This window comes from Neobacillus niacini (assembly GCF_031457145.1).
GTDB classification, from domain to species: domain Bacteria; phylum Bacillota; class Bacilli; order Bacillales; family Cytobacillaceae; genus Neobacillus; species Neobacillus niacini_J.
In genome coordinates this window covers 57,282-114,952 of the sequence record NZ_JAVDVZ010000016.1, presented here as the reverse complement: position 1 = coordinate 114,952, position 57,671 = coordinate 57,282, and the positions used below count along the sequence as shown (strand labels likewise).

Genomic DNA, 57,671 nt, shown 5'->3' with positions numbered 1-57,671 from the left:
TCCTTTATTTCTAATTTATCCTTCAAAAAATATTCCATTTTTTAATCCAAAATTTTCGATAATTACCCTTTTTATCTTACCACTTCCGATTTAGAGTGACAACATTGTTACCGGTTTAGCCACATTTACGGAAAAACTTGATAGTTTAAGGAAAATGCCTATTGTGTCAAATTGTCAAACTTTTGTATGCAATCAGATTGACTACAATACTAATCAGTGTTCATTGAAAATGAATAAATAACCTTATAGGTGAATAAAAATAAATTACTATACACATTTACAACTTGTGTATATTGTTAACTTAACCTTTATTTATCAATGTTCTCATGTTGTTTTTAGGAAAAAGGTCACACATCCTATCTATGAAAAATTATTCACAAATTGTACATTGGAAAATACTTTTACAATGTTAGATACTACCATTAGAGAGGTTAACTTAGATAAATATAGAGAGAGAAAAATAAAAAATGGGAAGGGTGAGTCAAGTGGCCTTATGGGGGAAGAAAAAAAATAGAGATACAGACCCTGAAACTAGAGAGAATAAAAAAAAGACTGGGCTATTAAAAAGACTCTGGCATAAAGTCAGGAACATAGACTGGAAGGATCCAGTTACAAGATGGAAAGCATTATTTGTCGCCCTAATCGGGTCTGTTGTCATTTTTGGCGGAGGATACGGAGTTATCTCCTTTACCAACTCGCCAAGCTTCTGTGCCAACTGTCACGAAATGGCACCTGAAGTATCAACATTTACCGCCAGTGCTCACAGTGAAATCACCTGTGTTCAGTGTCATATCAAGCCTGGCTTTGTAAACATGATGACCCATAAAGTCATTTCCTTAAAGGAAGTCTATCACCACGTAATGGGAATACCGGAACAAATCGTTCAAACCGAACATGAAGCGGTTTCAGATGAAAACTGTTTACAGTGTCACTCGAAAAACCGACTTGTAACGGCTTCTAAAGACTTAATTGTTAATCATAAAGGACATATTGAAGAGGGTGTCCCATGTATCAGCTGTCACTCCGGAGTTGCACACGCAAAGATTGCAGCACGTGGAATCAATACTGAAGAAGTGCGTAGCCATTGGACAGAAGATGTAGCTCAACAAATGATGGAACAAAAATATTTAGCACCAAACATGGGAACATGTATTGATTGTCACGATAAAGTGAACAACGGTGAAAAACCATGGAAGGACGTAGCATACCTCGTTCCACCAAATCCAGAACATCTTGAAGAAGCAGAAAAAGAGGAAACAAAAGAAACAAAAAATGCAGTCAAGCATGAAGCAGGAACAGAGGAAGAAGCAGCAGAAGCTGTTAAAGCACATGATGAAAAAACACAAGCGCTTATTTTAGAAGCAGTTGGAAAGCAGACAAAGGATGTAAAGCTTTCTATGGCATGTGAAACCTGTCATCAACGTGTAAAAGTCCCAGAAAATCACAGAGTTGAAAACTGGAATGGAAACCACGGCGGTACAGCCCTTCAAGAGCTAGACACATGTGTAGATTGTCATCAGGATTCCAAGTGGTTCAGAGATATTCCTAAGGAAGACCTGGTGTCTATGCTTAAAATGGCTGAGGTTGAGGAAGAAAATAAAGAACACAAGTACACAGCAAATATTAACGTTGTTAGAGAACAATCTCGAATCAATAAATTCTGTAGTGCTTGTCATGGTGAACGCCCAGAAAGCCACGTAGAAAGTGAAGTTTGGTTAACTGCTCACGCAGATAAAGCCAAAACTCCTGAAACGAAAGCAGAATGTTTAGTCTGTCACGATCGTGAAGAGCCAAAACCTGATTCGACAGATGTTCAAGCACCAACAGATGTTTATTGCCAATACTGTCACAGAACTGGCTTTAAAGATGATGTTAAGAAATAAAGATTAGTTGTTATAAAGGAGGGAAATAGAATGGAAGAAGAACATATAGAACAGAACCCCCCTCCCAGGACTCGCTATAGATTATATAAATATTTAACAGTAGCACTGTTTTTCATCGTTATTTTCTTCTCATTGGGACTAGTAGGAGTAGAAACAACTTCAAGTTCGGAGTTCTGCTCCTCCTGCCATGAGATGAAGCCTGAGTTTTATACGTGGAAGGCGTCCACACATAGTGAAGTGGATTGTGTCAACTGTCATATCGGGTCAGGCACGGAAGAATACACTAAAGCAAAAGCTAATGGACTTTTGCAAGTTTATAAGAAAACAACACAAACATATACAGCACCCATTCAGATGCCCAAAGAGATTCCAGATGAGGCATGTGAAAAATGTCACAATATGAATCTGCGCGAGGTAACACCTTCAGGTGACCTCATCATTCCTCATGATAAACACATAGAGAAAGATGTAGAGTGTATTCAATGCCATAGTGGAGTTGCACACGGAAAAATTGCAGAACGTAAAGTAACATTCAAATCTGACTATGATAAATGGGATACATCTCTTGGTAAATCGATGATGAGTGAGAAAAAATTCACGAGTCCGAAGATGGAAGAATGTATGGATTGTCATAAAGCTAGAAATGTAACAACCGAGTGTAGCGCGTGTCATACTTCAAGTATGTACCCTAAGAGTCATACAAAAGAGGATTTTAAGCTTAACTCACATGGCTCGTTGGCTAAAGATGATGTTCAAGAGTGTAATGATTGTCATAAGTATATGTCTACTAAAGAGATTACATTATTTAATGACCAGCCTGCTTACACTCAATATTTAAGAGATCAAAAAATCCAAAATAAACAGGTTAGTAGTATAGATTATGCAAAAGAAAATACATTTTGTAAAGATTGCCACACCCAGCGTCCAAAAAGTCATGAAAAAGGGTTTATTAAAAAACATGGCAAGGTTGCAAATGAAAATGAAGAGGCTTGTTTAACCTGTCATGACCTACAAAAAAATGGACAAGATGAGATTTCAAATATTACCTGCAATAGTTGTCATCCAAGTAGCCATGAAAATAAGGATTGGAGAAAGACTCACCCGATAAATGTTGCTGAGGGTGTAAAAGTTTCAGAGACATGTTATCTATGTCACAACGAACAGAAATGTCAATCTTGCCATAAAGAAGATTAAAGGCATTTAAGTAGAGTAGGAGGGTTCGTATGCAAGCAAAGGAACAAATTGAAACCCAAGAGCCTGAAAAAAAAGTAAAAAATGATCGGTTTACATGGTTGCAATCATCATTGTTATTAGTAGGAACACTAGTAATATGTTTGGTTGCCGGATATTTCATAAGTGATAGATTCCTATGGGATAATACTGATTCAAAACAAATTGAAGAACAGCTTAAGTTTTATAAAGGAGAAGTAAAAAAGAATCCTAATGACCCTGAAAGTAGGGTTCAACTTGGCTATGCATATTTTTTAGATAAAGATTACGATGAAGCAGTCAAACAATTTAAAACTGCTAAATCTTTGGATAAGAATTATTTTGACGCGTATTTAAATTTAAGTATTGTCTATGATAGACAGGATCGAATAGATGACGCACTACAAAATGCCATTAAAGCGACCGAAATCTCTCCTAGGGATTACAAAGGACACCTTATGAAGGGGAAAAGTTATCGGAAATTAAAAATGTATAAAGAAGCAAATGAAGCATTAGCAGAGGCAGACCGTTTAAACGTAGGAAATACTGATACCATTTATGAAATCGGACTGGTAGCAGAAGATCAAGGAAAAAAAGAAGAAGCTGAAGCAATTTATAAAGAAGCACTTGAGTATGATCCTCTTTTTAAACCAGCCTTGAACGCACTAGAAAGATTAACATCCAAAGATAAAAACTAGAATGTAAAGGAGTTGAATTCATTGAAAAGAAGAACCGCTTATATATGGATGGGCACAATTGTTGGATTGAGCGTTGTCTTGTTTGCTGCAATCTATTACTTAAATCTAGGTCAAGAAGTTGATAAAGCTGCTAATAATGTTAAAGGCGGTGAGCCTAATTTTAGTTACTTTATACAGGGAGATTTCAAATCTCCGTTGGATAAACCGATGGATGTCTCGAAAATTGGGGAATATGTTTATGTAACGGATACTAACAATAAACAAGTCCAGGTATTTGATACCAGTGGTACCCCGATATTTAAGTTTGGTAAAGAGGGTGAGGGTGAAGGAGAATTTAAGTTCCCATATGGTATTACAGGTGACAAGGATGGAAATGTTTATGTAGCAGATTTATATAATGGAAAGATATCTATTTTCTCGAAAAAAGGAAAGTTTATTAAATATTTCGAGGAAAAAGATAGTACTACACCAGCAATTACAAGTCCAGCTGGGTTAAGAATTTTTGATAACAAACTATATGTTACAGATATCGAAAGTAAAAAGGTCATCGTATTTAACCTGGACGGTAAGAAATTACTTGAAATTACTTCCGCCTCTGGCATAGAAGATGTGTTTAATGCTCCCAACGCGATTACCATAGACAACGATAAAAATATATATGTTTCTGATTCTGGTAATCTAAGGGTTGTTGTTTATGATGAAAAAGGAAAATTCGTACGTATTATTAATGGTAACAAAGATGCAAAAGGTGAATCAAAGTTTGTTAATCCAAGAGGGTTGGCAGTAGATTCAAAAGGAACACTTTATATGATAGATAATATGACTCACTTTGTTTATGGGTTTGATAATAAGGGAGAACAAGTCTATCAATTTGGTGGACTAGGCTCAGAAAATGATCAATTTTTCCTCCCTAATGGCCTATTTATTGATGAAAAAAGCCAGATGTATATTACAGATACTTTTAACCAAAGAGTTGCCGTTTACTTTTAAGATTACTCAATTCTTAAAGGAGGTGATGCGAAAAACTAGATTTAAGAGTTATAAGTTCGTAGAAGGATTGTTTTAGAGAGAAAAAGAGAGAGAAAACAGGGAGGTTTTTAGAAATGAGTAAGACAAAACTAGGCTTCTCACTACTGCTAGCTCTAATTTTAGTAAGTATGCTAAGCACTGCTGCTTTTGCGAAAAGCGCAATGGGTTTCTCATTAACTCAAACTACAGGAGCAAATACTGCTACTGTAACGTTTAAAGGTTTAACTACGGATGCTGCTGGTACAGTTTTTACAGTAACACTTAAAGATGCAGCAAATGCTGTTGTAGAAACAGTAGATGTAACAACTCTTGCTGACAAAACTGGATCTTATACTTCTCCAGTATTAACAGTTGGAGCAAGGTACTCAGTTGAATTAGCATATCAAACTGCACCAACTGTTATTGTTGCGAGTGGTGATGTGCTATTAGCAGATTATAGCAATGGAATTATTGATACCTCAGGTGTTGACCATAGCACTACTTTAGTCAACGCTAACGAAACTGGTTTTGAAGGCTTAAGTAAAAAAAGATCTGGTCAAAAAATGCACGGTTCTTACCAAAATAACACAAACTCTTGTGCAAGTTGTCACCAAACACATACTGGTGAAGACCACTACCTATTATTCAGAGATGGAACTTACAGCACTTGTGCTGCCTGTCATGATGGTACAATGGGAGCAAATGGAGTATTTGACGCTGCATCAGCAAAATCAGGTACATTCGGCGGATCTCATGCTGGAAACATGTCCGTTCACTTAGCTGACGGAACTGTTGACGTTAAAGCTGCACCAGGTGGAAATCATACTGAAACTGGCAAATGGGCTGAAGAGTTCACTTGTGCAAGCTGTCACAATCCCCACGGATCTGATAGCGCTCGTTTATTAAAAACAGACCCTGCTGGTTGGATTAAGACTGAGAATACAATTGATCCTGCTACAGGAACAAATGGTGGTATGAAGTTTTCTAACAAAGGCATTTATGAATTAGCTGCACTTCCTACAACAAATGTTGGAGATTACATCCTTGTAAGACAAACAGTGGTAGCAACTCAAGTTGATGATACTGTGTCAGCTGATGACAATGTCTTTTTCAAGAGAGCTGGAGTTACTGCAGATTCTGTAGCAATTTCAACTTACAAGTGGGACTACAAAGCTAAGAAATATATCGCAGACTCTTCATTATGGATGCGTTCTGACGGCGGTAGACCTGCAGTTATGACAGAGTTAAAAGCAGCTGATGTTGTTAAACCTGCAACTGCAGAATTTGTAATTGTTTGGAAAGACGGTTTTGCTTATAGTAAACCTCTTGACACAACGGCTGCAAGCGTTGATAAAGCTACATTCTTAATTGGGGCAGCTGTTGATAAGGTTACAAACAACTATGATTATTTTGACAGTGCTGCACCAACTTATGTAAAAGACAGTGGTGTTCAAATGAGTAAATTCTGTGCATCTTGTCACACTGACTACCTATCAGCAACTTATGCTAATGCTGATACTGGTGTATTTACTTCCGCTCACCGTCACCAAACAGATACTGACAGACTTACTTGCGTACGCTGTCACTATGCACACGGTACTGATGCAGCAATCATGAAGGACTCTTTAGATAGGGGACTTGCTGAATTAACTGCAACTGGAGGTTTATACGAAGGAAATCAAACAGCAGCATTAGATTACTTAAAAGATCCAAACCCATCATCTGCATTAAAACGTTACACCGGTATGGCTGTATGTTTTGGATGTCATGATGGATCAATCGCAAGTGATGATACTACTTGGAGTAATTACAGCTCATTACAACCAGGTGTTTACAAACCATAAGAAAAGCCAACAAATAGCGCCACTACTTGTTAGCTTAAAAGAATAATGATATTTAATATTAGTAAGCAAGGTAACAATAGTTATATTGTTACCTTGCTTTTATTATTCCACATAGTCACAAATCTGTCAAAAAATCTCTTCATTTCCGCCCCATTTTTTCTTTGTATTCACTGTTATAATATACATATAATCCCTGTAGAAAATAACTTTAGCATAATAACTAAACATAAATTAACAGAAAATGAGTTGAGAACTGATGAAAAAAAATATCTTTAAATATCAGCAAATATTATGTAGTTTCTTAATCATACTTTTAGTATGTGCCTCGATTTTCTCTTTTCCGTCTACTAATGTATTTTCGGCTATTGGAGATAAACCTACTATATTAATTGGAACCCCTGTCTCTAATGCAGTGCTAAACACATCAGATGTAGTTATTACTGGAACATACACGGATGACAATGTTCAAAAGGACGGGCTCCTTTTTACAGCCTATGATAATGAGGTTAAAATTTCAGACTCCACGACAAATGTAGAAGAATGGAACATTGTCGAAAATGATACAGAAAAAACTTGGACTTTTTCAACCATCTTAACAGAAGGAACCCATAATCTGTCCATTGAAATTAAAGAAATTCCACCAGCTGAGGAGACAATGTCAGCTAATCAAAGTGTTACGATAACTATAAATAAAACAAGACCATTTATAATAGAAACGGGGATACTCCTTCCTGATAACACCATACTTGTAGGTGAAGATCTTACAAGAGTACCTCTAGAAGCAAAGATTAAAATTACTGTCGCTGATGATCAGCCAATGCTTCAGCTTTTAAATAAAATTGAGGCAACCACGAATCCTTATAACCCTATTAATGTGATGGTAGGAACTAAGCAGATAAGCGGGACTTCAGAAATTAAAGAACTTGGTAATCAATCTGGAATGTATAAGTATGATATTTTTTTTACACCGGACAGTAATCAGTTAGATTGGAAATTAAACACAACATATGTAGTTTACATCGATTCACTACTGATGGATGATGCAAATAACCCTTTGTATACAAAAAGCTATAAATTTACAACTAGGAGTGATATGAGGGAATCTGATAATCCACATGGCCATTATATAGCGAAAACAAATATGTGCGCTGCTTGTCATAGTACACATGAAGGTTCTCCTAATACTTTAGCTGGAAATTCCTATAAGGATAAATTCAAGGATGAGCTACAAGCAGATCAATCCTCAAACTATTGTATGGCATGTCATGATGGAACAATGAATGCACCGATAATTGACCAGATTGATAAAAAGTATCATCATAATAATCCAGCTGAATACACTGAATCAGGAACAAATGAATTGAAACAAGCGGAATCATGTACATCATGTCACAACCCTCATTCGGGTTGGTCAGAAGAAAATCAAAATCTGCTAAAAGACCATTATGTTTATAAGCATAAGGAAGCACATCCGGAAAAAGGTTTGGAAACTCTCACAGTAGATAGTTTAGAAACATCTTGTATTTCTTGCCATGAGGATGACACAATCTATGACCGAGATAAGTATCCTGATGTTGTTTATGAAGTTTTTTCCTATAATAAGTCCATAACAGCAGAAGGTGCAAAATCGACTAAAATTACAGATCCTAACTCTCAAACGATAAATGATTATTCACTGTGTTTACGGTGTCATAGCATGGACAAAAACAAAAATATAGAAAAATATTACTTACAAACAAACTCAGGACATTATTTTACAATTCCTGAAGGTAAACAAACAAATGATGACGGAAGTAAATTAAATGGTCCTATCCCTTGTGCAGAGTGTCATGATACACATGGGTCAAACAATATTAAATTGCTGAGAGAACAATTCGGTAATATAAAAACTGAAGATGCATTTAATAAATCTGAAGGTGATTGGATACCATCAGAAGAGCGCAACTTTTGTCGGAAGTGTCATAATAAATCTATTGAAATTTATGGAAGAGCAGCGGAATTTAAAGAAATAAATGGTGATGGGGACATAATTGGTCACCGAACAATAGAAGATAAAGATGTAAGGTGTTCTACTTGTCATGGTGGAGAATCGAAGACATTTATCGAAGCTGCTCATTCACCTGGGAAATTACCAAAATAATTCTGAAGATAGTTGTGAATGCTCAAGAATTTTAAATCCAGATAAAACGAGAGGATTCGTCCTCTCGTTTTTGTTTAGAAATCTTTCAATAATGTTAATAAGTACTGTTAATATGTTGATATGTGGATTAAATTTTTAGATTTTTTCAAAAATTATGTTGATAACTCTACTTATCCACATATATTTCAATTATAGGTTAATATGATTTGTTGATAAGTGAACTTATCCACAGGAAGGGATGAGGGATCAATCTTTTTATTTAGGCAAGTAATGTAGATTTTTGAAATTCCCCCTATAATCAGGCTATAATGGATAAGGAACAAACGAACGACCAAGACATATGCTAGAAACAGACCGTAATTTTTATAGAGGTGAAGAAAATGGAATTAGCAGAAATTCGAAACGAACTTGAAAAAACAGCTAAACGTTTAGCGGACTTTAGGGGGTCTCTTTGACCTTGAAAATAAGGAAGCGCGCATAGCTGGACTTGATGATCAAATGCTTCATCCTGATTTCTGGAATGACCAAGAGAAGGCCCAAACCGTCATTAGTGAGGCAAATGCACTAAAGGATCAGGTAAATGAGTTTAGTGACTTGTTCGAAACATTTGAGAATCTAGAAATCAGCTACGAGCTTGTAAAAGAAGAAAGTGACGAGGAGTTACAGGCAGAACTTGAGGAAGAGTTAGTTAAACTGACCTCGAGATTAAATGAGTTTGAACTACAGCTGCTTTTGAGTGAAGAATATGATAAACATAATGCGATTTTAGAGCTGCACCCAGGAGCGGGCGGAACCGAGTCACAGGATTGGGGCTCAATGCTTTTGCGTATGTATACACGCTGGGCTGAAAAGAAGGGCTTTAAGGTAGAAACCCTTGATTATCTTCCTGGTGATGAAGCGGGGATTAAAAGTGTAACCTTGGCGATAAGAGGGCATAACGCCTATGGTTATTTAAAAGCAGAAAAAGGCGTACATCGATTGGTCCGGATTTCACCGTTTGATGCTTCTGGCCGCCGTCATACTTCGTTTGTATCATGTGAAGTGATGCCGGAATTTAATGATGAAATTCAAATTGATATCCGTACAGAGGATCTAAAAATAGATACGTATCGTGCTAGCGGTGCCGGTGGACAGCATATCAATACAACCGATTCGGCTGTAAGGATTACTCACATGCCAACAGGTGTTGTCGTTACCTGTCAGAATGAGCGGTCACAAATTAAAAACCGTGAAGCTGCAATGAAAATGCTAAAAGCCAAGCTTTATCAACGTGAAATCGAACAGCAAGAAAAAGAACTGCTAGAAATTCGCGGAGAACAAAAGGAAATTGGCTGGGGAAGCCAAATTCGTTCTTACGTTTTTCACCCTTATTCTATGGTGAAAGATCATCGGACTAGTGCTGAAAGTGGGAACGTTCAGGGTGTTATGGACGGAGATTTGGATCCATTCATCGACGCATACCTGCGTTCGAGAATTTCATAATAACAATCAAAGCCTTTGCCCTATGAGTCGGCAAAGGCTTTATTATTATTGGGATACTGTTACCGCTCATGGTGGAATGATTATGGGGAGGTTAGAAGATTTTGATTAATGAGAGCTACCTTCTACCAATTAGTTCCTCAGTCACTAATTTAAACATTCTATCATGGTAGTTAAGTTTCTCTTCTACATGCCTAAAATGACTTCTGAACTCAGTAGCATTATTTTCGACTGTTTCCTGAAGAGATTCAATTTTTGACTCTACATTATCAAATCGTAGATCAATTTTATTAAATCGCTGATCTACTAAATCAAATCGGCTATCCATGGCAACAAATTTTTGATTCATGGTATCAAACCTTTTATCCATGGTATCAAACCTATTATCCATGGCATCAAATTTCTTATCTATTGCTTCAAATCGATGATCCATTTTTTTAAACTGTTTATTCATTTGCTCCATTATTTCCATTAGTTGATGATCCATATTTTCACCTTCTCTATTCGACAATTATACCATTTTTTGAAAGTAGATATAATTCTTCTATTCCCTCATGAAATCCATTTTAATGACAAATACTATAAAAAATTTATCCCTTTAATGCGTTATCTCAATGCCATTTACAGCTAATTATTGCCATGCTATACTCACTTCGGTTGGAATCGAAAATTATAGCAAAATGGTAATTTAGAGGGGACTTGCACTATGAATAGAAGAAAAAATAAACATCGGGCTCCTAAATTTGAAACTACTTTAGAATACATAAATGTCCTAATTGGCTCTGCTATTATTGCATTGGCATTCAATGTATTTCTGCTGCCAAATCAAATTGCCTCGGGAGGCGTTAGCGGAATCAGTACTATATTATTAAGCGTGCTGGGATGGGAGCCTGCGTATGTACAATGGGCATTTAATATTCCATTGTTTATCACCGGAGTTGTTTTATTAGGAAAACAATTTGGCGTAAAAACTCTGGTGGGAACTGTTTTTTTACCGTTTGTGGTTTTTTTAACAAAGAATATCGAACCATGGACGAATGATGCCTTGCTCGGTGCTTTGTTTGGTGGTATCGCAGTAGGACTCGGGTTAGGAATTGTATTTAGAGGAAATGCCTCTACAGGCGGTACCGACTTAGCGGCGCAAATTATTACCAAGTACACGGGATTAACCCTAGGTACAAGTGTTGTCTTGATTGATGGACTGATTGTTCTTTCTGCAGCCCTAGTCTTTGATATTGAACGTGGATTATACGCATTAATCGCCTTATATGTGACGAGTAAAACAATAGATTTAGTCCAAGTCGGTTTAGGCAGGTCGAAAACAGCGATGATTATTACCAACAAACAAGAGGAAGTTCGTGAGGGAATTCTGAATAAAATTGACCGTGGTGTTACAAAACTATCGGCTTATGGAGGTTTTACCGATAATGAACGTCCTGTCCTCATGTGTGTTGTCGATCAACGTGAGTTCACAAAATTGAAACAATTGGTCAAAAGCCTTGATCCATCTGCATTTATCGTTGTTATGGACGCTTCTGAAGTGTTGGGAGAAGGTTTCAAAAGGGCTTAATCCTGCTATACTATCCTCGTATGGAAATTTTTTCTTAAGGGGGAATATTTATGAAGAAAAAGCTACTAAAAATGTTATTAGGAACAGCTCTTGTTATGAGTCTTGCTGCTTGTGGAGGCGGAGATGACGAGGGTGGAGACACAGCAACAGCTGGGGATGCTGAAAAGGTTTACTCACAAAAGTGCTCAAGCTGTCACGGCGGTGACTTAAAGGGCGGTATGGGGCCTGAACTAACTGCAGTTGGAGCTAGCAAATCAAAGGATGAAATTGCTGCAATCATTAAAGATGGTACTACTGGTGGAATGCCAGCAGGACTTATCGAAGGTGATGACCTTGACAAGGTTGCAGAATGGCTCGCATCTAAAAAGTAATATATGTAAACGTTCTGTGTTTGAACAGAACGTTTTTTATTTTTATGAATCCATGTTACTTTATTAAGATTTTGTTAACTTTTGTCGAAAAATCTAGGATATATATAACAATTAATGTAGGCTTTGAAAAGAAACTGTAATAATTTTACCGCTTTTTTTAAGCCTATAGAGTGTTATAATGGATTTATGCGAAATCCTGCAGTATTTTGTCTAGGATTTTGTTTTTGTGCAAGAAAATAAGAGGTTGTTGTCGAATATTATTGTTTCGAAACTAACTTATAAAGGTGATCTAAATGATAGAAATGCAGGATGTATTTAAAAAATACCCAAATGGGGTTACAGCGATAAATGGGATTGATGTTAGGATTAACCAAGGTGAATTTGTCTATGTGGTTGGCCCAAGTGGTGCAGGGAAATCAACCTTCATAAAAATGATGTATCGTGAGGAAGTACCAACCTCAGGAACCATTACGATGAATGGTGTAAACGTGGCTAAAATAAAAAATTCGAAAGTGCCTATTTTTCGACGGAACCTTGGTGTGGTCTTTCAAGACTTTAAACTATTGCCAATGAAAACCGTTTATGAGAATGTTGCCTTTGCACTTGAAGTTATTGAAGCTCAGCCTAAGTTTATTAAGAAGCGCGTAATGGAAGTCCTTGATCTCGTTAACCTAAAACATAAAGCAAGAATGCTTCCAACAGAATTATCCGGAGGGGAGCAGCAGCGTGTTTCCATTGCACGCTCAATTGTAAACTCTCCAAAGATTGTGATTGCGGACGAGCCTACAGGTAACCTTGACCCAGAGACTTCATGGGAAATCATGAATATCTTTGAAGAAATCAATAATAGAGGTACTACTATTGTAATGGCTACACATAACAGAGAAATCGTTAATACGATTAAACATCGTGTAATTGCGATTGAAGCAGGAAAAATTGCACGTGATGAACAAAGAGGTGATTACGGTTATGAAAATTAGAACTCTTGGACGTCATGTGCGTGAAAGTTTTAAGAGTATCGGCAGAAATGGCTGGATGACTTTTGCCTCAGTCAGTGCTGTAACGGTAACACTAATTCTAGTCGGCGTCTTTTTCGTTATTATGATGAATCTCAATAAAGTTGCAGAAACCATAGAAGAGGATGTTCAAATTCGCGTTCACATCGATGTTGCTGCGAATGAAGAAGATCAGCAAGCATTAAAAGGTGAGATTGAAAAGATAACAGAGGTACAAAGTGTTAAGTATTCATCCAAGGAGCAAGAACTTCAAGGTTTAATTAAGAGCATGGGTGAAGAGGGACAAGCATTTAAACTGTTTGAACAAGACAATCCACTGAACGACGTATTCATCGTAAAAACGAAAAATCCGCAAGAAACCATGAAAGCAGCAGGTAAAATTGAGAAACTAGAATATGTCACAAAGGCTGTTTATGGTAAGGGAACTGTTGAAAAATTATTTAATTTTATTGACGCGAGCCGTAATGTCGGTATCGTATTAATTGCAGGTTTATTCTTCACTGCTGTCTTTTTAATTTCTAATACGATTAAAATTACGATTATTGCAAGGCGAAGAGAAATTAAAATCATGAGGCTAGTAGGGGCAACGAACAGTTTTATTAGGTGGCCGTTCTTCTTAGAAGGATTATGGCTTGGCATATTCGGTGCCATCTTGCCAATTATCTTAATTTCGATTGCTTACTATCACGCGTATGAATATCTTGCGCCAAAGTTGGTTGGGAACTTTATTCAAATCCTTCCTTATAGTCCATTTGTTTATCAAGTATCAGGAGTTCTGATTTTAATGGGCGGCTTAATTGGGGTATGGGGAAGTTTGATGTCTGTAAGAAAATTCTTGAAGGTTTAATTTTTTTCAGGAAGGACAGGTAAGAATGTCCTTCCTGATTACAGTTATAGATAAACCCTTACATAATGATCAGGGAAGGAGAAATTGGACTTGAATAAAACAATATTAACTTTAGCCGTTACAGGAACGTTCGTAGTAAGCAGTATTTTTGGGGGAATCGCTGAAGCATCTTCCATTTCTAGCTTAAAGGATCAACAAAATCAAATTGAAAAAGAAAAATCTGAAGTATCTTCAGATATTAATAATGCAGACCAACAGATTAATAGTTTAAAAGAACAGCAGGCGGATGTAAAAGAAGTAATGACACGCCTTGATTTTGCAATCGGTGATACACATAAAAAAATCAGTGAAAAAACTGCTAAGCTAGAGGAAACCAAGACAGAAATAGCTAGATTACAAGAAGAGATTAAGATTACCAAGGAGCGAATTCTAAAACGTAATGAGCTTCTGAAGGATCGTGCCCGTAACTATCAGGAAACTGGAGGTGTAGTCAGTTATCTTGATGTGTTAATGGGTTCAAAAGACTTTAGTGACTTTATTGGCCGTGCCAGTGCAGTGGCAACGATTATGCAAGCAGACCAAGATATCTTAAAACAGCATGAGGCTGACAAAAAGAGCCTAGAGGATAATCAAGCTAAGGTGGAAGTGGAGCTTGCGAATGTCCAAACCATGCTTGCTGACTTAGAACAAATGAACCAACAATTGAATGCGCAAAGAGCTGAAAAGAATGAATTATTAGCCTCTCTTGAACAACAAGAAGAAGAGATTCATGAACATAAAATGGAGCTGCAGGAAGAGTCACAAATCCTTGCGGCACAAGCAGCAGCTCTCCAGCAAGCAATTTCACTTGAACAAAAACGCCAAGCAGAAGCAGCAGCCGCCGCTGCTGCAGCGGCAGCTGCTAGTAATAACACCGGGAATAGTGGAGATGGCGGCGGAGGAAGCACAGTAACCGCGCCTGTCACAAATGGAGCCTTCACCCTTCCGGCTAACGGAACCTTTACATCAGGTTTTGCACCGCGTTGGGGTTCATTCCACTTTGGAATTGATATTGCCAATCGAGCATCAGGTGTGCCAATTTGGGCGGCAGCTGATGGAGTCGTTATTCAATCCTACTATTCTAGTAGCTATGGTAATGTTGTATTTATTGCTCATTCTGTAAATGGACAAACCTATACAACTGTATCTGCTCATATGGAAACCAGGTCAGTCAGCTCTGGAGCAGTTGTGAAAAAAGGACAACAAATTGGAATCATGGGCAGCACAGGTGATTCAACAGGTAAACATTTACACTTTGAGCTTCATAGAGGGCAATGGAACGGAAGCAAAAGTAACGCGATAAATCCAGTTGGAATTGTACCAATGCCATAATGAGAAAAGGGAGAAGCCGTGCTTCTCTCTTTTTTTATGGATAAAAATCGATAAAAGAGCCTATTCACATTTCTAGCATAACTCGTCCCTCTCTTACATATTAGTAAATAAACGAGCAGGAAATCATGATAAGGTCAGTCAATTGATGCTGCACATGAGGGGGAACGGGATGAAAAGTAAATGGATTGCCCTGATGGTGGTGGGTTCGCTTCTTACTGGAGCGGGGGGCACATATGCAGGAATGCAGTGGTTTGGAAAAGAAGAGGGGAACTCTGCCATTGAACAAGCATTAAAGAAAAGGGAAACAGTCGTTACGAATCAAGCTGATACGGAGGACCTTGTAAAAGTAAATCAGGCCTATGAATTAATCCTGAGTCGATATGTTGAAAAGGTAGATAGCGAGACTCTAGTGGAGGGAGCAATACAAGGAATGCTCACAACCTTAGACGATCCCTATTCTGTCTATATGAATAAGGAAACAGCTCAACAATTCAATCAAGCTCTAGAATCATCTTTTGAAGGTATCGGAGCCGAAGTTGGTATGGTTGATGGAAAAATCGTCATTGTTTCTCCATTTAAAAATTCTCCAGCAGAAAAAGCAGGATTAAAGCCAAATGATGAAATTTTAAAAGTAGATGGAAAAAGTGTCGAGGGGCTGGACCTCAATAAAGCGACCCTGAAAATACGAGGTAAAAAAGGGACGAAAGTGTCATTAGAAATTTCTCGAAAGGGATTAAAGGAACCTCTGACCATTGATGTCACTCGTGATGAAATTCCACTCGAGACCATTCATGCTTCTGTGAAAAAGAAAGATGGGAAAAATATAGGGTACATTGAAATAACCTCTTTTTCTCAAGAAACTGCTTCAGATTTTCAAGAAGAGTTACATTCATTAGAGAAGAAGGATATAGAAGGTTTAATCATAGATGTCCGCGGAAACCCCGGTGGATTGCTTGTTAGCGTTGAGGATATCTTAAAAGAATTTGTTACAAAGGATAAACCATTTATCCAAATCGAGGAACGAAATGGCGAAAAAGAACGGCATTTCTCCAACCTAACAGAGAAAAAAGAATACCCAGTAACTGTCCTAATTAATAAAGGCAGTGCATCTGCCTCGGAAATTTTAGCAGGAGCATTAAAAGAAGCGGCAGGTTATCCGCTGGTCGGTGAAACCACCTTTGGGAAAGGAACAGTACAGCAGGCTGTTCCAATGGGAGATGGCAGCAATATTAAGCTGACCCTCTTCAAATGGCTGACACCAGATGGAAATTGGATACACAAAAAAGGAATCAAACCGGATGTAGAGATTAAACAACCGCCAATTTTTGATACACATCCGCTCCAAATAGAGGAACCACTTAAAGAAGATATGAATAATGAGCAGGTGAAAAATGCACAAGAAATATTAGCCGGCTTAGGCTTTGACCCGGGCCGTACCGATGGATATTTTAGTTCTGAAACATCCACAGCGGTTAAAGCCTTCCAGCAGAACAATAACCTGCAGCCAACTGGAAAAATCGACACCAAAACGGCTGCCAAGCTGGAAGAAGAAGCAATAAAAGAAATGAAAAAAGAGAAGAACGATATCCAGCTGCAAACCGCACTGAGACTAATTGCAAAATAAAAATAGGACAGAGGCGTAAGCCTCTGTTTTTGTTTGCGACAAAATACATTTAAATCCTTGGGAAATGTCGAACATTTCCAAGGAAATATTGCCGAAATTTGCAGAATCTAGCATGGTAATAAGTAATGTAAGCTAAAAAAGACAAATTTGACACTATCATAAGCTAATAATTCGACATTTTTTTGTTTTTACAAGAAACTAGCAATAGGTTTTATTCTACCATTTTGGTAAAATAATCATTAGGAGCTAGATTAGTAGAATTTATGATAGAGGCAGGTGGCAGGAATTGGTGCAATTATGGCTATTTGAGCTGTTAAAAGGGACGGGGAGACTTTTCCTTCATCCGGTTTTTTACTATATTATTTTCCTATCCGGGATTCTGGGAGTTTCAAGAGTAAAACGGGAGCGGAAAAATTTCCATACTCGGACATTTGATGCCTTCTTTGAACTTCGACAATTGTTTCCACAAGGAGTAATTTTGGGTCTAGTGCTTTCCATTGTCACCGTTACAGCAGGTTTGACCGTTCCATTTGCAGCAATCCTACTTATCGCTGTCTTTACGTTAATATGGAGCTTAACAACAAATATCCGGTTAATGTCGCCAGTCTACACAGTTGGTGCGGCATTTTTTGGAGTTATCTTAATCGCTGAATATGACTTGAATATTCCGGTCTTTAAAGAGGTCTTTCAGGCAATAGATGATAAGGTCTATCCGTCGGTGGTCATCCTATTGGCACTTTTGGTAATAGCAGAAGGAATACTTATTCTTAAAAATGCAAGTAAAGGGTCCTCGCCTAAGCTGGTAAAAAGCAGGCGCGGGCAAAGTGTCGGAGCCCATGAAGTGAAACGATTCTGGGTGCTGCCAATGTTTCTGCTTTTCCCAGGTGATGCGCTTGCCTTACCCTTTGAGTGGTGGCCAGTGTTTCATCTGGGGGCGGAATCCTACTCCCTAATTCTTGTGCCGTTTGCTGTTGGTTTTAACCAGCAAATTCAAGGTATGCTTCCAAAACAGTCGATTCAGCTGCTCGGTCGTAGAGTAATAGCACTCGGATGCATGACACTGATTTTGTCTGTTATCGGTTATTGGTATCCGCTCATCTCCATCGTGGTTGCGGCTTTAGCGATTGTCGGTCGTGAACTGATCTCCTTATTGCAACGATTGAAGGATGATAATTTACCTTTTTACTTCTCGAAAAAAAACAATGGTTTAATGATTATTGGGATTATACCTGAATCACCTGCTGATAAAATGGGTCTTCAAGTAGGAGAATTAATATCAAAGATTAATGGTGTTCTGATTCGTGATGAGCAAGTTTTTTACGAAGCATTACAAAAAAACCGAGCTCATTGTAAGCTCGAAGTTTTGGATATTAATGGCGAGGTCCGTTTTGTTCAACGAGCTTTGTATGAAGGTGATCATTATGAATTGGGCATTCTATTTGTACAAGACCAGAAAAAGTTTGATGAAAAAATAGGATAAGGAATTGTAATTTTTCATAATTAATCGGAATTTCGTCAAAATTATCCGGAATAATCTTTTCATAATTAAGCGGAACCCAAGTTCATTTTTAATTTAATAATGGCTAATTTAATCAATAATAATTTAGATTTTAAAGTTTTGAATATTTAAAGAAGAAGCGAAGTATTTTCGCTTCTTCTTTGTGCGCTTGGCAGCGCATCGCTCTAATGGGTGAAAGTCCCTAACATGCCGTTGTGGCGGAAATGTATAGCTGACAGGTAGTGCGAGTATCGTGAGATTTCGTGCGGAGGACTTGAAGGCAAAGCTCGGAACAGGTGGCTGTAACCGTGTTGGCTGGTAAGATGGGATAACCTTGCAAAGGATGGGAATGTCCAATACCACTATGTATCTTATTAGTTATGAGGACTGGCTTCGAGTGAAAGGCGATGAACGTGACCCAAGGAGATCTCATCATCTCCACCGTAGGTGGTAACTCTTTTTCAAAGCCGCGATGGACAAGAAATAGACTATGGAAGGTGAGAAGTCAGAGCAGGGGATAGTAGTGAATAAACTTGTCAGAAATGCCACAAAGACAAGTGACTTATCACGAAGTTGGTAAGACAGACATTGACCCAAATGGCAGTGAACTGATGCGAAGCCCGTCTGCCCATGGAAGAAAAGCAATTCGAACTTATTTACTCGTCATGTACTAAACAGATGTCAAGGAGGCAGAAAGCCGAAGAGTTGAGACCGAAAGAAAGTAGGTTGTTTAGGGCGTAGTACTAATATAGGTATCAGTAATTGAACCAACTATACTGCTGATATTTTATTGGGGAAGGAAACGAATGCATGAAAAATCTATAGTAGAACGAAGCTTACGTGTAGTTGAGAACTCTAAAAAGAAACGCAAGTGGTACAGCTTAATTGATAAAGTTTGGGACTATCAAAACTTGGAACAGTCTTTTTATGATGTAAAGAAGAATCGTGGTGCCCAGGGTGTGGATAAGATAACGATTAAAGAGTTTGAAAAAGAATTGGAACACAACTTAAGAGTGCTCCAAGAATCTTTACGTACAAAAACATACCGTCCTAAACCAGTCAGAAGAGTCTTTATCCCAAAAGCTGATGTCTCAAAACGTCCATTAGGTATTCCCACAGTAGGAGACCGAACTATCCAAGCTGCAACCAAAAGAATTCTCGAACCCATTTTTGAACAGAAGTTTCTAGACTGTAGTTATGGATTCCGTCCGAACCGAAGTGCTCATATGGCCATCGAACAAATCCGTCAGGATTTAAAAGATGGCTACACGTATGTAATAGACGCTGATATTAAGACGTACTTTGATTCAATCCCACATGATAAGCTTCTTGAATTAATCAAGGAAGAAGTCGTGGATAGTAGTGTACTAGCACTAATTTCACAGTTCTTAAAATCATGAATCCTTGAAAACGGTATATACTATCAAAATGACAAGGGGAGTCCACAGGGCGGCTTATGGGAAACTTTGCATAAGCCGCCTTATGCAAAGAAAGTAATTATGCGAAGTAAACGATGAAAACCACTGATATTAGTAGATTCATTCCCAATTTACTTTGCATAATACTTTTGCTTTGGATAGTAAAAAGTTAAGATTATATCGCAAAAATAGTAGCTATTTACACTATACGGACTATTTTCCTTGTTTTTTTACGTATTATATCAGCTATTTGTGTGGATTATTATGCAAAGTAAATCATTAATAAGTGCCTTAAAGCCAACTCAAAAGCTATTTACTTTGCATAATGGTTAACTTTGCATAAGGCGGCGTAACTAGTCCGCTGTTAGCAAACATCTTTCTCCACCCACTAGACGAAATGATGATGGAGCGAGGTCATCGCATAACAAGATATTCGGATGACTTCGTAATCTGTTGCAAGTCAAGAAAGGGTGCAGAAAGAGTATTGAAAACAGTAGTGAAACTTCTTGAAAAAGAACTAGGGCTGAAAATACACCCAGAAAAGAGAAAAATCGTTGACAACCTTGTAGAACCATTTGTCTTTTTAGGATATGTTTTCAAAATAGGATATTACCATTCATCATCTGATAAAGCTGTGGGAAAGTTCAAGAAAAGAATCAAGGAAGTAACGAAGAGAAACCAAACAGTGAATTTGGAGGAATTTGTTAAACATCGGTTGAATCCCATCATTAGAGGATGGGGAAGGTACTTTGGTATTGGTTTTTCAAAGAAACTGTTTCAAAATTTGGATTCATGGATTCGAAGAAGATTACGGATGATTCAGTTAAGAAGCTGGAGAATAATAAGAAAGCTCCACAGGGAGCTTAGGAAAAGGAATTGGGAGGGTGAACTTCCGCTTTTAGTAATGACTAGATGGAAGAATTCGAAAACTCAACATGTACATTTTGCGATTCCCAATGAGAGGTTTCGTGAAATTAAACTTGTATTTCTTTTAGACATTTACGATGAACTACATCCCCAACGGAGATAAAGTGGAGGAGCCGTATGCGATGACCCGCACGTGAGTCTGTCTAACAATTGTCACCTTTTTCTTACTTTCCCGATAGGAAAACCCGAACTATTGTCGAATTTGTAATATAAGGAGATGATAGTATGCCATATATTCTTGGTGAGGATAGAAATCAGTTGAATTTATTACCAAATACATTGGAAGATTTTATTGATGAGGATAATCCGGTTAGAGTAATTGACGCATATGTGGATAGCTTAAATCTGGAGGAACTTGGTTTTATTGTTTATTCGGGTTATAAAGCTGGGCAAAAACCTTATAGAAGACATGATCTCCTTAAATTATATATTTATTGTTATATGAATAAAATCAGGTCATCTCGTATGATGGAGACTGAGGCAACGAGAAACATTGAATTAATGTGGTTAATGGGCAAAATAAAACCTGACCATGGTACTATATCTTCATTTATGAAAATTAACAAAAAAGCGATTAAGCAGCTGTTTAAAGAATTTACTCTTATGTTAAAAGGTTTTGGTCTTATTAATGGCACAATTGTCGCTATCGATGGGACAAAAATTAAAGCAAATAGCGCAAAAAATAAACACTATAATGAAAATATTATTAAAGAGAAATTAGGATACTACGAAGCGAAAATTGAGGAATATATCAATGACGTTTTAAGAACAACTGATGATGAGAGTATGAAACAAAAAATAAATGATAAAATTGGGAGCTATCAAGAAAGAATAAAGAAATTAAATGCCATTAAAGAAGAACTAAAGGAACAAGGAAAGAAACAAATTTGTTTAACTGATTCAGACGCAAAGTCCATGAAGAATAATGGGAAATTTGAGGTTTGCTTTAATGTCCAAGCAGTTGTAGATAATAAAAATAAATTAATTGTAGATTTCGAAGTAGTAAATGATGTTAATGACCAAGGTCAATTATCAAACATGGTTAAAAAAGCTAAGGAAGTATTTGAGGACCAAAAAGTTACAGCTTTAGCTGATACAGGTTATTTCAATATTTCTGAAATAATTGAAGTGGTAGATGAACAGATCGAAATCCTTATAAAGCCCCAAAAAGGAAAACAACAAAAGGTTGAAAACGGATTTGATAAATTAAGCTTCAAATATGATCAAACAAAGGATGTTTTTATTTGCCCGATGGGCTATTGTTTAAATTTTAAATGGAATGGAAAGCAAAACGGTAAAGAAATCAAACGCTATACATGTGTAAACTATAATGAATGCGGAAAAAAAGATTTGTGTACTTCCGCAAAAGGCGGAAGATCAATTATCAGGTATAAAGATGAAGAAATCATTGACCAGGTAACTGAAAATACCATTAGAAAAGATCATATTTATAAGAAAAGGGGCTCTATTATAGAACACCTTTTTGGAACCATAAAACGACATTTTGGTTATACATATTTTTTAACAAGAGGGCTTGAATCAGTAAACTCTGAGGTAAGTCTTATTTGTCTTGCATATAATTTTAAAAGACTAATAAATATAATCGGAGTTAAAGAGTTAATAAGAAAATTCAGGGGGGGCATAGCCCCCTTTTTACATGCATCTTATGATATTTTATTGTTTTTATCGAAAATCAAACAGAAATATTTCCACCTTTATAAATTTACAATTAATTGTTAGACAGACTCACGTACGGAACTGTGCGAGGCGCATGAATTTTTTCATGCGCCTACTCTATTTAGACTTTTATTTTGGTATTTTACCCGAAACTATAGTAATGAGGTAATTGAACATGAATTTAATAGACTGTCATAGTCCATTTTAGGATGAAAGTTTTGGTAGTATATTATCAGGCTTTGTACAGTAAACTTTTATCCTTCATTAAGCTATTTATACAACTTTCTTTTAACAAGTCAAAGAGTTGCAAATAACCCCTATAAAATGGATTCTGAAACAGAATTGAGCTCTTTAAGTAAATTAACTCATTTACCTGAGAGACAATTTTGTGTTAAATTTTAAAGCTTCTATGACTCCATTAGCAATTTCATCATTTGTTAACCATCTTGAGATATCATCTTGGATTATGATTCCCAGTTGAACTTGGAGGTACATACAGTTTCTGGTAATAACTATTCTTCACTTAAGTTAATACTACTCCCCAAAATATGATATAACTTCCAATCTCCACTACTGTTTGAAACAATTTGGGTAATTAAACAAATATTTTCCTATATAGCTGGAGTTTCGTAGTCAGAATATGGTAGAAGACGATTGACCTTAGCTGCATTGGAATTAAAAGAAGGAAATGTTCGAGTAATTGAGGCACCGATCAAATATGGTTACAATCCTCTTGATTTATTTTCAAGAGCTTTTAAGCATAACAAAGATTTATACCGTTCAGCACTAGGTGCGTTATTTTATATTCTCGTTACATTTATAATATAATATCATTCTAACTCCCATTTGATCAAAATGTTTCCAATTCTCCCACTAGAATAAATATATTTATCGACTTCTGTATGCAAACAACTCTGTAGTGATCTCGCAGATCCCCTTGAGAGAAAAGGAAGCACGTGACCTTCTAGAAGTGTGGAAGCTCGCCGAAATGTAAAGGGGATGATAAAGCACCTAGAAGCCTTTCACAGTATAAGAAAGGGCCAAAATCTAAAATCCAAACAAATAAACCACTAAATTATGTAAAAATATAATTTAGTGGTTTATTTTATAAATGCCTTAAACTATATCACCTTTTTGCGGTGCCCTCGTTAACGGTGGGTAATTAGATGTTTTAAGGGAAGTATGAATAAATCATGGTGTAAAAACCTACTTAAGCTTTTACAAATACGGTTTTAATTGATGTAAAGAATTCAATCGCAGCTTGGCCTTGTTCACGGGAATGGGAACTGGACTGTTTCATTCCACCAAATGGAGCCTGAAGCTCAACGCCAGCACTTTCTGAATTAATACGAACCAACCCGGCTTCCATTTCTTTTATAAAGGAAAGCATATTTCCAATATCTTTGGTAAAGATGGAAGCACTTAAACCAAATTTAACGTCATTGGCTACTTCGAGCGCCTCCTCAAGAGTATTCACTTTGATTAAGGCCAAAACAGGTCCAAAGATCTCTTCTTGAGCAATGGTCATGTCCGAGGTGACTTGATCAAAGACAGTAGGCTCTACATAGAATCCATTTTCAAGACCAGGTTCTACAACCCTTTGTCCACCATAGAGAAGAGTAGCACCTTCGGCTATTCCTTTTTCAATGTAAGTGAGGACCGTGTTTAATTGCTTTTCGCTGGCGCATGGACCCATCCAGGTTTCTCCTGACAGTCCATTTCCGACCTTTAATTGAGCTATTTTCTCAACTAATTTTTCTTTGAAAGCTTCATAAACGGCGCTTTGAACAATGACACGGCTAGTAGCAGTGCACTTTTGGCCAGTGGAGCGAAGGCCACCGCTTATTGTCGCTTCCACCGCTAAATCTAAATCGGCGTCAGCTGCCACAATCACAGGGTTTTTTCCGCCCATTTCAAGCTGATATTTCGCTCCGCGAGCTAAAGCTCCTTGTCCTACCGCTTTACCCACTTGATCGGAGCCAGTAAAAGTGATGGCAGCAATATCAGGGTGATCCACGATTCCTTGCCCGATAATGGTACCGGACCCAGTAACCATATTTACCACACCAGCAGGAAGACCGGCTTCTGCAAAGCATTTAATAACTTTCGCAGCGGTTACGGCTGTTTCATGGGCGGGCTTAATAACAACGGTGTTACCATAAACAAGAGCTGGAGCCATCTTCCAAATAGGAATAGCTACAGGGAAGTTCCAAGGGGTAATGACCCCTACGACTCCTAAAGGAGCACGCTGGGTAAACATAAGGGCATCGGCATCCGTGGATGGGATCACATCTCCGACTTTACGCATCCCTTCTCCTGCATAATAGCGAAGAATGGCTACGCCGCGAGCGGTTTCTCCTTTTGCTTCCGGGAACGTTTTTCCCATTTCTCTGGTCATCGTTTCCGCAATATCATCAATGTTCTGTTCAATAACATTCGCTACCTTATATAAGAAGTCACCACGGGTAACCCCAGAGAGTTTTCTCCATTGAATTTGAGCTATTTTGGCTGCAGCAACGGCTTCATCCAGATCTTCCTTCGTGGATCTTTGAATATATCCTACGATTTCTTTCGAGTTTGCAGGGCTGATACTTGAATCTACTTCCTGATTGGAAGAGGCAACCCATTCCCCATTAATATAGTTCAAATACGTTTTCGCAATGGTTTCTACTGTCATTCTCATTCACCTCATTTAAAAATTAGAATGTAGGACCGATACGCCAAATTCCAAAATCATGCTGCTTCAGGATTTCGGCTTTCGTTAACTTACCTGAACTAACCCTTGAAATTTCATCGAAAATTCGCTGTCCTACGGAGTCGATGGATTCTTTTCCTTCTATAATCGTGCCGGCATTCAAATCGATATTGTCTTCCATTCTTTCAAAAATGGAAGTATTGGTTGCAATCTTAATTACGGGGGCAATCGGAGAACCAGTCGGTGTACCTCGCCCTGTTGTAAACAGGACTACTTGAGCTCCGCCAGCAACCATACCTGTCAACTGCTCGATATCGTGTCCCGGTGTATCCATCCAAACCAGTCCTTTTTGAGTAGGGACCTGAGCGTAATCAATCACTTCTTGCAATGGGCGAGTACCAGCCTTATTGGCAGCACCTAATGATTTTTCCTCTAAGGAACTAAGCCCACCCCTGATATTTCCAGGACTCGGGTTACCTGTCCGGATATCAACTCCCATATGAATGGAGCGATTTTCCATCGCATGAATCACTTCATACACCCGTTTAGCCACCCGTTCATTTACGGCACGGTTTGCCAGCAGGTGCTCAGCGCCAATCAGCTCGGTTGTTTCAGCCAGAATGGAAGTGCCTCCAAAGTCCACAATCATATCACTCACGACACCAACAGCAGGGTTGGCTGAAAGGCCTGAACAAGCATCAGATCCGCCGCATTCTGTACCAATAATCAATTCACTGAAATCACATAGCTCACGCATTTGAGCTGATGCATCCTGAACTAATTTTGCAGCGATTTTAGCTCCTTGGGCAACAGCCATTAAGGTACCTCCATGATCTTGAATCGATACGACTTCAACAGGCTTTCCGGTTTTGGCGATTTCACCCGCTACACTTCTGGCTTGATGAGTTTCGCATCCAAGCCCTAGAACAACGACGCCAAAAACATTAGGATTAGAACCCATACCGACATAGGTGCGAAACGTTTGCTCATAATCAACACCTACCTGAGCACAGCCATGTTGGTGGATAAAGGAGACGGTTCCCTGAACAAGCTCGGTAATTTGTTTTGCTGCTTGGGTTGCGCATGTAATTGTGGGCAAAATCAGGACATGATTTCGAATTCCTACGCGACCATCTTGACGACGATATCCCCAGAACTTTTTCTCACTAGTCATATGCAATTTTATCCCCTCTTCCTCGTTTTCCTTCCAGGTTGTGAACATGAACATGCTGACCGGGTTGAATATCTTGAATGGCTGCGCCAATGACCTCACCGTACTTTAAAATATCCTCACCAAATGAAATTGAAACGACTGCAAATTTGTGACCAAACTCAATATCTTCCTTCAATTTGACAGTAAATCTTTTGCCTTGACAAGTAACTTGGACAATACTTCCCTCAGGGATGTGATCGAGGGCAACTGCCACTTTATCTTGTGGCTTCATCATAACGGTTTTAAACTCGTTGCTCATATGGACCTCCTGTATGGAAATTTAAGAAAAGGCTATAGATTTGCTTGAAGGCAGCTTCACTGGATTTTTCAGGGTACCAATTCCAGTAATCTCAATCTCAACATAATCACCATCGGACAAAGAAAACTCATTTGGAGGCACGATGCATGTTCCTGTTAATAAAACGGTTCCATCAAAAATCTCATTGTCCTTCATGAGGTAAGAGATTAGTTCATCGAATTTTCTCTTTAATTGCCGTGTATTGGCTGTTCCTTCCACCACTTTTTCCCCATCTCGGAAGATACGGCAAACAATATCAAATTGATATGCATCTTCAACAGCCTCTGCTAGAAGAATAGCGGGTCCAATGGAGCAGGAATTCTTCCAGATTTTTGCCTGTGGAAGATATAGCGGGTTTTCCCCTTCAATATCCCTACAGCTCATGTCGTTACCGATGGTATAGCCCAGAATTTTCCCATCTTTATTGATGACAAGACCTAATTCAGGTTCAGGAATCTGCCAATGGGAATCGCTGCGGAGATAGACGTCATCCTGGGGGCCAACCGTACGAGCCGCGGTTGCTTTGAAGAAAATTTCAGGTCGTTCGGCATGATACACTTTATCGTAAAAGGTAGTGGCATCTAGCTTTCCGCCTGTGGCTTCATAATTTCTAGCATCACGGCTTCTTTCATAGGTAACACCAGCTGCCCAGACCTCAGGTGCATCAATGGGAGTAAGTAGAGATAGTTCCTCAACATTTTTTTCGATGGGTTGGGAATCTGCAATGATTTCTTGAATTAGGGAAAGAGGGGTTTGCTGTTGTTCAGCCGCCTGTTTGACCAATTCAAGAAAATCTGTTTGAGGCAATGAGTAAACCTTCGATTCAAGGGTTATAGCAGCTAGTACAGGGACGGATTGTTCGTTTGAAAAGCGAATAATACGCATGTGAATACCTCCAGTTATTTTATATTATAAAACTGTGTTTTGTAATATTGTCTAAAAGAAGAGAGCTATAAGTTGACTATTAGAGGGAATATCCCATTTGTTCGGATAACTCTTGACCAGCACCTTTTAGTAGGGCTAAATATTCGTCTAGTTCCTGATTATTTATGCGTGAGACCAAAGTAGAGATACTGATTGCTGCTTGCACCTGATTGGAATGATTTCTCACAGGGACTGCGATACAGCGAACACCGGGTTCATTTTCCTGGTTATCCACAGCATAGCCTTGTGTTCTTACATTCTTTAGCTCCTGCATAAATTCAACTTTATGGGTAATGGTGTTTGCTGTTTGTTGTGTATAGACATATCCCTGTAAAATACGTTCTATTTCTCGAGTATCAAGGAAGGCAAGGAGAATCTTCCCGACTGCACTAGAATGGAGAGGAATTCTCCTTCCTATTCGTGAGTAACGAATAACAGCCATAGAACCTTCTACTTTATCGATATAGACGCCTTCCTTTTCATCTAAGATGACTAGATGAGTTGTTTGGCCTGTTTTAATAGATAAATCCAAAAGGTACTTTTTAGCCATTTGCATGATATCAATGGAACTGATTACGTAATTCCCACGTTCGAAAAGCTTCATTCCCAATTTGTACTTCCCGTTTTCAGGATTTTGGCCGATATACCGATGCTCCTGAAGGGTTTTCAAAAGTGAATGGACAGTGCTCTTATGCAGTCCCATCAGTTCACTGATGTCTGTAATTTTTAGCTCGGTTGTATGCTCATCAAATAAGTCTAGTATTCGGAGCGCGCGATCAACGGATTGAATGATAGGCATTTGCTTCACCTTCTGTTTGATATTATAAAACTATGTTCGACTATTCTGAATATTATGGATTGGTTTTACTATATTATAGATTAGTTGGTAAAATCAATCATTATTTTATTTTTGCATAATATTCTTAATTCTCTAATAAAACCTATTGTCAAGTTGTGGAAGCGTATGATATAGTAAAAAAAATGAAATTCCAAAACTTAGTTTATTATACTAAACTAAACCTACATATTTGAAAGGCGTTGACTCCATGGAAAAGAAATATTGGGTTCCTGCTATTGAACGGGCTAATGAAGTCTTAAAGCTATTAGTTGCTGAACCTTCTCAACTTAGATTAATAGACATCTCCAAAATGTTAGGTATCAACAAGAGCTCGATTTTTTCATTATTAAATACGATGGAGGTGTTAGGTTGGGTAGTTAAAGAGAAAGGTGATACTTATTCTCTTGGACCTGCGCTTGGAATGGTCAGTGCAGCATATTTGAGGCAGTTCGATATGCATCAGTCGTTTTCAGAAGAAGCGCTTACGTCCCTGAAACGAGTAAATGAGACGATTCAGCTTTCGATCTTAGATGGACGACACATCGTTTATCTTTCGAAGGAGGAAGGTTCCTCTCCTATAAGGGTAGCAACGGATCCGGGGATAAGATTTCCTGCTCATGCGACAGCGATGGGAAAAGTACAGTTATCCCAATATGGATATGCTCATTTGAAAGCCCTTTATCCTGAGGAGAAGCTAGAAGAGATTACTCCATATACTGTAAAAAATATTGATCAGTTATGGGTTCAGCTAGGGAAAATTAGAGACAATGGCTTTATCGGAGAAAGTCAAGAAGCCGTGATCGGATTTTATTGCATCGCCGCTCCTATTTTTAATCATGAAAATAAAATTATTGCTGCCGTCAGCTTTACCATGCTGGAGAACAGCTGGAAAGAAAAGTATGAGTTAGCCCGCGATGAAATTATTAAATTAGCAAATCGCTTATCCTTGCATGCAGGATATGTTGTCCAATCTAAAAAAAAAGTATAGAGAAGGTGCAATGACATGAGACTACAAGGAAAAGTTGTCTTGATTACCGGCGCAGGTTCCGGGATTGGTAAAAGTACCGCTTTTCTGTTCGCTAAAGAAGGTGCGCACGTCCTCATTAATGATATATCTGAAAAGCATGGAGAAGAGACCTTGACTGAAATCCAGGCTCAAGGAGGACAAGCCACTTTTATTCAATCAGATGTGACCAAAGAGGATGATGTTAAGATATTAGTCAATAAAAGCTTGGAGGCTGCCGGCCAGATTGATGTTCTGTTTAATAATGCTGGCATTTCGGGTGTCGGGGCAGTACATGAAACGAGCGAAGAATTGTGGGATCGCGTAGTCAACGTAAACGTGAAGGGTGTGTTTCTACCAAGCAAGTATGTCCTGCCGCATATGATGGAGCGCCAGGAAGGTAACATAATTAATATGTCTTCCTGTATTGCTGAAATGGGACTTCAGCGTCGAGCAGTCTATTCCGCTACCAAGGGGGCTATTCTATCGCTGACGAAATCGATGCAAGTCGATTACGCACCTTATAATATTAGGATAAATGCACTTTTACCGGGAACCATTTTAACCCCATTCGTAGAGGATTATCTGAGAACATCTTACGATAACCCGGAAGAAGCCCTAGACAACATTAAGAAGCGCCAATTGAGCGGTGATTTGGGAAGGCCAGAAGATGTTGCTAAAGCAGCGTTATTCCTTGCTTCTGATGAATCCAAGTTTATGATGGGATCCCCTCTTTATATTGATGGCGGGGTTGTTTCAGGGAAGATGGCTTAAAGAATTGAAGTAGGGTATAAAGATGAAATTATTAACATTTAAAAATGATCAGGGACTTCAAATTGGCGTAAAAGCCACCCGTGGCGTTTTGGATGTAGCACGAGCTTGAGAATGTAGTCATGGAGAGAAGAAGATTCCATTATCCATTAAGCTATGGTTGGATGGGGGAAATGAAGCTCGAAATGCTTTTGCCGAATTTCTCCATTTAAAGGTGGAAACAGAAGGACTGGAATTATTTTTAAAAGAAGAAGATCTTCAGCTAGGGCCCTGTGTACCTGAGCCCGGGAAAATTATTTGCGTAGGGCTTAATTATCGTAAGCATGCAGAAGAATCCAATATGCCAGTCCCAGAATACCCAGTTTTGTTTAATAAATTCATCAATACCATTGCTGCACATGGAGAGGATATCTCCTTGCCTGTTGAAGCGGAGTTGGTTATTGTCATCGGAGAAAGAGCAAAGGATGTTCCAAAGGAAAGAGCATTAGATTTTGTAGCCGGATATTGTAATGTCAATGATTTATCCGCTCGTGACCTGCAGTTCCGAACTAATCAATGGTTATTAGGAAAGTGTTGTGACGGTTTTAGTCCTATTGGACTTTATATTGTTTCCTCAGATGAAATAGGTAATCCGAATCAACTAGAAATTAAGACCATCGTCAATGGAGAGGTCAGACAGCATTCCAATACATTCGATATGATCTTTCATTGTGATGTAATCGTTCGTTACATCTCTCGCTATATGACTTTAGAACCCGGGGATATCATTTTAACTGGTACGCCTGAAGGAGTGATTTTTGGTTATCCAAAGGAAAAGTAGGTATGGATGAAAGATGGAGATGGAATAACGATTGAAATCGAAAAATTGGGTCAATTAACGAATCGGATGGAGAAGTAGGAATAATTGATTTAGTGAGAGATTCATAGAGTATAAATCATAAGAACCTGTTTAAGAACAAATGAATTTCACGGGAATTTAATTAAAAATGGGGGTATTCAAAATGAAAAAATTAAAAATGTGTTCCATCCTTTCCGCAATTTTGGCTTTTTCAGTTCTACTTTCCGCTTGTGGAGGAAGTACTAGTACATCTACTGAATCAAATTCTAAATCAGGAGACAAAAAAGAATATACGATTAAAGTATCTTATGAAAATCAACCCGGAGAACCTGTAGATTTAGCCGCTCATGAATGGAAGAGACTTGCTGAAGAAAAGAGCAAAGGTCAGATCAAAATGGAATTATATCCTAGCTCACAATTAGGTTCTAAAGCAGACATGATTGAGCAAATGAAATTAGGTACAGGCGTCATTCAAATTGCAGATGCAAGTTTCTTAATGGATTATGTTCCAGACATCGGCATTCTATCAGCTCCTTATTTGGCAGATTCCTATGATGATTTGCAAAAATTAACCAAGAGCGAATGGTTTGCAGGATTAGACAAAGAGTTGCAAGGAAAAGGCCTTCATATGGTTACTACAAATTGGATTTATGGAGATCGCCATTTGATTACACAAAAGCCAATAAAAAAGCCTTCCGATCTAAAGGGGCTTAAAATACGCGTACCAAACAATCAATTATCCATTAAAACTATTGAAAAAATGGGGGCAACCCCAACCCCTATGCCATTGGGTGAAGTTTATCCGGCCATTGCGCAGGGTGTAATCGACGGGATGGAAAATCCTCTTCCTGTTATCCATGGTTCAAAAGTATATGAAAATGCAAAACATGTAACATTAACTGGTCATGTCAATATGCTTCTACAGTGGGTAGCTGGTCAGACATTCATTGAAACATTGCCAGAAGATCTAGTAAAAGTATTAAAAGAAACTGGAAATGAAGCAGGAGAGTTCCAAAATAAGAGTATGCTAGAAGTTAATGAAAAACTAGTTGAAGATCTAAAAAAAGCTGGGGTAACTATTTCTGAAGTAGATCAACCCGCATTCAGGGAGGCAGTAAAAGATATATATAGTGATGTAGAGTCATGGTCTCCAGGATTATATGAGAAGGTACAAAAGACAATAAAAGAAGGAAAATAAAAAACCAATGTTGGATCCATCTTGGATGGATCCAACATCGGTTAAATTACAGGGCCTGACGGTCAAAACATTTGCTGGTGAAGAAAAGTAGATTAGACGTAGTTTACCAGTATTTTGATTAAGGAGGATTAAATATGTGGACGCGAGTTAAAAATTTACTTCTTAACCTGGATGATATTATTGCCTCGCTTACATTCATTGGTATTACCGCAATAACCATAATCGGAGTTTTCATGCGATATGTCCTGAATAGTCCGTTTGAGTGGATTGAAGAAGTTAGTTTACTATTGTTTGTCTGGTTTGCCTTTATTGGAATAAGTGCAGTAACAAAAAGAGATGAACATGTCGGTATTGATTATTTTGTTCGAAAACTTCATGGAAGAACAAGAGTAGCTGTTGATATATTTAGAGAAATCAACATTTTTATTGTAGTAATCTTTGTCTTTATTTATTTAGGAATGAATTTATCTACTCATGCGTTGGATAAATTAACCCCAGTTTTAGGTATTCGTTATACGTTTGTTGACATTGCTGTTCCGATTGGCGGTTTATTAGCTTTGATGCACATGATTAGGAAAAGGATTACTAAGGAAAAATCGGAAAACTGACCATTAACCGAAAAAGAAAGTGAATCTACTTAGTTAAAAGTAGGTTAATGATAACGATTAGGAAAGGGGTTAATGAATACGATGAGCGTCGCGATAGCTACAGTAACCATATTCATCTTGTTTTTTGCGAATGTTCCAATAGCTTTCTCGCTAATTGTTGGTACGTTAGTATACATGTTATTCTCAGCTGATTTGCAACCGATGATAATGATCCAGAGGATGATGGCGGGGGTTGAATCAATACCATTGCTAGCTATTCCGTTTTTCGTTGCTGCTGGTGCTTTAATGACTTATTCAGGAATCGCAAGAAGGATGACTAACTTTGCAGAAGTGTTTACAGGCCATTTACCAGGCGGGTTAGCGCAGGTCAATATTCTTTTAAGTACTATGATGGGGGGGCTTTCTGGTTCTTCCGTGGCGAGCTCTGCCATGTTCTCTAAAATCATGTTCCCGCAAATGGCTAAAAGAGGTTACTCTGCCGGTTTTTCAACCTCAGTTATTGCTACTTCAGCTGTAATTGATGCGATGATACCTCCGGCAATAGGGATGATATTATATGGATTTATCGGTAATGTTTCGGTTGGGAAGTTGTTTTTAGCAGGAATTTTTCCAGGGATATTGTTATGTGCTTTATTAATGGTTACTACACATTTTATATCTAAGAAAAGAAATTATCTCCCTTATCGTGAAAAAATGGCACGACCTAAAGAAATCTTATTTGCTTCAAAAGATGCGATATTAGCATTACTTTTGCCAGTAATTATCATCGGAGGAATCCGGGGAGGAATGTTTACCCCGACTGAGGCGGGAGCGATTGCGGTTATTTATGCTTTAGTTCTAGGGTTGCTTTTTTACCGTGAAATGAAGTTCCATCATTTCAAGGAGGCTTTGCGTGAAACGGTATCTGTCAGTGCATCTATTTTGGTTATCATTGCATCAGGTTCTGCCTTTGCTTGGATTCTTACATGGGAGAGAATCCCTCAAACTGCAACAGAATTTGTAACCGGATTAGTTGATAGCCCTATCATGTTTTTATTCATAATTAATATTTTTCTTCTATTATTAGGAATGTTTATGGAAGGCAATGTGGCCATCATTATTTTGACTCCACTATTAATGCCGATGGTCCAGTCATATGGGATCGACCCAGTTCACTTTGGAATCATCCTACTATTTAACTTGGCTCTTGGAACTATTCATCCCCCATTGGGAACAATCATGTATACGACCTGTCAAGTCACCGGTACAAAAATTGAGGATTTTGTAAAAGAGGTTATCCCGTTTTTATTGGTCATGATACTTGAGTTATTGTTGATAACATATATTCCATGGATTACCATGTGGTTGCCGAATCTTTTAATGTAGCAAAGCGTAGGGAAGTTATGTTAGATTGCTTGAATTTTTGTGGTCTAAATAGAATATGGTGGAATTAACTCTATGAAAATATAGAGGCAGGCAGTTATGAAGATGTAATCAGAATTATTCAAAGAGGTTTGCCAAATCATCTAACTTCAACTGATAAGGAAAAAATTTTTACCGGAAATGCAAAATCATTTTACAAGTTTAAAGAAAGGAGGATATGACTTGGGAAAGTTAGCTTATGAACAAGAATTAACATGTGTTGTTATGTCTGAGAATGATAATGTGGCAACTCTTTTAAAAGATATCGAGTCTGGCGAAGTTTTACGATACATGGTGGGTGAAGTAAAGCAAGAATTGGCGGCAAAACAAGCAATACCTTTTGGACATAAAATCGCCATCAAACCGATACAATCATCAGAACATGTTGTGAAATATGGTCAAGTGATCGGTGCTGCTAGTGCGGAGATTACGCCAGGTGAGCATGTACATGTTCACAACATCGAAGGAATTAGAGGCAGGGGAGACAAAGTAAGATAGGAGAGAAAAATCATGAAAATGATCAAAGGTTATCGTCGTTCGAACGGAAAAATGGGAATCCGCAACCATTTGTTAATTATCCCGACAGTGGTATGTGCGAATCATGTTTCCAATCGTATTCAGCAGGCTGTACCAGAATCAGTGGCAATCCCACACCAGCATGGCTGCAGCCAAATTGGTGATGACAAGGAACGTACACATAAATTATTAGTAGGAATGGGGAAAAATCCGAACGTTGGTGCCGTTCTCTTAGTCAGTTTAGGATGTGAAGTGATTGATGCAAAAGTATTAAAAAAAGAAATCGAAGAAATAGGGAAACCTGTTGAGTGGATCGATATTCAAGAAGCAGGTGGTTCTGTAAAAGCCATTCAAAAAGGATCTGAACTGCTTAAACAATTAGCGGTAGAAATTGCAAAAGTTCCTCAAGAGGATGTCCCACTTTCAGAATTAATACTTGGTGTGAAATGTGGAGGTTCAGATGCGACTTCAGGATTATGCAGCAACCCATCACTTGGAAAAGCCGCAGATGTTCTCATTGAACAAGGTGGCACGATTGTCATGGGAGAAACAACCGAAATTATCGGAGCAGAACATATCGTGGCCAAAACCGCTATCAATGAAGAAGTCGCTAATAAAGTATATGCGTATGTGGAGCGATTTGAAAAAGAGGTTGAACGAATTGGCGCAGACATGCGTGGAGGAAATCCAAGCCCTGGAAATATAGAAGGGGGATTATCCACGATCGAAGAAAAATCACTAGGTTGTATAAGCAAAGCTGGGACAAGCCCATTAAAAGATGTATTACCATTTGCAGAGGAAATTCCAGGTAACGGCTATTACTTTATGGATTCTCCTGGGAATGATATCGAATGTGTCAGTGGTATGGCAGCTGCGGGAGTACATATGGTTTGCTTTACCACAGGAAGAGGGACACCAACCGGGAACCCAATAATCCCTGTAATCAAAATCACAGGAAATGAAATGACGGCCAATCGTATGGAAGACAATATTGATATCGATACAAGTGCTGTTATGAAGGGCAAAGAAACCCTTGATGGGGCAGGGAACCGTATTATTGAAACCGTCATCAAAACCGCACAAGGTGAACAGACAAAAGCGGAGATTTTGGGTCATCAAGAATTTAGTATAAGTCGAATTAGCATCAGTTTATAAAAAGAGAGGAAAAGTGATGGGGAAATTAAAAAATAGAGTAGCACTTGTTACGGGAGGATCCCGTGGAAAAAAGCATTATAAAGGAGAATGAAAAATGAAATTTGCAACGTTCTTAAAAAATGAAAACGAAAGATTAGCGGTTCAAGTAGATGATAGATTAATAGATGTGGTAGAAACAGCAAAGAAAAATGGTTGGAATGAAATCTATACAGATGTCATGCAAGTGATTGAATTAGACGAGATCCCTTTAAAAGAATTTGAAGATCAGATCAAAGAAGCTGTATCAAACAATAATGCAGTTATCATTGAAGAAGAAGTCGTTTGGGGTCCATGCGTGACTAAACCTCATAAAATTATTTGTGTAGGATTAAACTACCGTAAGCATGCAGATGAAACAAATTCACCATACCCAGAAGTACCTATTTTATTTAACAAGTTTGATAACACATTGACAGGTCACCAATGTGAAATTGAAGTGCCATCTGTCACAAATGAACTCGATTATGAAGTGGAGCTAGGCATTGTGATTGGTAAAAGAACGAAAAATGTGACACAAGAAGAAGCCCTTTCACATGTGTTTGGATATTGTACGGTCAATGACATTTCGGCAAGAGACTTGCAAATGCGCACCCATCAATGGTTGCTTGGAAAAACGTCTGATGGATTTAGTCCTGTAGGTCCTTATTTAGTCACTTCAGACGAAGTGGGTGATCCAAACAATCTTAATTTGAAAACCTATGTAAATGGAGAATTACGTCAAAATTCGAATACGTCTGATATGATCTTTACTTGTAAAGAAATCGTAAGTTATATTTCTAAATATATGACACTAGAACCTGGTGATCTTATTCTAACAGGTACGCCAGAAGGAGTCGTATTCGGTCTACCTGTAGAAGAGCGTGTCTACCTTCAACCAGGTGATGAAGTATCAGTGGAAATAGAAAAATTAGGTAAACTGACAAATAAATTTGTAAAAGATGGAGCATTACAGCATGCTTAAGGGTATACCGCCAATCATATCGCCTAAACTAATGTAAGTATTAATGGAAATGGGACCTGGTGATGAAATTGTACTTGCAGACGGAAATTTTCCGGCTGCAAGTCATTCAAACCGTTTGATTCCAGCTCTGGTCATGGAGTAGAAGAGCTTTTTAGTGCTATATTAATTCTTTTTCCTTTAGATACATATGATCCATCCCCTGTCATCCTGATGGATATCGTAGAGGGAGATCCAGAAAATCCAATCATTTGGGGAAAAATAAAAGCCGTCATTGATCAAAAAAGTAAGTTTTCTGTTGAAATAAACCGATTAGAGCGATTTGATTTTTATGGAGCGGCTCAAATATTGCAAACTTTGGTGTAGGTTCTGCCTTGGTGATTTCTACTGCTTTATCCTTGTTTATTGTCGATAAATTAGGTAGAAAACCTTTATTGATTTACAGTATTGGTGGACAAGTACTTCCTTTAATCGGTCTAGCATTTTCAGATTCTACTATTTTAAGTATGGTATGCGTATTCTTATATGTGTTTGCCTTTGGAATTGGTTTAGGGCCGGTATTCTGGCTTTACATTCCTGAAGTATTTCCACTGCAAGCAAGAGCTATCGGTATGGGGATTATTACATTCTCACAATACACATTGAATGCTATTTTTTCAGCAACGTTCCTGCCACTTTTAAGCTCTTTAGGATATAACGTCTTTTTGATCTACTCTGGATTATCAGTGATCGCGTGTTTCTATATTTTCGCTAAAACACCGGAGACAAAAGGAAAAACGTTAGAAGAAATCGAAGCGGTTTGGCGTCAAAAAGCTAGAGAAAAAGGTGTGGCTATGGACAAAGGAGCTTAAACTTCTTATGGTCACTTCCTGTAAATGGAAAGGCTTGAGAAATTTGGAATCATAGTTTTTCTATAATCTAATCGACCAATACGACCCTTACCTTAAGACAAGCAGCAGGTAGGGGTCTAGATTTATTTGTAAGAAATGATCGATCAAATGTTTATACATAAAAGATTATCGTTAAGGGAGCGGATTAAGATGAAAGTAACCCTTTTTGCTACATGTTTAGTAGATATGTTTCAAGCTGATGTCGGCAAAGCTGTTGTCGAAGTGCTAGAAAGACTCGGCTGCGAAATCGATTTTCCAGATTCACAGATTTGTTGCGGTCAACCTTCTTATAATAGCGGGTATGTGGAGGAAACGAAAAATGCGATGAAAAAAATGATTACGACGTTTGAACACGCAGAATATGTGGTATCGCCTTCAGGTTCTTGTGCTTATATGTTCAAAGAGTATCCACATGTATTTAAAGGCGACCCTGTATGGGAACCAAAAGCAAAAGCACTTGCCGATAGAACATATGAATTCACTGAATTTATTGTAGATGTATTAGGTGTAGAAGATGTCGGGGCGAAATTAGAAGGGAAAGCAACTTTTCACACTTCCTGCCATATGACACGATTGCTTGGAGTAAAACAAGCACCGATGAAATTACTAAGCCATGTTAATGGATTGGAATTTACAGAGCTTCCAGGGAAGGAAAGATGCTGTGGTTTCGGAGGGACTTTCTCTGTCAAAATGGGAGATATTTCAGAACAAATGGTTGATGAAAAGGTATGTAATGTCGAGGAAACCGATGCAAATATCTTAGTTGGGGCAGATGCAGGCTGTTTAATGAACATCGGTGGTCGTATCGATCGCAAAGGAAAATCCATTAAAGTGATGCATATTGCAGAAGTTCTTAACAGCAAATAAGAAAACAAACAAGTTGTAAAGGGGGAAGGGTATATGGCAATGAAAACAAGTGAAGAAAAGTTTACGGACCGTGTGGATAAAGGAATACATGACTCATTTATGCGCAGCGCGGTTTCTAGTGCACAGGAACGTTTTCAATCACGTCGCCTTTTGGCTGCTCAAGAGTTAGGAAATTGGGAAGATTGGCGCTCACATGGAGAAGAAATCCGTCAGCATGTACTAGAAAATCTAGATTATTATTTATATGAATTAAGTGATAATGTCGCCAAAAGAGGCGGTCATGTCTATTTCGCTCAAACCGCCGAAGAGGCAACATCTTATATACAAAATGTGGTCGAAAAGAAAAAGGCTAAAAAGATTGTAAAATCAAAATCTATGGTAACGGAAGAAATTGATTTAAATGCAGGTTTAGAGAAAATGGGATGTGAAGTGATTGAGACAGATCTTGGTGAGTACATTTTACAAGTAGATGATCATGATCCACCATCCCATATCGTTGTTCCTGCCCTGCATAAAAATAAAGAACAAATCCGTGATGTCTTTAAAAAAAATCAGGGTTATACCAAAACGGAAAAACCAGAGGAACTGGCCTTACATGCTCGGCAAAAATTACGTCATGAATATTTAACGGCCGATATTGGAATTACAGGCTGTAATTTTGCCATTGCTGAAACAGGCTCCATCACATTAGTGACGAATGAAGGGAATGCAGACCTTGTAGCTGCATTGCCGAAAACACAAATTACGGTCATGGGAATGGAAAGACTTGTTCCAACCTTTGAAGAGATGGAAGTACTTGTAAGTTTATTGACAAGAAGTGCAGTAGGTCAAAAGCTCACAAGCTATATCACGACTTTAACCGGTCCAAGGGAGGAAGGAGACGTTGATGGTCCGGAAGAGTTCCATCTTGTCATTGTCGATAACGGCAGATCTGACATTCTTGGTGGTGAATTTCAATCCATTCTGCAATGCATACGTTGTGCAGCATGTGTAAATGCCTGTCCCGTATACCGTCAAGTTGGAGGCCATTCTTACGGTTCCATTTATTCGGGACCAGTCGGTGCCGTCCTGTCACCATTACTTGGCGGTTATGACGATTACAAGGAATTGCCGTATGCGTCAACATTGTGTGGGGCTTGCACGGAAGCGTGTCCAGTGAAAATTCCATTGCATGAGCTTCTTCACAAACATCGACAAGTCATTGTAGAGAAGGAAGGTCGTGCTCCGATATCTGAAAAAATATTAATGAAAGCATTTGGTCTTGGCGCTTCTTCACCAGCGCTCTATTCGATTGGCTCAAAAATGGCGTCTCCTGCGATGTCTCTGATTACTCAAGGAAATAAAATTTCAAAAGGTCCGGGTCCTCTGAAAACGTGGACAGAATCTAGGGAATTCCCAGCACCGAATAAATATAGGTTTAGAGATTGGTTTAATAACCGTTCAAAAGGAGAGGAACAATAATGAATGGTGTGATACAAAATCGTGAAGCTTTTTTGGGGAAAATTGCCCATCGTTTAGAACGTGAAAGAAAAACGAATATAAAAAGACCAGAGTGGAACTACCAACCTCAAGATGCGGTGTTAAAAAATGCAACACAGGAGGAATTGGTAGAGGTATTAAAAGAGCAATGTAAAAATATTCATACTGATTTTGTGCTGACAAATTCGGCAAATCTACCCCATTCTTTAAAAGAAGTTGTTAACGGTTTTGGAGGAGGTTCCGTTGTTACCTGGAAAGATGAACGATTTGCTCAATACGGCTTATCGCAGTTAATGAATGAAGATTGGCCTCAAGAAGGTGTGGACCTTCATGTATGGAATCATACAAAGAAAGAGGAAAATATCGAAAAAGCGTCTCACGCAAATGTCGGAATCACGATTAGTGATATAACGTTAGCAGAATCAGGAACAGTTGTCCTTTTTAGTAGTAAGGATAAAGGGAGAACAGTTAGCTTTTTACCAGCTACCTCCATCATTATTGTCCCAAAAAGTAGTATTGTACCCCGAATGACACAAGCTGCACGAATCATTCGTGAAAAAGTCAAAAGCGGGGAACTAGTAGCTTCTTGCATTAATTTTATTACAGGACCGAGTAATTCAGCCGATATAGAAATGATTCTCGTAATCGGTGTACATGGTCCGATTAAAGCAACATATATTGTAGTGGATGATATATAATCCCATAGCTCCACTATTCCTTAGAGAAATGAGGTTTAGTCATTTCTCTAAATTATTTAAGGACTTAGCCGACATGTCATTAACTTAAAGTGGAATGGTTGTAAAAATAAATATAGGAAAGTATCCACTTTTCAGAAGCAAATTATAATTTTCTTCACCTATCAATAATTTTACTTTCATACTTTTTAAAAATGAATGTTGAGAGCGACTAATAATGATATAGAGTGAGAGGAGAGTGAATATCCCATTTATCATCCACATATTTAACAACATAAAAGGGCATTTATTTAACTAATTTTTCAAGACTTATTTCGTAATGTTCACACTGTATTATCTCGCCATTCAGTCGTGATATGGTCAGCTAATCAACTTATGGCTTTACCTGGCATGCTATTTTCTCCTATGACTTTTGTCTCTAGATAAACCAGTTGATAACAGAAGTTGTGATATTATTCTGCTGCATTGCAAAGTGCAGATTCTTCAATAGTTCCTTATGGGCGCACACCAGGTAATATCCTATGTCCAAACTTGATTTGGAACTATTGCAGATGCTTTCTGGTAATTTTCGTTCCGGTCTTTTGCTTCGTCCGCGGTGATGCTGCATGTTTTGTTCACGGATCACACAATAAAAGCTAGATTCTGAGGCTATATAAATGCACTGATCGGCTAATTTTGGCACAATTTGAGTGGGTGGTAGATTGGCGAACTCTTCCATCTTAAGTATCTCCAACATTTCCTGTTTTTCTGCTATTGTTAACTTACTTTTAGGCTCCGGACGAGGGACAATGGGACGTTGATCTTCTTTGACTCCACCTTCTGAAACCCAGCGTTCATACGTCCGTACACTGATATCTAGTTCTTTGCAGGCTGGAGCTAATCGCGCACCGTTTTGACTGACTTCTTGGATGAGTTCTACTGCTAGTGCGCGATCTGACGGGCTAATCATTCGTCCTCTTGGTTCCCCCAGATCGCTTGGGCTTTTTTCTTAAAAGTAATATGGCCGCAGCTTCCGCCAATGCTTTCTCTTTTTTAGCAAATCCTTTTCTAACATTTTTGCCTTTTCTTTTCTTCTTTCAGCTCTTGATTCAGCTGTTTCGTTTGATTAAATTCCCGACCGTTCGCGTTAAGGCAAGTGTCACGCCATGCCTCTATTTGTTCTTTATAAAGTCTCTTTTTCGACAATACTCAGCTAATTCTGCTCCATACATTGCGTATGTTTCCATCACGATGAGGAATTTATCTTCACTATTCCGCTGTTCAGATCCTTGCCCATCCCCCAGGTGTCGCATTTCCTGCAGCACGAGCATCTTTCCTCCACATTATACAATGTAGCTTCAGTAATCCCAGTCTCATCACTGAGCTTACTGATTGGCTCATTGTTAGGAGGCATCATCCTTTTCAAACGATGTTAGGAGAATAAGGAACTAATAAAGTATTCGAAGAAATGTTATGAGGATGTTTAAATTAATAACTACACAAACATCCTCTTTATTTTTATTAAAGGCCATACAGGAACTATATAATGTTTTAGAAAAGATATTTTTTTCGGATGATTGTGAAAAATCCACTTCCAGATAAAAGTTATAGTGCTCTATTCCGGAAGATTATGAAAAATTTAATTAACAAACTTACTGATGCAACAGCATCAGATTCCGTGGGATTATGAAAAATAACAGGAATAAGCCAAAGGATTAACCTTCTTTGGCTTTTAATTTGATTTAAATGGGAAAAGAGCTATGCCAAGAGGATAGGAATTTTCCGGTATATTTGGAAGCCTGCCTGTTAAACCTAAAATGGAAAATTTCATATCCAAGAAAGGTGGTTTAGCCATATGATGAGTTTTTTAGATTTTCCCTCTCATGCAAATTTAAATTTTGAAGGAGTATCAGCCGTTGTTTTTTACTTCACTATCTATGCTTTGATTGGCTGGCTAATAGAAAATTGCTACAGTTACGCTACAAAACGAAAGTTTTTTAAACCAAATTTCTTTCATGGACCCTTTAAGCCTATGTATGGTTTTGCCCCTGTGGTCTTGGTTTATTTGATTGGTCCTGAAACGAATTGGGGAATAATCTTTTTGCTATGCTTTATTATTCCTACCTTTATCGAGTATTTGAGTGGAACGCTACTGCAGAAGTTTTTCCAACGTCAATGGTGGGATTATTCTAATATGCCGATGCAGATTCATGGGCATGTATGTTTACCATTTTCTCTATGCTGGATTTTCCTTTCCTTAGCCTGTATAAAATGGATTCATCCTGTCATTATTTCTGCCTATGAAGCAGCCGAATTTTTATGGGCATGGATTTGGCCGGCGGTTGTGTTATATTTTATTGCTGAACTTACATTATCCATTAGAAGACATTCTTCACAAGCGCTTGCCGATGCGGAATCAACCAATCCTATCCAATAATATAATAATATCAAAAATGAACGAAAACTCCTTCACCCCAAAAGAAGGAGTTTTTTATATTTCAATAATTTTTAAAAAAATTTCTATATAACGGATAAATTTGGGAAGGATAATGATGGTAATTATGAGTCGGGGAGTGATTAATATTTATAAGAAACAGGAACGGAAATTGGTCTTGCTTAGTTTTATTATGGCTTTCATATTAGGGTTATCCTTTATAGGACGGGTATTTTCAGGATAAGAAAAGGTGGTAGGAAAATGGGAAATGAAGAAGCGGTCTTTTTTAGCCGAGTCCTAACAGAATTAACTTTGTCCTTTCATATTATTTACGCAACCATTGGTGTTGGCATTCCACTGATGATAATGATTGCACAATGGGTGGGGATAAAAAAGCAGGACGAACATTACATATTATTAGCAAGAAGATGGACACGCGGGTTTGTGATTACTGTTGCTGTCGGGGTGGTGACAGGCACCGCTATTGGTTTACAGCTATCGCTGCTATGGCCAAACTTTATGGTGCTAGCGGGAAATGTCATTGCCCTGCCGCTCTTTATGGAGACCTTTGCGTTTTTCTTTGAAGCGATTTTTTTAGGCATTTATCTTTATACATGGGACCGCTTTGAGAATCAACGAAAACATTTGCTGCTGCTGATTCCTGTTGCGATTGGGGCCTCTTTTTCAGCCGTTTTTATTACAATCGTCAATGCATTTATGAATGCTCCCCAGGGTTTTGACCTTGAAAATGGGCAGCTAGTAAATGTAAGTCCGATTGTGGCGATGTTTAATCCAGCGATGCCGACTAAGGTTGCCCATGTCCTGGTAACAGCCTACATGACTTCAGCATTTGTACTGGCTGCAGTCGGTGCATTTCGTCTACTTAAGGGTTCTAACCATATTTATCATAAAAAGGCCTTATTTTTAACAATGAAAATTGGACTCATTTTTTCCATAGCTAGCGCTGTTATTGGAGACTTCTCCGGAAAATATTTAGCAAAATATCAGCCTGAAAAATTAGCAGCAGCGGAATGGCATTTTGAAACAGAAGAAGGAGCGCCGTTGATTTTATATGGAGTCCTTGAGAATGAGGAAGTAAAATACGCTTTAAAAATTCCATTCGCACTCAGTATTTTAGCTCATAGTGCCCCGAATGCAGAAGTAATTGGACTTGACCAATTTCCAGAGGATGAAGTTCCCCCCCTCTATATCCATTACCTATTTGATGTAATGGTTACGATTGGTATGTGGATGACATTATTGTCGTTGGTATATCTCGTTGGTACCTGGAAAAAATGGCGCTTCACCTCATCAAGATGGTTCCATTGGCTGATTGTGTTGGGGGGACCACTTTCTGTTCTTGCAATCGAGGCAGGCTGGTGGCTAGATGAAGTGGGGCGGCAGCCATGGATCTTGCGGGGGGTTATGCGTACAAAAGAAGCGGCAACAACGAGTGGACAGGTAGATTTTATGCTGCTGTTGTTTGCTGGATTGTACCTTATCCTGGGAATTGGAAGTATAGTCGTGCTGATGAGAATGTTCCGGAAAAATACAGTAGAGCAAGAGTTATCAGACCGAGCTGCTGAAAGGAGTGGGGAGGCACTATGAATCTTGAAATTATTGGAATTACGGTTCTTGGGATGTTTCTCTTCGGTTACATTATCATTGCTTCCATTGATTTTGGTGCCGGATTTTTTAATGCTTACAGTACTGTAAGGGGCAAGCAGCATATATTGACTAAGATTATTCAAAGATACTTATCGCCTGTATGGGAAGTTACGAATGTGTTTCTCGTATTTTTCTTTGTTGGGATGGTTGGTTTCTTTCCACAAACAGCGTACTATTACGGCACCATTCTACTTGTTCCCGTAAGTGTTGCGATTATTCTACTAGCGATTCGTGGATCCTATTATGCATTTACCACATATGGAGGACTAAAACATAAAAGGTTTGTCATCATCTATGGGCTATCCGGTCTGTTTATTCCAGCATCCTTATCAATTGTTTTGACGATTTCAGAGGGCGGATTCGTAACGATAGGAGAATCGGGACCAGTGCTCGATTATTGGGCCCTATTTACAAGTCCTTTATCATGGAGCGTTGTTGTACTGAGTTTAACAGCTGTGTTATATATTTCGGCTGTATTTTTAACCTGGTACGCCCATCAAGCAAAGGATGAGTCTGCAACAAATCTTATGAGAAAATACTCACTTATTTGGGCAGCACCAGCAATTATTGCCGCTGCGGGCATTATTGTTGAATTGAAAATCCATAATCCCGAACATTATCAGCGGTTAATAGATTTATGGTGGATGTTTGCGCTTTCCGTAGCTTTCTTTATTGGAACTGTTTATTTCGTTTGGAAGCGGCATTCCTATTGGTTAGCATTTTGGCTCTTAATTGGCCAATTTTCACTCGCCTTTTTAGCGTATGGAATCTCACATTACCCATATTTACTTTATCCCCATCTTAGTATTTATGATAGCTTTACCAACGAAACGATGGCAACAGCTTTAATTATCGCCTTTATTGCCGGGCTCGGCTTACTCCTGCCATCCTTGTATCTGCTGTTAAAGCTGTTTTTGTTTAATAAAGAATATGTACAGGGTAAACGAAATGATCATGTATAAGGAGAAATGAAGATGTTAGAAGCTTTTCTTATCTTTTACGCACCATTTCTGTTCGTCATTCTTTCCATTGCGGTTTCCTTTTTATTGGCGGCAAAAGATCAGGATATAAAATAATAAAAAAGGTAATAGGAAACAAGTAACCAGCTTGAATTATTTTCAAGCTGGTTTTTAATTTGATGGAAGATACGGAAAAAAGCACGAAGAAACAAAAAATGTTTGACATTCAAATCCTGATTTGAATATCATATAATCAAGTAAAGATTTGAATGAATGAGGTGATGGAATGAAGGAACGTGATGTTTGCGAGGTTACGTGTGTTGATACCCATAAAACTACACGGCTTCAGCCTATAGTTGAAAAAAGTAATATTGTTGAAGTAACAAAGCTTTTTAAAGCTTTATCAGATGAAACGCGAATGAAAATTGCTTATGCTCTCACCCTTGAAGAGGAACTTTGTGTTTGTGATGTGGCAAATATAGTCGGTGCGACCACGGCTACTGCTTCCCATCATTTACGCCATTTAAAAGGTCTGGGTCTGGCAAAGTACCGTAAAGAGGGAAAGTTAGTCTATTATTCTCTCGATGATGACCATGTGAAACAACTCATTCACATCGCTTTCGAGCATCAGCACGAGGTATCCAGCCGATAATAATTCGGGTATGTATTGTAAAATAGAGATAAGAAAAAACTAAGAGACAACTCTAGTTGGGAGAGGAATATTTATGGGACACCACCATCACCATGGACACTCTCATGGGCACTCACACGGTCACGGACATTCACATACGAGTAATAAAAAAGCACTGCTTAGTTCCTTTATTTTGATTGCTGCTTTTATGGTTGTTGAAGTTATTGGCGGCATTCTAACAAACAGTTTAGCTCTATTATCTGACGCCGGGCATATGCTCAGTGACGCTGCAGCACTAGGACTAAGCTTTTTCGCCATTAAGCTAGGAGAAAAACAAGTATCACAGGAAAAAACCTATGGTTATAAACGTTTTGAAATTATTGCAGCTGCACTGAATGGATTAACCCTAATTATCATTTCTTTATATATCTTTTATGAAGCCTTTCAACGTTTCTTTGCTCCACCTGAGGTGCAAAGTACAGGAATGCTGATGATTTCAGTAACAGGCTTAGTGGTGAACATCATTGCTGCTTGGATATTAATGAGCGGTGACAAGGATGATAACCTTAATGTTCGAAGTGCCTTTTTACATGTGCTAGGTGACATGCTTGGCTCAGTCGGTGCTATTGTTGCAGCCTTACTGATTATGTTCTTTGGATGGACCATTGCAGACCCGATTGCCAGTGTCATTGTCGCGGTTTTAATCATTATTAGCGGTTTCCGCGTCACAAAAGATTCCTTCCATATTCTAATGGAAGGTGCACCAACGCAAATTGATATTCAACAGGTTAAAGAAGCCCTTAGTAAAATCCCATTGGTAAAGGAAGTCCATGATTTACACATCTGGACGATTACTTCTGGGTATCCAGTATTAAGCTGTCATATTACTATTTTAGATGTAGCCATCCATGATGAAATTCTGGCTCATTCGCAAAAAATACTCCACGACGAGTTTCATATTGAGCATAGTACGATACAGGTTGAAAAAGCTGAGGTTGGATGCCCTAGCCCGCATGGAACATGTAACTAGTTCATAAACAAGAATCAATCGTTATCATTTTTGTTGCAATTTTGTGAATAAATTTCTAAAATATATAAACAGTAACAAATAAATGAGGTGTACTCATTGGAAGAGGTCATTAGATACTTGTCAGCGTTTATTTTGCCAGGATTGCTTGTTTTGCTTTTTACCCGGGTCACTTATAATCGGTACATCGGTCTTGCCTTAACCGTAGGACTCATTGCTGCTTCTGTTTATAAAGGTTATACAAACACCTTTCCCCTTATCGTAATAGATGCATTGTCTTTAACAGCAGGTTTCTGGCTTGCAGCCAAAGTGAAACAAAGAGTCCTCAAAAAAACGTAAATATCTATCAGAGAATGGAAGTCTGTCTATCAAATGGCAGACTTTTTTACCGTTAGCAAGTAAAGTAGGATTTCGCGCGAGTAAATGGTTAAATTTTGCGAGTAAATGACTTAACTTGGCGATTAAATCCATTTTTTCCGCGGGTAAAATGAAAATCCATAAGAAAAACGAATGTAGGTTCGTATATTAATGGTTTGTTTTTAGGATATTGTGTTAGAATGATACTATTAGATCTAAGAAGAACACTTTCCAGCACCATCCCGGCTTTTTGTATGTTTAAAAGCTAGAAAGTGATTGATTATCGGGAGGGAATTTTGTGAAGGACCAATTTGAATTAGTGTCGAAATACTCGCCCCAGGGTGATCAGCCGGAAGCAATTCGCCAGTTAGTCCAAGGCATTAAAGAGAACAAGCGCTATCAGACGCTGCTCGGTGCAACCGGAACTGGTAAGACATTTACTGTTTCCAATGTAATCAAAGAAATAAATAAGCCGACGCTTGTGATTGCTCATAATAAAACTTTAGCGGGGCAGCTTTATAGCGAATTCAAGGAGTTTTTTCCAAATAATGCAGTTGAGTATTTTGTCAGTTACTATGATTACTTTCAGCCTGAAGCCTATGTTCCATCGACAGATACATTTATAGAAAAGGATTCTAGCGTAAACGATGAAATTGATAAGCTACGCCACTCAGCTACCTCTTCATTATTTGAGCGTAAAGATGTTATTGTCATTGCCAGTGTATCCTGTATCTATGGTCTAGGTTCACCAGAAGAATACAGTAAAATGGTACTTTCGCTCAGGAGAGATATGGAAATTGAGCGCAATCATTTACTACATAGGTTAATTGATATCCAATATGAACGAAATGATATTGATTTTAAGCGTGGTACATTCCGTGTTCGCGGTGATGTAGTCGAAATTTTTCCCGTTTCCCGTGATGAACATTGCGTGCGGGTTGAATTTTTTGGTGATGAAATTGAACGAATTCGTGAAGTGGATGCGCTGACTGGTGAAATCATTGGTGAACGTGAGCATGTTGCCATTTTCCCGGCTTCCCACTTCGTCACCGGAGAAGAAAAACTACTGAAGGCCATTGAAAATATCGAAAAAGAAGTTGAAGAACGTCTTGAAGTACTTCGAGAAGAAAATAAATTGCTAGAAGCACAACGGCTCGAACAACGAACGCGTTATGATCTTGAAATGATGCGCGAGATGGGCTTTTGTTCTGGAATCGAGAACTACTCCCGGCATTTAACACTTAGACCTGCGGGTTCAACACCATATACGTTAATCGATTACTTTCCAGAGGATTTCTTAATGATTGTCGATGAGTCTCATGTGACCTTGCCACAAGTAAGAGGGATGTTCAATGGTGATAGAGCACGGAAACAGGTGCTTGTTGACCACGGATTCCGTCTTCCGTCAGCACTTGATAATAGACCGTTGACCTTTGATGAATTTGAAAAACATATTCACAATGCAATCTTTGTTTCAGCAACACCAGGGCCATTTGAGCTTGAGCATACTCCAGAAATGGTTAAACAGATTATTCGGCCAACTGGATTACTTGACCCAACCATTGAAATTCGTCCAATTGAAGGACAAATCGACGATATTATCGCTGAAATTCACGAGCGTATAAAAAAGAATGAACGTATATTGATTACGACTCTAACAAAGAAAATGTCGGAGGACTTAACGGATTATCTGAAGGAAATTGGTATTAAAGTTCAATATTTGCATTCTGAAGTGAAAACTCTAGAACGTATTGAAATAATCCGCGAGCTGCGGCTCGGAAAGTATGATGTCCTCGTAGGGATTAACCTGCTTAGAGAAGGGCTCGATATCCCTGAAGTTTCACTTATTACCATTCTCGATGCAGATAAAGAGGGCTTCCTCCGTTCGGAACGTTCATTGATCCAAACCATCGGTCGTGCCGCTCGTAATGCTAATGGTCATGTCATCTTGTATGCTGACAAAATGACAAATTCAATGGAAATAGCGATTAATGTAACAAGAGAGCGTCGCAAAATCCAAGAAGAATATAATAAGAAGCACGGCATTACGCCAATGACGATTCAAAAGGGAATTCGTGAATCCATCCGTGCCACTCATGCTGCGGAGGAACAGGAAGACTACAAACCATCAGCATCCTTTGGTAAGATGTCGAAGAAAGAAAAAGATAAGCTAATTGCCACGATGGAAAAAGAAATGAAAACAGAAGCAAAAGCGCTTAATTTTGAACGTGCTGCCGAGCTTCGTGATTTATTATTAGAGTTAAAAGCGGAAGGATGACGTAGCCATGGTGATGGATAAAGTGATTGTAAAAGGTGCCAGAGTCCATAACTTAAAAAATATAGATGTCACCATTCCGAGGGATAAGCTTGTTGTTTTAACTGGACTTTCTGGTTCTGGAAAGTCCTCTCTTGCATTTGACACAATTTATGCAGAGGGGCAGCGCCGTTACGTGGAATCACTATCGGCCTATGCACGCCAATTCCTAGGACAAATGGATAAACCGGATGTCGATTCCATTGAAGGATTATCTCCGGCAATCTCGATCGATCAAAAAACAACAAGCAAGAACCCCCGTTCAACCGTAGGAACAGTGACGGAAATCTATGATTATTTGCGTTTACTATATGCACGTGTTGGCAGGCCAACCTGTCCAATCCATAATATTGAGATATCTTCGCAAACAATTGAACAGATGGTCGACCGAATTATGGAATATCCAGAACGAACCAAAATGCAGATTCTTGCACCGGTTATTACCGGACGTAAAGGTCAGCATGTCAAAGTATTAGAAGATATAAAAAAACAAGGCTTTGTTCGTGTCCGCGTAGACGGAGAAATGCTCGACCTTGGTGATGAATTTGAATTAGATAAAAATAAAAAACATTCGATAGAGGTCGTTATTGACCGTATTGTCGTTAAAGAAGGCGTCTCTGCAAGAATAGCGGACTCTCTTGAAACGGCATTAAGGCTTGGAGAAGGAAAAGTAATTGTTGATGTCATTGGTGATCAGGAACTCCTGTTTAGTGAGAATCATGCCTGTCCTCACTGTGGTTTCTCAATCGGAGAATTAGAACCGCGGATGTTTTCGTTTAACAGTCCTTTTGGTGCCTGCCCGGAGTGTGATGGACTAGGCTCCAAGCTTGAGGTGGATGTTGATCTTGTCATACCGAATAAGGATTTATCCTTGAAGCAGCACGCGATAGCCCCATGGGAGCCAACGAGTTCACAGTATTATCCACAACTGCTTGAGGCTGTTTGCAATCATTATGGTGTCGATATGGACATGCCGTATAAAGACATTCCCCAACATCTTATCGAAAAAGTTCTTTACGGGGTAAAAGGAGACAAAATCTATTTCCGTTATGAGAATGATTGGGGACAAATTCGTGAAGGGAATATTGAATTTGAGGGCGTCATCCGTAATGTAGAGCGCCGTTACAAGGAGACAAGTTCTGACTATATTCGTGAGCAAATGGAGAAATACATGGGGGAACAGCCATGTCCAACATGTAAGGGCAATCGTTTGAAAAAAGAAAGCTTAGCTGTGCTTATTTCTGGGCGTCATATTTCCCAAATAACGGATTTATCTATTGAAGAAACCTATCAGTTTTTTAATGAAATATCGTTATCCGAAAAAGAAATGCAAATAGGTAGGATGATCTTTAATGAGATTCATGAGCGCATTGGTTTCCTTTTGAACGTAGGACTAGATTACTTAAGTTTAGGACGGGCTTCAGGGACTCTCTCTGGAGGGGAAGCGCAGCGAATCCGTTTGGCAACTCAAATTGGTTCGAAGTTAACAGGTGTTCTCTATATTTTAGATGAACCATCGATTGGACTTCATCAGCGTGATAATGATCGTTTAATCGAAACCCTTAAACATATGCGGGATATTGGAAATACGTTAATCGTTGTTGAACATGATGAAGATACCATGATGGCAGCTGACTATTTAATTGATATTGGACCAGGGGCAGGAGTGCACGGTGGACAAGTTATATCTGCGGGAACACCTGCAGAAGTACTAGCCGACCCGAATTCGCTTACTGGGCAGTATCTATCTGGCAAGAAGTTTATACCATTACCTCTCACGCGACGAAAGCCGGACGGTAGATATATTGAAATAAAAGGGGCTTCCGAGAACAATTTGCGTAACGTAAATGTAAAGCTTCCTTTAGGTATGTTTATTGCAGTTACTGGTGTTTCTGGTTCTGGGAAAAGTACACTAATTAATGAAATTCTACAAAAATCTCTTGCACATAAACTTCATCGCGCCAAAACAAAACCTGGAGAACATAAAGATATTAAGGGTATTGATTATTTAGATAAAGTCATTGATATTGACCAATCACCAATCGGAAGATCACCGCGCTCCAATCCAGCAACCTATTCTGGTGCCTTTGATGATATTCGGGATTTGTTTGCAACAACAAATGAAGCGAAGGTCCGCGGCTATAAAAAGGGACGGTTTAGTTTCAATGTGAAAGGCGGGCGCTGTGAGGCCTGCAAGGGGGATGGGATACTCAAAATTGAGATGCACTTCCTGCCTGATGTTTATGTTCCGTGCGAGGTATGTCATGGAAAGCGCTATAACCGTGAAACTCTTGAAGTGAAATATAAAGGGAAAAACATTGCTGAAATTCTAGATATGACTGTGGAGGCGGCTGTCCAGTTTTTCGAAAACGTTCCAAAAATCAGTCGGAAGCTGCAGACGATTTATGATGTTGGTCTAGGGTATATTAAATTAGGGCAACCTGGAACAACCCTTTCAGGAGGTGAGGCGCAGCGTGTGAAGCTTGCATCAGAGCTCCATCGCCGTTCAAATGGAAAAACCTTCTACATCCTGGATGAACCGACAACTGGTCTTCATGTCGATGATATTTCACGGTTGCTAGTCGTTCTCAAGCGGCTAGTTGAGACTGGCGACACTGTTTTGGTAATCGAGCACAACTTAGATGTCATCAAAACAACAGACTATATTATCGATCTCGGGCCAGAAGGCGGGGACAAAGGTGGAACCATTGTTGCGGTAGGACCACCAGAAAAGGTCGCAGAAGTACCTGAATCCTATACAGGCAAATATTTAAAACCCGTCTTAGAGCGTGACCGATTGCGAATGAAGGAACTAATCTTAGAAAAAGAAACAATTGCAAAAAGCTAAAACCTTGGGTTTTAGCTTTTTTTATTGATAAAAATTGAATCTTTCTTCATTCAAATACGTAAATAACCGGTAAAGGGAGTGATGGAAATGGATACTAGAAAGGTCCTATCTGGTTTATGTTACTTTAGTATTTTTTTTGCTGGAATTCTTTTTCCGCTTGTCGTGATGTTAGCTTCCGGAGATGATGTAACAAAAAGCCATGCTAAAAAAGCATTTTTATCTCACGTAATTCCACTTATACCAGTTCCGCTGCTAATATTCGCTATATTTAGTGATATAAATACTATAAACAATGAAGCTATTCCTGTTTTTACACTTGTCACAGCAGGAATTATCGTCTTAGTTACTCTAATTGTCACAATCTGGAATGTAATAAAAGGCGTAAAAGCCCTCACGATGGAATAGGATTTTAAAAAAAACTTTTATTGGAGTGGATAAGGATGAAGGAAGAAAGAAAAAGGATTTTAAAGATGGTCGAAGAAGGAAAGTTGAATGTTGATGAAGCCTTGACTCTACTCGAAGAGCTAGAAAAGGCTGGGCAAACGATGGAACAGAAGCAGGAACAAATTGCGAACGAGATCTCAACGGCTTTTAAGTTTGAAGAGGCAAAGAAAGAAGAAACAACTTATAGCAAAACGCATAGGGCAAAGGATAAAATTTTTGATTTTGTTGATACTGCACTGAAAAAAATTAAGGACCTTGATTTTGATTTGAACTTCGGTCAGTCCGTGGAAATCTCACACATCTTTCATCAAGGCGATGTTTACTTACGAGATATGGATATTGATCTCGCCAATGGGTCCCTTAAGCTTGTTCCATGGGATCAAAACGATGTCCGGATTGAATGTCAGGCAAAGGTTTATCGTGTTGATAACTCAGATCAGGCCCGGGAAAACTTTTTGAAGGATGTCTTGTTTGCGATTGATGGGCAAAAATTGCGGTTTATGACACAGCAGAAATGGATGAAAGTCGATGCAGTGGTGTTTGTTCCTCAGGCTGAATATGAACGTGTTCGTGTAAGACTGTTTAATGGTCCGATATCAAGTGAAGAATTAACGATTAGTGATTTACGAATGAAAACGGCCAATGGAAAGATTGAACTTACTCGTCTAAATGGGAAAAAGGCTGAAATTGAAACGGCAAACGGGCATATTACACTAAAAACAAGTACTATTGATAATTTGGAAGTGGAAACGATTAACGGTGCGATTAAGCTTGATGGTGATTTTAGAAAGGTGGAAACGCAAACATTAAATGGGAATACCACCTATAACCTAACTGGAAACCGCTGTGAATTAATTGCTGCTAAAGCGACTACAGGCGGGATTGACTTGTTTATTCCTGATGGGGTAGCTGCTAGTGGAGAGCTAAAGACAAACCTTGGTGGTTTTAATATTAAACTTGACGGAATCCAGGTTCTAGAAGAAAAGAGCGAAATGATTCAAAAAATGCTTCGCTTCCAATCGGTCAATCATCCTGACCGCATGTTAAAGATTTTTGTCGATACGAAAACGGGATCAATTACGCTTCATAAATCGGATGAGGTAAGCAAATAATAGGAGATTTGATAAATGAAATGGTTGATTGGGATCTTAATAAATGCCGTTTTGTTCATGGCAATAGCGGGATATTTTTCTGAAAGCTTTGTACTCGAAGGCTTTGCGGCTGCACTGGGAGCAAGCTCCTTATTATCGATCATAAATATTATTGTTCGCCCGATACTCATTATTTTGACGTTGCCTGCAACAATTTTATCATTAGGTTTTTTCCTGTTTGTCATTAATGCACTAACCCTTGAGATAACTGATTATTTAATGGGCGACGCGTTTGAAATTGCAGGCTTTGGGATGGCATTATTAGCAGCAGTAATCATGTCGATTATAACTCTGGTTCTGGATAAAACCATTCTTAAATCCTCCAAGGAAAAATAACAAAGCAAGCGGCTTAGCCTCTTGCTTCGTTTTATTTTTCATGGTCAGTCCAATTGCTTTTTTACCTTTTCATAGTATGAATAAAGCGATAACGGTCGGCTCGGAAAGTCGATTTTACCAATTCAAAAGGCGTCCCATTCTGCAAATAAGAAATACGTTCAATCAACAGGATAGGGTCACCTTCATTAATGGCCAATGCTTCTGCGTTACGACTATCCGCAATCGATGCTTCGATTTCCTGAGTCGCTTCACTTATAGATAGAGAAAGATTATCCTCAATATATTGGTAAAGGGAGAGGTTACTATTATCTTCCGTCAATCCTGGAACGATTTCAACCGGAATAAAGGCAGTTTCTAGTGCCATTGGAGCCCCATCAGCTAAACGAATCCGCTTAATTTTATAAACAGATCCGTTTTCTTCAATCCTAAGGTCTAGAGCTAATTTGTTGTCAGCAGGAATGATTTGAAAGGATAAAAGGGTACTGCTCGGATTCATTCCCCTTGAAAGCATGTCCTCCGTAAAACTAGTCATGCCTAGAAGTTCTTTTTCAACCTTTTTCTTATTAACAAAGGTTCCTTTGCCTTTTTGCCTCATCAAATAACCTTCTGATACCAAATTACTAATGGCCTGTCTGACTGTCATCCGGCTTATTTGAAGTGTTTCCGCATATTCCCGTTCGGAGGGAATGATTGCTTCTTCCTCTAAAATACCATTTTCTATTTGCTGTTTAATGTATTCTTCTAGTTGATGATAGATTGGAACCGGTGAATTTTTATTAATCATCGTGAACACTCCTTGCGAGCACTAGATATATTTACACGCATCCCGATCAGCAATCACAATGACATTGTTATGGTTCTTTAAGGCAGATGCCGGGAAATCTTCACTTATTTCTCCGTTTATTAACTTGAGAAGTGCTTCCGCCTTATTTCCTCCTGATACGAGTAGAAGAATTTCCTTGCTTTCAAGTATGGAGGCAATTCCCATTGTTATCGCATGTGTTGGGACTTCGTCAATGGAGTTGAAAAATCTTGAATTGGCTTCCCTTGTATTTTGTGCAAGGGTGACGAGATGTGTCCGACTGGAAAAGGGAGTTCCTGGTTCATTAAAACCAATATGCCCGTTTTGACCAATACCAAGTATTTGGAGATCAACTCCGCCTAGCTCATTTATTAGCTCTTCATAGCGCAGACATTCTTGTTCCAAATTGGCAGCAGTTCCATTTGGAATATGAGTATGATCTTCGTTAATATCTAAATGATTAAATAAACTCTGACTCATGAAATAATGATAGCTATTAGAATCTTTCGCAGGAAGCCCAATATATTCATCTAAATTAACCGTTTTTGCCTCCCTATAAGTGGTACCATTTGCCACACAGTCATGGATTAAATACTCATATACACCTTTTGGAGTGCTTCCTGTAGCCAATCCCAGCGTTATAGCAGGGTTAGAGCGGATTTTTTCTACGATGATTTTCCCAGCTTCTAAGCTCATTTCCTTATAATTTTCTGTACGAATTAGTTTCAATTTCATTACCCCTTTTTAAATGCCAGTTCTCCACGGCAAAATGTCATTTCAACTTGATAGTCATTAGTAAGAATTGTTAAATCAGCGTCTTTTCCTAAAGAAATGCTTCCTTTACGATCATAAACGTTTAATTGTTTTGCAGGATTCACACTTGCCATTTGAACAGCTTCAGATAGTGAAAGATCTGCTGCTTCAAGAATATTTTTTAAGCTATCGTTCATTTTTAAAATACTGCCCGCCAGTGTTCCGTCTGCGAGAAGCGCCTTGCCATCTGCAACCGATACATCTTGTCCACCAAGATCATAGATACCATTTTTTAGACATTTTGCCCGCATCGCATCCGTTATTAAAATCATGCCTTCTGTTCCTTTAGCATTGATTACCAGCTTCATAACCTCAGGGACTACATGAATCCCGTCGGCAATCAGTTCAACCATTAATTCTTTAAAAAGAAGGGCTGAACCTGCCACCCCAGGTTCACGGTGGTGGATTCCTCTCATTCCATTAAATAAATGTGTCACTTGTTTTGCTCCTGCTTGTACGGCTTTTTCCATCTCTTCATAAATTGCGTCAGAGTGCCCGATAGAAGCAATTACGTTATTTTCATGTAAATAGGAGATAAAGTTTGTCCCATTCTCAACTTCTGGGGCAACTGTAACCAATTTAATGTTTCCTTCAGCAAGTTCTTGCCACTGCTTAAATAATTCAATATCAGGGGTAACAATGTATTCCATCGGTTGTGCACCCGCACGTTTAGCGTTGATAAACGGACCTTCTAAATGAACACCAAGAATATCTGCCTTACCAGAAGTATTATGGCTTTTAAGATAACCTGCCGCATTTCTTAAGGCGTTTTCAATATTTTCATGTTTTTGCGTAATAGTTGTGGCTAAAAAGCTTGTTGTGCCTTCCGCAGGAAGTGTTTTTGCTATCGTTTCTAACGCATCAATGGTTGCATCCATTGTGTCCGCACCCGCTGCACCATGAATGTGGACGTCAATAAAGCCTGGAACAACGTTTTGATTC

At 38.6% G+C, this 57,671-nt stretch carries 56 protein-coding genes and 2 pseudogenes (1 of these 58 only partly in view); 47 read left to right on the top strand and 11 right to left on the bottom strand.

Annotation, left to right across the window (positions count from 1 at the left end; translation table 11 throughout):
• The first annotated feature begins 485 nt into the window (after positions 1–485).
• The 7 genes from J2Y03_RS25285 (at position 486) to prfB (ending at position 10,264) form a co-directional block, all read left to right on the top strand.
• A complete protein-coding gene (locus J2Y03_RS25285) occupies positions 486–1,883 on the top strand; it encodes a NapC/NirT family cytochrome c (protein WP_310199622.1) in 1,398 nt (465 codons plus the stop codon).
• Positions 1,884–1,913: 30 nt separating this feature from the next.
• A complete protein-coding gene (locus J2Y03_RS25280; protein ID WP_310199620.1) occupies positions 1,914–3,077 on the top strand; it encodes a NapC/NirT family cytochrome c in 1,164 nt (387 codons plus the stop codon).
• Positions 3,078–3,106: 29 nt separating this feature from the next.
• Positions 3,107–3,790 carry a tetratricopeptide repeat protein gene (locus J2Y03_RS25275; RefSeq protein WP_310199618.1) on the top strand — a complete coding sequence of 228 codons (684 nt, stop codon included), beginning with the start codon at positions 3,107–3,109 and terminating at the stop codon, positions 3,788–3,790.
• A 21-nt stretch (positions 3,791–3,811) separates the two neighbouring features.
• Positions 3,812–4,780: a 6-bladed beta-propeller gene (locus J2Y03_RS25270; protein ID WP_310199616.1), complete on the top strand. Its 969-nt coding sequence runs from the start codon at positions 3,812–3,814 to the stop codon at positions 4,778–4,780.
• Positions 4,781–4,893: 113 nt separating this feature from the next.
• The gene (locus J2Y03_RS25265) at positions 4,894–6,642 is read left to right on the top strand and encodes a cytochrome c3 family protein (protein ID WP_310199614.1); all 1,749 of its coding nucleotides are present in this window, start codon (positions 4,894–4,896) and stop codon (positions 6,640–6,642) included.
• Positions 6,643–6,898: 256 nt separating this feature from the next.
• On the top strand, positions 6,899–8,782 hold the full coding sequence (locus J2Y03_RS25260; RefSeq protein WP_310199612.1) for a multiheme c-type cytochrome: 1,884 nt from the start codon (positions 6,899–6,901) through the stop codon (positions 8,780–8,782).
• A 380-nt stretch (positions 8,783–9,162) separates the two neighbouring features.
• Positions 9,163–10,264 (top strand): peptide chain release factor 2 gene (gene prfB, locus J2Y03_RS25255; protein WP_310199610.1). Its coding sequence is split into 2 segments (ribosomal slippage): positions 9,163–9,234 and positions 9,236–10,264, totalling 1,101 coding nucleotides; the frame shifts between segments, so codons are not numbered across the junction.
• A gap of 115 nt (positions 10,265–10,379) precedes the next feature.
• Here the strand turns inward: prfB and J2Y03_RS25250 are convergent.
• Complete coding sequence (locus J2Y03_RS25250; protein WP_310199608.1) at positions 10,380–10,748, bottom strand: hypothetical protein; 369 nt, start codon at positions 10,746–10,748, stop codon at positions 10,380–10,382.
• Positions 10,749–10,967: 219 nt separating this feature from the next.
• On the opposite strand from J2Y03_RS25250, the gene J2Y03_RS25245 reads away from it, so the two are divergent.
• The 13 genes and pseudogenes from J2Y03_RS25245 (at position 10,968) to J2Y03_RS29075 (ending at position 23,408) form a co-directional block, all read left to right on the top strand.
• On the top strand, positions 10,968–11,831 hold the full coding sequence (locus tag J2Y03_RS25245; RefSeq protein WP_310199607.1) for a YitT family protein: 864 nt from the start codon (positions 10,968–10,970) through the stop codon (positions 11,829–11,831).
• Between the two features lie 50 nt (positions 11,832–11,881).
• A complete protein-coding gene (cccB, locus tag J2Y03_RS25240) occupies positions 11,882–12,202 on the top strand; it encodes a cytochrome c551 (RefSeq protein WP_310199605.1) in 321 nt (106 codons plus the stop codon).
• A 293-nt stretch (positions 12,203–12,495) separates the two neighbouring features.
• Complete coding sequence (gene ftsE, locus J2Y03_RS25235; RefSeq protein ID WP_132092983.1) at positions 12,496–13,182, top strand: cell division ATP-binding protein FtsE; 687 nt, start codon at positions 12,496–12,498, stop codon at positions 13,180–13,182.
• Complete coding sequence (ftsX, locus tag J2Y03_RS25230; protein WP_132092980.1) at positions 13,172–14,065, top strand: permease-like cell division protein FtsX; 894 nt, start codon at positions 13,172–13,174, stop codon at positions 14,063–14,065. Before ftsE ends, ftsX begins: the two co-directional genes overlap by 11 nt.
• 90 nt (positions 14,066–14,155) lie before the next feature.
• Positions 14,156–15,436 carry a murein hydrolase activator EnvC family protein gene (locus tag J2Y03_RS25225; protein WP_310199602.1) on the top strand — a complete coding sequence of 427 codons (1,281 nt, stop codon included), beginning with the start codon at positions 14,156–14,158 and terminating at the stop codon, positions 15,434–15,436.
• Positions 15,437–15,605: 169 nt separating this feature from the next.
• Complete coding sequence (locus tag J2Y03_RS25220) at positions 15,606–17,060, top strand: S41 family peptidase (protein ID WP_310199600.1); 1,455 nt, start codon at positions 15,606–15,608, stop codon at positions 17,058–17,060.
• A gap of 286 nt (positions 17,061–17,346) precedes the next feature.
• The gene (locus J2Y03_RS25215) at positions 17,347–18,540 is read left to right on the top strand and encodes a PDZ domain-containing protein (RefSeq protein WP_310199598.1); all 1,194 of its coding nucleotides are present in this window, start codon (positions 17,347–17,349) and stop codon (positions 18,538–18,540) included.
• Between the two features lie 560 nt (positions 18,541–19,100).
• Entirely contained in the window at positions 19,101–19,232 is a 132-nt protein-coding gene (locus J2Y03_RS25210; RefSeq protein WP_310199596.1) for a hypothetical protein, read from the top strand.
• 132 nt (positions 19,233–19,364) lie between these two features.
• Positions 19,365–19,958 (top strand): reverse transcriptase domain-containing protein, encoded by a 594-nt coding sequence (locus J2Y03_RS25205; protein ID WP_310199594.1) that lies wholly within the window; start codon positions 19,365–19,367, stop codon positions 19,956–19,958.
• A gap of 373 nt (positions 19,959–20,331) precedes the next feature.
• Positions 20,332–20,559, top strand: a pseudogene (locus tag J2Y03_RS25200) (reverse transcriptase domain-containing protein); the annotation flags it as partial.
• A 51-nt stretch (positions 20,560–20,610) separates the two neighbouring features.
• Positions 20,611–21,006 carry a group II intron maturase-specific domain-containing protein gene (locus J2Y03_RS25195; protein ID WP_310199638.1) on the top strand — a complete coding sequence of 132 codons (396 nt, stop codon included), beginning with the start codon at positions 20,611–20,613 and terminating at the stop codon, positions 21,004–21,006.
• A 122-nt stretch (positions 21,007–21,128) separates the two neighbouring features.
• Positions 21,129–22,643: an IS1182 family transposase gene (locus J2Y03_RS25190; protein ID WP_310199592.1), complete on the top strand. Its 1,515-nt coding sequence runs from the start codon at positions 21,129–21,131 to the stop codon at positions 22,641–22,643.
• A gap of 591 nt (positions 22,644–23,234) precedes the next feature.
• The gene (locus tag J2Y03_RS29075; protein ID WP_396954267.1) at positions 23,235–23,408 is read left to right on the top strand and encodes a hypothetical protein; all 174 of its coding nucleotides are present in this window, start codon (positions 23,235–23,237) and stop codon (positions 23,406–23,408) included.
• A gap of 382 nt (positions 23,409–23,790) precedes the next feature.
• Here the strand turns inward: J2Y03_RS29075 and gucD are convergent, their stop codons facing one another.
• The 5 genes from gucD to J2Y03_RS25160 all read right to left on the bottom strand — a co-directional run bounded on the left by gucD (position 23,791) and on the right by J2Y03_RS25160 (position 28,509).
• Complete coding sequence (gucD, locus tag J2Y03_RS25180) at positions 23,791–25,257, bottom strand: alpha-ketoglutaric semialdehyde dehydrogenase GucD (protein ID WP_310199590.1); 1,467 nt, start codon at positions 25,255–25,257, stop codon at positions 23,791–23,793.
• A gap of 22 nt (positions 25,258–25,279) precedes the next feature.
• Entirely contained in the window at positions 25,280–26,449 is a 1,170-nt protein-coding gene (locus J2Y03_RS25175) for a UxaA family hydrolase (RefSeq protein WP_310199588.1), read from the bottom strand.
• Positions 26,442–26,747, bottom strand: a complete 306-nt coding sequence (locus J2Y03_RS25170; RefSeq protein WP_310199586.1) for a UxaA family hydrolase — start codon at positions 26,745–26,747, stop codon at positions 26,442–26,444. The genes J2Y03_RS25175 and J2Y03_RS25170 overlap by 8 nt, the downstream gene beginning before the upstream one ends.
• Before the next feature lie 21 nt (positions 26,748–26,768).
• Positions 26,769–27,671, bottom strand: coding sequence for a fumarylacetoacetate hydrolase family protein (locus tag J2Y03_RS25165; RefSeq protein WP_310199584.1), 903 nt, complete (start codon positions 27,669–27,671; stop codon positions 26,769–26,771).
• A gap of 79 nt (positions 27,672–27,750) precedes the next feature.
• Positions 27,751–28,509, bottom strand: coding sequence for an IclR family transcriptional regulator (locus tag J2Y03_RS25160; RefSeq protein ID WP_310199582.1), 759 nt, complete (start codon positions 28,507–28,509; stop codon positions 27,751–27,753).
• A gap of 247 nt (positions 28,510–28,756) precedes the next feature.
• Between J2Y03_RS25160 and J2Y03_RS25155 the strand changes: the two genes are divergently transcribed.
• The 15 genes and pseudogenes from J2Y03_RS25155 to J2Y03_RS25090 all read left to right on the top strand — a co-directional run bounded on the left by J2Y03_RS25155 (position 28,757) and on the right by J2Y03_RS25090 (position 40,969).
• Positions 28,757–29,536, top strand: a complete 780-nt coding sequence (locus J2Y03_RS25155) for an IclR family transcriptional regulator (protein WP_310199580.1) — start codon at positions 28,757–28,759, stop codon at positions 29,534–29,536.
• A 15-nt stretch (positions 29,537–29,551) separates the two neighbouring features.
• The gene (locus J2Y03_RS25150) at positions 29,552–30,325 is read left to right on the top strand and encodes an SDR family NAD(P)-dependent oxidoreductase (protein WP_310199578.1); all 774 of its coding nucleotides are present in this window, start codon (positions 29,552–29,554) and stop codon (positions 30,323–30,325) included.
• Between the two features lie 22 nt (positions 30,326–30,347).
• Positions 30,348–31,220: pseudogene (locus J2Y03_RS25145) on the top strand (fumarylacetoacetate hydrolase family protein).
• Positions 31,221–31,323: 103 nt separating this feature from the next.
• Complete coding sequence (locus J2Y03_RS25140; protein ID WP_310199575.1) at positions 31,324–32,358, top strand: C4-dicarboxylate TRAP transporter substrate-binding protein; 1,035 nt, start codon at positions 31,324–31,326, stop codon at positions 32,356–32,358.
• A gap of 134 nt (positions 32,359–32,492) precedes the next feature.
• The gene (locus tag J2Y03_RS25135) at positions 32,493–32,966 is read left to right on the top strand and encodes a TRAP transporter small permease (protein WP_310199573.1); all 474 of its coding nucleotides are present in this window, start codon (positions 32,493–32,495) and stop codon (positions 32,964–32,966) included.
• Positions 32,967–33,038: 72 nt separating this feature from the next.
• Complete coding sequence (locus tag J2Y03_RS25130; RefSeq protein ID WP_310199571.1) at positions 33,039–34,331, top strand: TRAP transporter large permease; 1,293 nt, start codon at positions 33,039–33,041, stop codon at positions 34,329–34,331.
• A 219-nt stretch (positions 34,332–34,550) separates the two neighbouring features.
• On the top strand, positions 34,551–34,865 hold the full coding sequence (locus J2Y03_RS25125) for a UxaA family hydrolase (protein WP_310199569.1): 315 nt from the start codon (positions 34,551–34,553) through the stop codon (positions 34,863–34,865).
• 12 nt (positions 34,866–34,877) lie between these two features.
• A complete protein-coding gene (locus J2Y03_RS25120; RefSeq protein ID WP_310199567.1) occupies positions 34,878–36,038 on the top strand; it encodes a UxaA family hydrolase in 1,161 nt (386 codons plus the stop codon).
• Positions 36,039–36,132: 94 nt separating this feature from the next.
• Entirely contained in the window at positions 36,133–37,038 is a 906-nt protein-coding gene (locus J2Y03_RS25115; RefSeq protein ID WP_310199565.1) for a fumarylacetoacetate hydrolase family protein, read from the top strand.
• A 43-nt stretch (positions 37,039–37,081) separates the two neighbouring features.
• The gene (locus J2Y03_RS29070; RefSeq protein WP_396954266.1) at positions 37,082–37,180 is read left to right on the top strand and encodes an RbsD/FucU domain-containing protein; all 99 of its coding nucleotides are present in this window, start codon (positions 37,082–37,084) and stop codon (positions 37,178–37,180) included.
• A gap of 17 nt (positions 37,181–37,197) precedes the next feature.
• Positions 37,198–37,401 carry an RbsD/FucU family protein gene (locus tag J2Y03_RS25110; protein ID WP_310199636.1) on the top strand — a complete coding sequence of 68 codons (204 nt, stop codon included), beginning with the start codon at positions 37,198–37,200 and terminating at the stop codon, positions 37,399–37,401.
• 32 nt (positions 37,402–37,433) lie between these two features.
• Positions 37,434–37,886 carry an MFS transporter gene (locus J2Y03_RS25105; protein ID WP_396954265.1) on the top strand — a complete coding sequence of 151 codons (453 nt, stop codon included), beginning with the start codon at positions 37,434–37,436 and terminating at the stop codon, positions 37,884–37,886.
• 189 nt (positions 37,887–38,075) lie between these two features.
• Entirely contained in the window at positions 38,076–38,792 is a 717-nt protein-coding gene (locus J2Y03_RS25100; RefSeq protein ID WP_310199633.1) for a (Fe-S)-binding protein, read from the top strand.
• Positions 38,793–38,825: 33 nt separating this feature from the next.
• Positions 38,826–40,253, top strand: a complete 1,428-nt coding sequence (locus J2Y03_RS25095; RefSeq protein ID WP_310199561.1) for a LutB/LldF family L-lactate oxidation iron-sulfur protein — start codon at positions 38,826–38,828, stop codon at positions 40,251–40,253.
• Positions 40,253–40,969, top strand: coding sequence for a LutC/YkgG family protein (locus tag J2Y03_RS25090; protein WP_310199560.1), 717 nt, complete (start codon positions 40,253–40,255; stop codon positions 40,967–40,969). The genes J2Y03_RS25095 and J2Y03_RS25090 overlap by 1 nt, the downstream gene beginning before the upstream one ends.
• Positions 40,970–41,384: 415 nt before the next feature.
• Here the strand turns inward: J2Y03_RS25090 and J2Y03_RS25085 are convergent, their stop codons facing one another.
• Complete coding sequence (locus J2Y03_RS25085; protein ID WP_310199558.1) at positions 41,385–41,915, bottom strand: COG3415 family protein; 531 nt, start codon at positions 41,913–41,915, stop codon at positions 41,385–41,387.
• A 202-nt stretch (positions 41,916–42,117) separates the two neighbouring features.
• Positions 42,118–42,270 carry a hypothetical protein gene (locus J2Y03_RS25080; protein WP_310199556.1) on the bottom strand — a complete coding sequence of 51 codons (153 nt, stop codon included), beginning with the start codon at positions 42,268–42,270 and terminating at the stop codon, positions 42,118–42,120.
• Positions 42,271–42,803: 533 nt separating this feature from the next.
• Here J2Y03_RS25080 and J2Y03_RS25075 point away from each other — a divergent pair.
• From J2Y03_RS25075 to J2Y03_RS25025, 12 genes are all read left to right on the top strand, one after another.
• Positions 42,804–43,382 (top strand): putative ABC transporter permease, encoded by a 579-nt coding sequence (locus J2Y03_RS25075; RefSeq protein ID WP_310199554.1) that lies wholly within the window; start codon positions 42,804–42,806, stop codon positions 43,380–43,382.
• A 258-nt stretch (positions 43,383–43,640) separates the two neighbouring features.
• Positions 43,641–44,987, top strand: coding sequence for a cytochrome ubiquinol oxidase subunit I (locus J2Y03_RS25070; protein ID WP_310199552.1), 1,347 nt, complete (start codon positions 43,641–43,643; stop codon positions 44,985–44,987).
• Positions 44,984–46,009 carry a cytochrome d ubiquinol oxidase subunit II gene (locus J2Y03_RS25065; protein WP_310199550.1) on the top strand — a complete coding sequence of 342 codons (1,026 nt, stop codon included), beginning with the start codon at positions 44,984–44,986 and terminating at the stop codon, positions 46,007–46,009. The genes J2Y03_RS25070 and J2Y03_RS25065 overlap by 4 nt, the downstream gene beginning before the upstream one ends.
• Positions 46,010–46,021: 12 nt before the next feature.
• Positions 46,022–46,123 carry a cytochrome bd oxidase small subunit CydS family protein gene (cydS, locus tag J2Y03_RS29065; RefSeq protein WP_396954264.1) on the top strand — a complete coding sequence of 34 codons (102 nt, stop codon included), beginning with the start codon at positions 46,022–46,024 and terminating at the stop codon, positions 46,121–46,123.
• A gap of 169 nt (positions 46,124–46,292) precedes the next feature.
• Complete coding sequence (locus tag J2Y03_RS25060) at positions 46,293–46,658, top strand: ArsR/SmtB family transcription factor (protein ID WP_310199548.1); 366 nt, start codon at positions 46,293–46,295, stop codon at positions 46,656–46,658.
• A 73-nt stretch (positions 46,659–46,731) separates the two neighbouring features.
• On the top strand, positions 46,732–47,667 hold the full coding sequence (locus J2Y03_RS25055) for a cation diffusion facilitator family transporter (protein WP_310199546.1): 936 nt from the start codon (positions 46,732–46,734) through the stop codon (positions 47,665–47,667).
• A 96-nt stretch (positions 47,668–47,763) separates the two neighbouring features.
• Entirely contained in the window at positions 47,764–48,003 is a 240-nt protein-coding gene (locus J2Y03_RS25050) for a CsbA family protein (protein ID WP_132092912.1), read from the top strand.
• Positions 48,004–48,319: 316 nt separating this feature from the next.
• Positions 48,320–50,299, top strand: a complete 1,980-nt coding sequence (uvrB, locus tag J2Y03_RS25045; RefSeq protein ID WP_310199544.1) for an excinuclease ABC subunit UvrB — start codon at positions 48,320–48,322, stop codon at positions 50,297–50,299.
• Positions 50,300–50,306: 7 nt separating this feature from the next.
• On the top strand, positions 50,307–53,183 hold the full coding sequence (gene uvrA / locus J2Y03_RS25040; RefSeq protein WP_310199542.1) for an excinuclease ABC subunit UvrA: 2,877 nt from the start codon (positions 50,307–50,309) through the stop codon (positions 53,181–53,183).
• Between the two features lie 87 nt (positions 53,184–53,270).
• Entirely contained in the window at positions 53,271–53,588 is a 318-nt protein-coding gene (locus J2Y03_RS25035; RefSeq protein WP_132092903.1) for a magnetosome magnetite crystal formation protein family, read from the top strand.
• 35 nt (positions 53,589–53,623) lie between these two features.
• On the top strand, positions 53,624–54,739 hold the full coding sequence (locus J2Y03_RS25030) for a DUF4097 domain-containing protein (protein WP_310199539.1): 1,116 nt from the start codon (positions 53,624–53,626) through the stop codon (positions 54,737–54,739).
• Between the two features lie 15 nt (positions 54,740–54,754).
• Positions 54,755–55,114, top strand: a complete 360-nt coding sequence (locus J2Y03_RS25025) for a phage holin family protein (RefSeq protein WP_310199537.1) — start codon at positions 54,755–54,757, stop codon at positions 55,112–55,114.
• A gap of 61 nt (positions 55,115–55,175) precedes the next feature.
• Here J2Y03_RS25025 and J2Y03_RS25020 read toward each other — a convergent pair whose 3' ends face one another.
• The 3 genes in view from J2Y03_RS25020 to nagA are tightly spaced (at most 21 nt apart) and all read right to left on the bottom strand, a layout consistent with a single transcriptional unit that may run on beyond the window.
• The gene (locus tag J2Y03_RS25020) at positions 55,176–55,898 is read right to left on the bottom strand and encodes a GntR family transcriptional regulator (protein ID WP_310199535.1); all 723 of its coding nucleotides are present in this window, start codon (positions 55,896–55,898) and stop codon (positions 55,176–55,178) included.
• 21 nt (positions 55,899–55,919) lie between these two features.
• Entirely contained in the window at positions 55,920–56,645 is a 726-nt protein-coding gene (nagB, locus tag J2Y03_RS25015) for a glucosamine-6-phosphate deaminase (RefSeq protein WP_310199533.1), read from the bottom strand.
• Positions 56,646–56,650: 5 nt separating this feature from the next.
• Positions 56,651–57,671 carry the 3' portion of an N-acetylglucosamine-6-phosphate deacetylase gene (gene nagA / locus J2Y03_RS25010; RefSeq protein WP_310199631.1) on the bottom strand. The gene runs 167 nt beyond the window's last position, so 1,021 of the gene's 1,188 nt are visible here — the last part of the coding sequence; its start codon lies beyond the right edge, outside the window; it ends in the stop codon at positions 56,651–56,653.

What these genes read in the sequence shown, in the direction of transcription:
- J2Y03_RS25280 (WP_310199620.1), top strand. Translation starts at nt 1,914, where the DNA reads ATGGAAGAAGAACATATAGAACAGAACCCCCCTCCCAGGACTCGCTAT.
- J2Y03_RS25275 (WP_310199618.1), top strand. Translation starts at nt 3,107, where the DNA reads ATGCAAGCAAAGGAACAAATTGAAACCCAAGAGCCTGAAAAAAAAGTA.
- J2Y03_RS25265 (WP_310199614.1), top strand. Translation starts at nt 4,894, where the DNA reads ATGAGTAAGACAAAACTAGGCTTCTCACTACTGCTAGCTCTAATTTTA.
- J2Y03_RS25260 (WP_310199612.1), top strand. Translation starts at nt 6,899, where the DNA reads ATGAAAAAAAATATCTTTAAATATCAGCAAATATTATGTAGTTTCTTA.
- J2Y03_RS25250 (WP_310199608.1), bottom strand. Translation starts at nt 10,748, where the DNA reads ATGGATCATCAACTAATGGAAATAATGGAGCAAATGAATAAACAGTTT.
- J2Y03_RS25245 (WP_310199607.1), top strand. Translation starts at nt 10,968, where the DNA reads ATGAATAGAAGAAAAAATAAACATCGGGCTCCTAAATTTGAAACTACT.
- cccB (WP_310199605.1), top strand. Translation starts at nt 11,882, where the DNA reads ATGAAGAAAAAGCTACTAAAAATGTTATTAGGAACAGCTCTTGTTATG.
- ftsE (WP_132092983.1), top strand. Translation starts at nt 12,496, where the DNA reads ATGATAGAAATGCAGGATGTATTTAAAAAATACCCAAATGGGGTTACA.
- ftsX (WP_132092980.1), top strand. Translation starts at nt 13,172, where the DNA reads ATGAAAATTAGAACTCTTGGACGTCATGTGCGTGAAAGTTTTAAGAGT.
- J2Y03_RS25220 (WP_310199600.1), top strand. Translation starts at nt 15,606, where the DNA reads ATGAAAAGTAAATGGATTGCCCTGATGGTGGTGGGTTCGCTTCTTACT.
- J2Y03_RS25210 (WP_310199596.1), top strand. Translation starts at nt 19,101, where the DNA reads ATGCCACAAAGACAAGTGACTTATCACGAAGTTGGTAAGACAGACATT.
- J2Y03_RS25205 (WP_310199594.1), top strand. Translation starts at nt 19,365, where the DNA reads ATGCATGAAAAATCTATAGTAGAACGAAGCTTACGTGTAGTTGAGAAC.
- J2Y03_RS25190 (WP_310199592.1), top strand. Translation starts at nt 21,129, where the DNA reads ATGCCATATATTCTTGGTGAGGATAGAAATCAGTTGAATTTATTACCA.
- gucD (WP_310199590.1), bottom strand. Translation starts at nt 25,257, where the DNA reads ATGACAGTAGAAACCATTGCGAAAACGTATTTGAACTATATTAATGGG.
- J2Y03_RS25175 (WP_310199588.1), bottom strand. Translation starts at nt 26,449, where the DNA reads ATGACTAGTGAGAAAAAGTTCTGGGGATATCGTCGTCAAGATGGTCGC.
- J2Y03_RS25170 (WP_310199586.1), bottom strand. Translation starts at nt 26,747, where the DNA reads ATGAGCAACGAGTTTAAAACCGTTATGATGAAGCCACAAGATAAAGTG.
- J2Y03_RS25165 (WP_310199584.1), bottom strand. Translation starts at nt 27,671, where the DNA reads ATGCGTATTATTCGCTTTTCAAACGAACAATCCGTCCCTGTACTAGCT.
- J2Y03_RS25160 (WP_310199582.1), bottom strand. Translation starts at nt 28,509, where the DNA reads ATGCCTATCATTCAATCCGTTGATCGCGCGCTCCGAATACTAGACTTA.
- J2Y03_RS25155 (WP_310199580.1), top strand. Translation starts at nt 28,757, where the DNA reads ATGGAAAAGAAATATTGGGTTCCTGCTATTGAACGGGCTAATGAAGTC.
- J2Y03_RS25150 (WP_310199578.1), top strand. Translation starts at nt 29,552, where the DNA reads ATGAGACTACAAGGAAAAGTTGTCTTGATTACCGGCGCAGGTTCCGGG.
- J2Y03_RS25140 (WP_310199575.1), top strand. Translation starts at nt 31,324, where the DNA reads ATGAAAAAATTAAAAATGTGTTCCATCCTTTCCGCAATTTTGGCTTTT.
- J2Y03_RS25135 (WP_310199573.1), top strand. Translation starts at nt 32,493, where the DNA reads ATGTGGACGCGAGTTAAAAATTTACTTCTTAACCTGGATGATATTATT.
- J2Y03_RS25130 (WP_310199571.1), top strand. Translation starts at nt 33,039, where the DNA reads ATGAATACGATGAGCGTCGCGATAGCTACAGTAACCATATTCATCTTG.
- J2Y03_RS25120 (WP_310199567.1), top strand. Translation starts at nt 34,878, where the DNA reads ATGAAAATGATCAAAGGTTATCGTCGTTCGAACGGAAAAATGGGAATC.
- J2Y03_RS25115 (WP_310199565.1), top strand. Translation starts at nt 36,133, where the DNA reads ATGAAATTTGCAACGTTCTTAAAAAATGAAAACGAAAGATTAGCGGTT.
- J2Y03_RS29070 (WP_396954266.1), top strand. Translation starts at nt 37,082, where the DNA reads ATGGAAATGGGACCTGGTGATGAAATTGTACTTGCAGACGGAAATTTT.
- J2Y03_RS25100 (WP_310199633.1), top strand. Translation starts at nt 38,076, where the DNA reads ATGAAAGTAACCCTTTTTGCTACATGTTTAGTAGATATGTTTCAAGCT.
- J2Y03_RS25095 (WP_310199561.1), top strand. Translation starts at nt 38,826, where the DNA reads ATGGCAATGAAAACAAGTGAAGAAAAGTTTACGGACCGTGTGGATAAA.
- J2Y03_RS25090 (WP_310199560.1), top strand. Translation starts at nt 40,253, where the DNA reads ATGAATGGTGTGATACAAAATCGTGAAGCTTTTTTGGGGAAAATTGCC.
- J2Y03_RS25085 (WP_310199558.1), bottom strand. Translation starts at nt 41,915, where the DNA reads ATGATTAGCCCGTCAGATCGCGCACTAGCAGTAGAACTCATCCAAGAA.
- J2Y03_RS25075 (WP_310199554.1), top strand. Translation starts at nt 42,804, where the DNA reads ATGAGTTTTTTAGATTTTCCCTCTCATGCAAATTTAAATTTTGAAGGA.
- J2Y03_RS25070 (WP_310199552.1), top strand. Translation starts at nt 43,641, where the DNA reads ATGGGAAATGAAGAAGCGGTCTTTTTTAGCCGAGTCCTAACAGAATTA.
- J2Y03_RS25065 (WP_310199550.1), top strand. Translation starts at nt 44,984, where the DNA reads ATGAATCTTGAAATTATTGGAATTACGGTTCTTGGGATGTTTCTCTTC.
- cydS (WP_396954264.1), top strand. Translation starts at nt 46,022, where the DNA reads ATGTTAGAAGCTTTTCTTATCTTTTACGCACCATTTCTGTTCGTCATT.
- J2Y03_RS25060 (WP_310199548.1), top strand. Translation starts at nt 46,293, where the DNA reads ATGAAGGAACGTGATGTTTGCGAGGTTACGTGTGTTGATACCCATAAA.
- J2Y03_RS25055 (WP_310199546.1), top strand. Translation starts at nt 46,732, where the DNA reads ATGGGACACCACCATCACCATGGACACTCTCATGGGCACTCACACGGT.
- uvrA (WP_310199542.1), top strand. Translation starts at nt 50,307, where the DNA reads ATGGTGATGGATAAAGTGATTGTAAAAGGTGCCAGAGTCCATAACTTA.
- J2Y03_RS25035 (WP_132092903.1), top strand. Translation starts at nt 53,271, where the DNA reads ATGGATACTAGAAAGGTCCTATCTGGTTTATGTTACTTTAGTATTTTT.
- J2Y03_RS25030 (WP_310199539.1), top strand. Translation starts at nt 53,624, where the DNA reads ATGAAGGAAGAAAGAAAAAGGATTTTAAAGATGGTCGAAGAAGGAAAG.
- J2Y03_RS25025 (WP_310199537.1), top strand. Translation starts at nt 54,755, where the DNA reads ATGAAATGGTTGATTGGGATCTTAATAAATGCCGTTTTGTTCATGGCA.
- J2Y03_RS25020 (WP_310199535.1), bottom strand. Translation starts at nt 55,898, where the DNA reads ATGATTAATAAAAATTCACCGGTTCCAATCTATCATCAACTAGAAGAA.